The organism is Faecalibacterium duncaniae, assembly GCF_010509575.1.
GTDB classification, from domain to species: domain Bacteria; phylum Bacillota; class Clostridia; order Oscillospirales; family Ruminococcaceae; genus Faecalibacterium; species Faecalibacterium duncaniae.
Genome location: NZ_CP048437.1, coordinates 1,152,964 through 1,208,982, shown reverse-complemented (window position 1 = coordinate 1,208,982; position 56,019 = coordinate 1,152,964). Strand labels below are relative to the sequence as shown.

At 49.6% G+C, this 56,019-nt stretch carries 61 protein-coding genes and 2 pseudogenes (1 of these 63 only partly in view); 24 read left to right on the top strand and 39 right to left on the bottom strand.

Going from position 1 to position 56,019, the window contains the following annotated elements; all coding sequences use genetic code 11:
- Positions 1 to 133: 133 nt before the first annotated feature.
- The 4 genes and pseudogenes from GXM22_RS05820 to GXM22_RS05810 form a co-directional block, all read right to left on the bottom strand.
- Positions 134 to 3,346, bottom strand: coding sequence for a PAS domain-containing hybrid sensor histidine kinase/response regulator (locus GXM22_RS05820; RefSeq protein ID WP_005934101.1), 3,213 nt, complete (start codon positions 3,344 to 3,346; stop codon positions 134 to 136).
- A gap of 464 nt (positions 3,347 to 3,810) precedes the next feature.
- Positions 3,811 to 3,972: pseudogene (locus tag GXM22_RS15410) on the bottom strand (GNAT family N-acetyltransferase); the annotation flags it as partial.
- A 12-nt stretch (positions 3,973 to 3,984) separates the two neighbouring features.
- Positions 3,985 to 4,281, bottom strand: a complete 297-nt coding sequence (locus tag GXM22_RS15405; RefSeq protein WP_342589585.1) for a GNAT family N-acetyltransferase — start codon at positions 4,279 to 4,281, stop codon at positions 3,985 to 3,987.
- A gap of 101 nt (positions 4,282 to 4,382) precedes the next feature.
- Positions 4,383 to 4,739 carry a sigma-70 family RNA polymerase sigma factor gene (locus tag GXM22_RS05810; protein WP_005934110.1) on the bottom strand — a complete coding sequence of 119 codons (357 nt, stop codon included), beginning with the start codon at positions 4,737 to 4,739 and terminating at the stop codon, positions 4,383 to 4,385.
- Between the two features lie 189 nt (positions 4,740 to 4,928).
- Here GXM22_RS05810 and GXM22_RS05805 point away from each other — a divergent pair, with 189 nt between their 5' ends.
- On the top strand, positions 4,929 to 5,408 hold the full coding sequence (locus GXM22_RS05805; RefSeq protein WP_242651645.1) for a helix-turn-helix domain-containing protein: 480 nt from the start codon (positions 4,929 to 4,931) through the stop codon (positions 5,406 to 5,408).
- A gap of 122 nt (positions 5,409 to 5,530) precedes the next feature.
- Here GXM22_RS05805 and GXM22_RS05800 read toward each other — a convergent pair whose 3' ends face one another.
- The 5 genes from GXM22_RS05800 to GXM22_RS05780 all read right to left on the bottom strand — a co-directional run bounded on the left by GXM22_RS05800 (position 5,531) and on the right by GXM22_RS05780 (position 9,393).
- Positions 5,531 to 6,616 carry a hypothetical protein gene (locus GXM22_RS05800; RefSeq protein WP_005934116.1) on the bottom strand — a complete coding sequence of 362 codons (1,086 nt, stop codon included), beginning with the start codon at positions 6,614 to 6,616 and terminating at the stop codon, positions 5,531 to 5,533.
- Positions 6,617 to 6,939: 323 nt separating this feature from the next.
- Positions 6,940 to 7,176 carry a hypothetical protein gene (locus GXM22_RS05795; RefSeq protein ID WP_005934123.1) on the bottom strand — a complete coding sequence of 79 codons (237 nt, stop codon included), beginning with the start codon at positions 7,174 to 7,176 and terminating at the stop codon, positions 6,940 to 6,942.
- A gap of 60 nt (positions 7,177 to 7,236) precedes the next feature.
- On the bottom strand, positions 7,237 to 7,620 hold the full coding sequence (locus GXM22_RS05790; RefSeq protein WP_005934125.1) for a type II toxin-antitoxin system PemK/MazF family toxin: 384 nt from the start codon (positions 7,618 to 7,620) through the stop codon (positions 7,237 to 7,239).
- A gap of 85 nt (positions 7,621 to 7,705) precedes the next feature.
- On the bottom strand, positions 7,706 to 8,503 hold the full coding sequence (locus GXM22_RS05785; RefSeq protein WP_005934127.1) for a DUF6551 family protein: 798 nt from the start codon (positions 8,501 to 8,503) through the stop codon (positions 7,706 to 7,708).
- A gap of 2 nt (positions 8,504 to 8,505) precedes the next feature.
- Positions 8,506 to 9,393, bottom strand: coding sequence for a hypothetical protein (locus GXM22_RS05780; protein WP_147585152.1), 888 nt, complete (start codon positions 9,391 to 9,393; stop codon positions 8,506 to 8,508).
- A 265-nt stretch (positions 9,394 to 9,658) separates the two neighbouring features.
- Here GXM22_RS05780 and GXM22_RS05775 point away from each other — a divergent pair, with 265 nt between their 5' ends.
- From GXM22_RS05775 to GXM22_RS05765, 3 genes are read left to right on the top strand one after another with little or no spacing between them, the layout of a single operon-like run.
- Positions 9,659 to 10,351, top strand: a complete 693-nt coding sequence (locus GXM22_RS05775) for a response regulator transcription factor (RefSeq protein WP_035394423.1) — start codon at positions 9,659 to 9,661, stop codon at positions 10,349 to 10,351.
- Entirely contained in the window at positions 10,348 to 11,379 is a 1,032-nt protein-coding gene (locus GXM22_RS05770) for a sensor histidine kinase (RefSeq protein ID WP_005934134.1), read from the top strand. Before GXM22_RS05775 ends, GXM22_RS05770 begins: the two co-directional genes overlap by 4 nt.
- A gap of 27 nt (positions 11,380 to 11,406) precedes the next feature.
- Positions 11,407 to 11,823, top strand: coding sequence for a hypothetical protein (locus tag GXM22_RS05765; RefSeq protein ID WP_005362406.1), 417 nt, complete (start codon positions 11,407 to 11,409; stop codon positions 11,821 to 11,823).
- Positions 11,824 to 11,887: 64 nt separating this feature from the next.
- On the opposite strand, the gene GXM22_RS05760 is transcribed toward GXM22_RS05765, so the two are convergent.
- The 5 genes from GXM22_RS05760 to GXM22_RS05740 all read right to left on the bottom strand — a co-directional run bounded on the left by GXM22_RS05760 (position 11,888) and on the right by GXM22_RS05740 (position 15,714).
- On the bottom strand, positions 11,888 to 13,384 hold the full coding sequence (locus GXM22_RS05760; RefSeq protein ID WP_005934143.1) for a recombinase family protein: 1,497 nt from the start codon (positions 13,382 to 13,384) through the stop codon (positions 11,888 to 11,890).
- 91 nt (positions 13,385 to 13,475) lie between these two features.
- Complete coding sequence (locus GXM22_RS05755) at positions 13,476 to 13,667, bottom strand: hypothetical protein (RefSeq protein ID WP_425350685.1); 192 nt, start codon at positions 13,665 to 13,667, stop codon at positions 13,476 to 13,478.
- A 4-nt stretch (positions 13,668 to 13,671) separates the two neighbouring features.
- A complete protein-coding gene (mobV, locus tag GXM22_RS05750; RefSeq protein WP_005934147.1) occupies positions 13,672 to 14,610 on the bottom strand; it encodes a MobV family relaxase in 939 nt (312 codons plus the stop codon).
- Between the two features lie 183 nt (positions 14,611 to 14,793).
- Complete coding sequence (locus GXM22_RS05745; RefSeq protein WP_005934149.1) at positions 14,794 to 15,189, bottom strand: replication initiator protein A; 396 nt, start codon at positions 15,187 to 15,189, stop codon at positions 14,794 to 14,796.
- A gap of 111 nt (positions 15,190 to 15,300) precedes the next feature.
- Positions 15,301 to 15,714: a cysteine-rich VLP domain-containing protein gene (locus GXM22_RS05740; RefSeq protein ID WP_035394433.1), complete on the bottom strand. Its 414-nt coding sequence runs from the start codon at positions 15,712 to 15,714 to the stop codon at positions 15,301 to 15,303.
- Between the two features lie 447 nt (positions 15,715 to 16,161).
- Between GXM22_RS05740 and GXM22_RS05735 the strand changes: the two genes are divergently transcribed.
- From GXM22_RS05735 to GXM22_RS05690, 8 genes are all read left to right on the top strand, one after another.
- Positions 16,162 to 16,518 (top strand): hypothetical protein, encoded by a 357-nt coding sequence (locus tag GXM22_RS05735; protein ID WP_035394436.1) that lies wholly within the window; start codon positions 16,162 to 16,164, stop codon positions 16,516 to 16,518.
- Between the two features lie 41 nt (positions 16,519 to 16,559).
- Positions 16,560 to 17,360 carry a helix-turn-helix domain-containing protein gene (locus GXM22_RS05730; RefSeq protein ID WP_005934156.1) on the top strand — a complete coding sequence of 267 codons (801 nt, stop codon included), beginning with the start codon at positions 16,560 to 16,562 and terminating at the stop codon, positions 17,358 to 17,360.
- 36 nt (positions 17,361 to 17,396) lie between these two features.
- Complete coding sequence (locus GXM22_RS05725) at positions 17,397 to 17,912, top strand: hypothetical protein (RefSeq protein WP_242651646.1); 516 nt, start codon at positions 17,397 to 17,399, stop codon at positions 17,910 to 17,912.
- A gap of 173 nt (positions 17,913 to 18,085) precedes the next feature.
- Positions 18,086 to 18,952 (top strand): aminoglycoside 6-adenylyltransferase, encoded by an 867-nt coding sequence (gene ant(6) / locus GXM22_RS05720; protein WP_006426509.1) that lies wholly within the window; start codon positions 18,086 to 18,088, stop codon positions 18,950 to 18,952.
- Between the two features lie 759 nt (positions 18,953 to 19,711).
- Positions 19,712 to 22,099 carry an ABC transporter permease gene (locus GXM22_RS05705; protein WP_090141176.1) on the top strand — a complete coding sequence of 796 codons (2,388 nt, stop codon included), beginning with the start codon at positions 19,712 to 19,714 and terminating at the stop codon, positions 22,097 to 22,099.
- 126 nt (positions 22,100 to 22,225) lie between these two features.
- Entirely contained in the window at positions 22,226 to 22,486 is a 261-nt protein-coding gene (locus tag GXM22_RS05700) for a hypothetical protein (RefSeq protein ID WP_055158484.1), read from the top strand.
- Between the two features lie 5 nt (positions 22,487 to 22,491).
- Entirely contained in the window at positions 22,492 to 23,157 is a 666-nt protein-coding gene (locus GXM22_RS05695; protein ID WP_004611618.1) for an ABC transporter ATP-binding protein, read from the top strand.
- Positions 23,158 to 23,171: 14 nt separating this feature from the next.
- Positions 23,172 to 25,556 carry an ABC transporter permease gene (locus GXM22_RS05690; RefSeq protein WP_004611619.1) on the top strand — a complete coding sequence of 795 codons (2,385 nt, stop codon included), beginning with the start codon at positions 23,172 to 23,174 and terminating at the stop codon, positions 25,554 to 25,556.
- 225 nt (positions 25,557 to 25,781) lie between these two features.
- On the opposite strand, the gene GXM22_RS05685 is transcribed toward GXM22_RS05690, so the two are convergent.
- Positions 25,782 to 26,747, bottom strand: a complete 966-nt coding sequence (locus GXM22_RS05685) for a DUF6076 domain-containing protein (protein WP_270441363.1) — start codon at positions 26,745 to 26,747, stop codon at positions 25,782 to 25,784.
- Between the two features lie 377 nt (positions 26,748 to 27,124).
- Here GXM22_RS05685 and GXM22_RS05680 point away from each other — a divergent pair, with 377 nt between their 5' ends.
- The 8 genes from GXM22_RS05680 to GXM22_RS05645 all read left to right on the top strand — a co-directional run bounded on the left by GXM22_RS05680 (position 27,125) and on the right by GXM22_RS05645 (position 33,978).
- On the top strand, positions 27,125 to 27,349 hold the full coding sequence (locus GXM22_RS05680) for a helix-turn-helix domain-containing protein (RefSeq protein WP_005362423.1): 225 nt from the start codon (positions 27,125 to 27,127) through the stop codon (positions 27,347 to 27,349).
- Positions 27,350 to 27,496: 147 nt separating this feature from the next.
- Positions 27,497 to 27,700 carry a hypothetical protein gene (locus GXM22_RS05675; protein WP_004614949.1) on the top strand — a complete coding sequence of 68 codons (204 nt, stop codon included), beginning with the start codon at positions 27,497 to 27,499 and terminating at the stop codon, positions 27,698 to 27,700.
- Between the two features lie 286 nt (positions 27,701 to 27,986).
- A complete protein-coding gene (locus tag GXM22_RS05670; RefSeq protein WP_008816380.1) occupies positions 27,987 to 28,304 on the top strand; it encodes a DUF3847 domain-containing protein in 318 nt (105 codons plus the stop codon).
- A 2-nt stretch (positions 28,305 to 28,306) separates the two neighbouring features.
- Positions 28,307 to 29,779 (top strand): MobQ family relaxase, encoded by a 1,473-nt coding sequence (mobQ, locus tag GXM22_RS05665; protein ID WP_074104019.1) that lies wholly within the window; start codon positions 28,307 to 28,309, stop codon positions 29,777 to 29,779.
- A 47-nt stretch (positions 29,780 to 29,826) separates the two neighbouring features.
- Positions 29,827 to 30,567 carry a CHC2 zinc finger domain-containing protein gene (locus GXM22_RS05660; protein ID WP_035394978.1) on the top strand — a complete coding sequence of 247 codons (741 nt, stop codon included), beginning with the start codon at positions 29,827 to 29,829 and terminating at the stop codon, positions 30,565 to 30,567.
- Positions 30,452 to 31,792: a virulence-associated E family protein gene (locus GXM22_RS05655; protein WP_009321442.1), complete on the top strand. Its 1,341-nt coding sequence runs from the start codon at positions 30,452 to 30,454 to the stop codon at positions 31,790 to 31,792. The genes GXM22_RS05660 and GXM22_RS05655 overlap by 116 nt, the downstream gene beginning before the upstream one ends.
- A 270-nt stretch (positions 31,793 to 32,062) precedes the next feature.
- Positions 32,063 to 32,248: a hypothetical protein gene (locus GXM22_RS05650; protein ID WP_004849804.1), complete on the top strand. Its 186-nt coding sequence runs from the start codon at positions 32,063 to 32,065 to the stop codon at positions 32,246 to 32,248.
- 38 nt (positions 32,249 to 32,286) lie between these two features.
- Positions 32,287 to 33,978 carry a recombinase family protein gene (locus tag GXM22_RS05645; protein WP_005936058.1) on the top strand — a complete coding sequence of 564 codons (1,692 nt, stop codon included), beginning with the start codon at positions 32,287 to 32,289 and terminating at the stop codon, positions 33,976 to 33,978.
- 10 nt (positions 33,979 to 33,988) lie between these two features.
- Here the strand turns inward: GXM22_RS05645 and GXM22_RS05640 are convergent, their stop codons facing one another.
- The 6 genes from GXM22_RS05640 to GXM22_RS05615 all read right to left on the bottom strand — a co-directional run bounded on the left by GXM22_RS05640 (position 33,989) and on the right by GXM22_RS05615 (position 38,902).
- Positions 33,989 to 34,180 carry a hypothetical protein gene (locus GXM22_RS05640; protein WP_005936061.1) on the bottom strand — a complete coding sequence of 64 codons (192 nt, stop codon included), beginning with the start codon at positions 34,178 to 34,180 and terminating at the stop codon, positions 33,989 to 33,991.
- Positions 34,161 to 34,403 (bottom strand): hypothetical protein, encoded by a 243-nt coding sequence (locus GXM22_RS05635; RefSeq protein ID WP_035394008.1) that lies wholly within the window; start codon positions 34,401 to 34,403, stop codon positions 34,161 to 34,163. The genes GXM22_RS05640 and GXM22_RS05635 overlap by 20 nt, the downstream gene beginning before the upstream one ends.
- 614 nt (positions 34,404 to 35,017) lie before the next feature.
- Positions 35,018 to 35,806: an ABC transporter ATP-binding protein gene (locus GXM22_RS05630; protein WP_005932470.1), complete on the bottom strand. Its 789-nt coding sequence runs from the start codon at positions 35,804 to 35,806 to the stop codon at positions 35,018 to 35,020.
- Positions 35,806 to 36,840 (bottom strand): FecCD family ABC transporter permease, encoded by a 1,035-nt coding sequence (locus GXM22_RS05625; protein ID WP_005932467.1) that lies wholly within the window; start codon positions 36,838 to 36,840, stop codon positions 35,806 to 35,808. Before GXM22_RS05625 ends, GXM22_RS05630 begins: the two co-directional genes overlap by 1 nt.
- Complete coding sequence (locus GXM22_RS05620; RefSeq protein WP_005932464.1) at positions 36,837 to 37,838, bottom strand: FecCD family ABC transporter permease; 1,002 nt, start codon at positions 37,836 to 37,838, stop codon at positions 36,837 to 36,839. The genes GXM22_RS05625 and GXM22_RS05620 overlap by 4 nt, the downstream gene beginning before the upstream one ends.
- Positions 37,835 to 38,902: an iron-siderophore ABC transporter substrate-binding protein gene (locus GXM22_RS05615; RefSeq protein WP_005932462.1), complete on the bottom strand. Its 1,068-nt coding sequence runs from the start codon at positions 38,900 to 38,902 to the stop codon at positions 37,835 to 37,837. Before GXM22_RS05615 ends, GXM22_RS05620 begins: the two co-directional genes overlap by 4 nt.
- 213 nt (positions 38,903 to 39,115) lie before the next feature.
- On the opposite strand from GXM22_RS05615, the gene GXM22_RS05610 reads away from it, so the two are divergent.
- Positions 39,116 to 40,120, top strand: a complete 1,005-nt coding sequence (locus GXM22_RS05610; protein ID WP_097772339.1) for a LacI family DNA-binding transcriptional regulator — start codon at positions 39,116 to 39,118, stop codon at positions 40,118 to 40,120.
- Between the two features lie 131 nt (positions 40,121 to 40,251).
- Here GXM22_RS05610 and GXM22_RS15450 read toward each other — a convergent pair whose 3' ends face one another.
- The 12 genes from GXM22_RS15450 to GXM22_RS05550 all read right to left on the bottom strand — a co-directional run bounded on the left by GXM22_RS15450 (position 40,252) and on the right by GXM22_RS05550 (position 49,792).
- Entirely contained in the window at positions 40,252 to 40,368 is a 117-nt protein-coding gene (locus GXM22_RS15450) for a helix-turn-helix transcriptional regulator (RefSeq protein ID WP_143405736.1), read from the bottom strand.
- Between the two features lie 50 nt (positions 40,369 to 40,418).
- Positions 40,419 to 41,006 (bottom strand): Fic family protein, encoded by a 588-nt coding sequence (locus tag GXM22_RS05600; protein WP_005932453.1) that lies wholly within the window; start codon positions 41,004 to 41,006, stop codon positions 40,419 to 40,421.
- Between the two features lie 138 nt (positions 41,007 to 41,144).
- The gene (locus GXM22_RS05595; protein WP_005932450.1) at positions 41,145 to 41,486 is read right to left on the bottom strand and encodes an NAD(+) diphosphatase; all 342 of its coding nucleotides are present in this window, start codon (positions 41,484 to 41,486) and stop codon (positions 41,145 to 41,147) included.
- Positions 41,487 to 41,511: 25 nt separating this feature from the next.
- Positions 41,512 to 42,003: an HD domain-containing protein gene (locus GXM22_RS05590; protein ID WP_005932447.1), complete on the bottom strand. Its 492-nt coding sequence runs from the start codon at positions 42,001 to 42,003 to the stop codon at positions 41,512 to 41,514.
- Between the two features lie 57 nt (positions 42,004 to 42,060).
- Positions 42,061 to 42,219 carry a hypothetical protein gene (locus GXM22_RS05585; RefSeq protein ID WP_005932444.1) on the bottom strand — a complete coding sequence of 53 codons (159 nt, stop codon included), beginning with the start codon at positions 42,217 to 42,219 and terminating at the stop codon, positions 42,061 to 42,063.
- A gap of 156 nt (positions 42,220 to 42,375) precedes the next feature.
- Entirely contained in the window at positions 42,376 to 44,115 is a 1,740-nt protein-coding gene (ade, locus tag GXM22_RS05580; protein WP_099357211.1) for an adenine deaminase, read from the bottom strand.
- Between the two features lie 173 nt (positions 44,116 to 44,288).
- On the bottom strand, positions 44,289 to 45,323 hold the full coding sequence (locus GXM22_RS05575) for an alcohol dehydrogenase (RefSeq protein WP_035394006.1): 1,035 nt from the start codon (positions 45,321 to 45,323) through the stop codon (positions 44,289 to 44,291).
- A gap of 63 nt (positions 45,324 to 45,386) precedes the next feature.
- The gene (locus GXM22_RS05570; RefSeq protein ID WP_005932434.1) at positions 45,387 to 46,244 is read right to left on the bottom strand and encodes a YitT family protein; all 858 of its coding nucleotides are present in this window, start codon (positions 46,242 to 46,244) and stop codon (positions 45,387 to 45,389) included.
- Positions 46,245 to 46,493: 249 nt separating this feature from the next.
- Positions 46,494 to 46,958, bottom strand: coding sequence for an Hsp20/alpha crystallin family protein (locus GXM22_RS05565; protein ID WP_005932430.1), 465 nt, complete (start codon positions 46,956 to 46,958; stop codon positions 46,494 to 46,496).
- A 233-nt stretch (positions 46,959 to 47,191) separates the two neighbouring features.
- The gene (locus GXM22_RS05560) at positions 47,192 to 47,995 is read right to left on the bottom strand and encodes an ADP-ribosylglycohydrolase family protein (RefSeq protein ID WP_005932426.1); all 804 of its coding nucleotides are present in this window, start codon (positions 47,993 to 47,995) and stop codon (positions 47,192 to 47,194) included.
- Positions 47,996 to 48,009: 14 nt separating this feature from the next.
- Positions 48,010 to 48,669 carry a vWA domain-containing protein gene (locus GXM22_RS05555; protein ID WP_005932423.1) on the bottom strand — a complete coding sequence of 220 codons (660 nt, stop codon included), beginning with the start codon at positions 48,667 to 48,669 and terminating at the stop codon, positions 48,010 to 48,012.
- 91 nt (positions 48,670 to 48,760) lie between these two features.
- Entirely contained in the window at positions 48,761 to 49,792 is a 1,032-nt protein-coding gene (locus tag GXM22_RS05550) for a macro domain-containing protein (RefSeq protein ID WP_005932421.1), read from the bottom strand.
- A gap of 114 nt (positions 49,793 to 49,906) precedes the next feature.
- Between GXM22_RS05550 and GXM22_RS05545 the strand changes: the two genes are divergently transcribed.
- A complete protein-coding gene (locus tag GXM22_RS05545) occupies positions 49,907 to 50,788 on the top strand; it encodes a DUF5131 family protein (protein WP_335341488.1) in 882 nt (293 codons plus the stop codon).
- A 15-nt stretch (positions 50,789 to 50,803) separates the two neighbouring features.
- Here the strand turns inward: GXM22_RS05545 and GXM22_RS05540 are convergent, their stop codons facing one another.
- The 5 genes from GXM22_RS05540 to GXM22_RS05520 form a co-directional block, all read right to left on the bottom strand.
- Positions 50,804 to 51,256 carry an aminoacyl-tRNA hydrolase gene (locus GXM22_RS05540; protein WP_005932416.1) on the bottom strand — a complete coding sequence of 151 codons (453 nt, stop codon included), beginning with the start codon at positions 51,254 to 51,256 and terminating at the stop codon, positions 50,804 to 50,806.
- 12 nt (positions 51,257 to 51,268) lie between these two features.
- Positions 51,269 to 51,856, bottom strand: a complete 588-nt coding sequence (locus GXM22_RS05535) for a pentapeptide repeat-containing protein (RefSeq protein ID WP_005932413.1) — start codon at positions 51,854 to 51,856, stop codon at positions 51,269 to 51,271.
- Positions 51,853 to 52,395, bottom strand: a complete 543-nt coding sequence (locus GXM22_RS05530; RefSeq protein WP_005932410.1) for an HAD family hydrolase — start codon at positions 52,393 to 52,395, stop codon at positions 51,853 to 51,855. The genes GXM22_RS05535 and GXM22_RS05530 overlap by 4 nt, the downstream gene beginning before the upstream one ends.
- Positions 52,380 to 52,841, bottom strand: a complete 462-nt coding sequence (locus GXM22_RS05525) for a 2-thiouracil desulfurase family protein (RefSeq protein ID WP_005932409.1) — start codon at positions 52,839 to 52,841, stop codon at positions 52,380 to 52,382. The genes GXM22_RS05530 and GXM22_RS05525 overlap by 16 nt, the downstream gene beginning before the upstream one ends.
- An 85-nt stretch (positions 52,842 to 52,926) precedes the next feature.
- Positions 52,927 to 53,226 (bottom strand): helix-turn-helix domain-containing protein, encoded by a 300-nt coding sequence (locus GXM22_RS05520; protein ID WP_005932405.1) that lies wholly within the window; start codon positions 53,224 to 53,226, stop codon positions 52,927 to 52,929.
- Positions 53,227 to 53,678: 452 nt separating this feature from the next.
- On the opposite strand from GXM22_RS05520, the gene GXM22_RS05515 reads away from it, so the two are divergent.
- The gene (locus tag GXM22_RS05515; protein WP_005932402.1) at positions 53,679 to 54,902 is read left to right on the top strand and encodes an ATP-binding protein; all 1,224 of its coding nucleotides are present in this window, start codon (positions 53,679 to 53,681) and stop codon (positions 54,900 to 54,902) included.
- On the opposite strand, the pseudogene GXM22_RS05510 reads toward GXM22_RS05515, so the two are convergent.
- Positions 54,887 to 55,483: pseudogene (locus tag GXM22_RS05510) on the bottom strand (replication initiator protein A); the annotation flags it as partial. The gene GXM22_RS05515 and the pseudogene GXM22_RS05510 overlap by 16 nt on opposite strands.
- A gap of 69 nt (positions 55,484 to 55,552) precedes the next feature.
- Here GXM22_RS05510 and GXM22_RS05505 point away from each other — a divergent pair.
- Positions 55,553 to 56,019 carry the start of a recombinase family protein gene (locus tag GXM22_RS05505; protein WP_005932397.1) on the top strand. 1,477 nt of this gene lie beyond the right edge of the window, so the window shows 467 of its 1,944 coding nt (coding positions 1-467); its start codon is at positions 55,553 to 55,555; its stop codon lies off the right edge, out of view.

Genomic DNA, 56,019 nt, shown 5'->3' with positions numbered 1-56,019 from the left:
ACCGCTGCTATATAAATAAACTAAAGAACGCCGAGGGTTCCTCCCACATGGGAAGGGATTCCTCGGCGTTCTTCATTTCATGCTTTTTGATTGCCCGGTCAACAGTATCACGCGCCTTACTGCAATGCACGGATCACAGCCACTGTTTCAGCACATCGTTCAGCTTATTCAAATCAAGCGGTTTGGCGATATGCTCATTCATGCCGGTGTTCTTTGCCAGTTGCACGTCCTCGGCAAAGGCATTTGCCGTCATGGCAATGATGGGCACTTTGCCCCGGCTGCCGGCAAGCGCACGGATCGCAGCAGTGGCTTCGTAACCATTCATGATGGGCATCTGGATGTCCATAAAAATGAGATCGTACCACTTTTCTGGCGCTTCCATCACCTTTTCGACTGCAATTTTTCCGTTTTCGGCGCTGTCGATGGTCACGCCCGTCATTCCTATGATCTCGGTTGCGATCTCACGGTTCAGCTCGTTATCTTCCACAAGAAGGATCCGCTTACCCGCATAGTTTTCCTTCGCAAAGTCTTCCAGATAGTTCCGGGCGTTTTTCTCCTTCTTCCCGGATGTAAACTGCCGCAGAGTTGCCGTAAGACGGGAACGGAACAGTGGTTTTGCCATAAACGCATTCACGCCCGCTGCTCTGGCTTCTTCTTCGATCTCGCTGAAATCAAAGGAAGTCAGGATGATGATCGTGACATCTTCTCCTACCCGTTCCCGGATTTTTCTGGCGGCTGCAATACCGTCTATTTCCGGCATCTTCCAGTCCAGGATCACCGCAAAATAGTCGCGGCCGGTCTTGTGCCGCGCCGCGCAGCGTTCCACGGCTTCCTTGCCGGTCAGGACCCATTCGCCCGCTATGCCGATCTCCTGAAGGGTTGCAACGGTGCTTTCGCAGCAGGTCTTGTCATCGTCCACGACCAGTACCGGCAGATCGAGCAGTTCTTTTTCCTGTTCCTTCTCGTTCTCCTGAAGCTTCAGATAGACCGTGACCGTGATCTTCGTTCCCTTGTTGGGAGCGCTTTCGACCTGAATGTCACCATTCATCAGGTTGACGATGTTTCTTGCAATGGCCATGCCAAGACCGGTGCCCTGCACCTTGGTCGTCCGGTGATCGTCTGCCCGGCTGAACGGCTCGAACATGATCTTCTGGAATTCCGGCGTCATACCGATGCCGTTGTCCTCGATGGAAAACTCGTAGCAGCCAAGCTCCGAAAAGCCGTTCGGTTTTTCCTTGATCGTAAGGGTGATATTTCCTCCATCCGGGGTGTACTTGACGGCGTTGCTCATCAAATTCACAAAGACCTGCTGGATGCGCAGGCTGTCGCCGCAGACCGCTTCGTGCTCGATGTGCTCAATGTGGACTTCGAGCTGATGGTGGTGCTCGTCGATTACCGGTTTTGTGAGGGTGAGCAGGTTATCGACCAGCTCCGGCAGGCTGAAATCCTCCTCCGCAAGGCTCATTCGCCCGCTCTCGATTCTGGCCATATCCAGCACTTCATTGATCAGTCCCAACAGATGACGACTCGATTTTGTGATCTTGCCAAGGCACTCGACCACCTTGTCCTGACTCTCGATATTCGCACCCGCAATGGCGGTCAAGCCAACGATTGCATTCATCGGTGTACGGATATCATGGGACATATTGGAGAGAAATTCTGTCTTGGCGCGGCTTGCGTTTTCCGCTGCCCGGTACGCTTCCTTCAGTGCCTTATGGGATTCGATCTCGGCTTTTTTCTCCTGTGACACATCCATAGATGCCAACAGTGCTTTGACCAGCTTTGTGCCATCCCACTCCAGCGGAATGAAGGAACCGATCTTATAGGTGTTCTCATCTATGGAGCAGTATTCAAATTTGTAGATGTCGTTCTCGCCCTGCAGATTCTTTCGGATATTTTCCGGTGAGAACAATGCGTCCATCGCCGCCAATGGCTCCAACGTCTTATACCTTACAGCCACCTGCTCCACAAAATCATGGTAAGCCCCCGTCGGCGCATAGATCATGTCGCCTTGCAGGTTATAGAACCGATACCGGTCATTCTCCAAATCGCAGACGACAAAGCGGTCCAGCAGACGCACCATGCTCTGGATCAAAAGATCCATCGATGCGTTATCTGAGGCCATCTGCATCCGCCGTGCCGTCTCTGCTTTGGACTCTGTGATGTCCCGCAGAAAAATCATCGCATATTCGGAATCTTCGATCTCGCCGCGCATGACCACGTTGCTGACCCATCGTTCCTCCCCATCCAGAACGATGCGGCACTCCTGACGTAGCTCCGTCTCCAGCCCCTTTAATTTTTCCGTGATGTAGGCGCGATTATAGAAATTCGTTACGGTCTTTTTGTCCTCTTCCACCACATAGTTATCCACAAAGAATCTGACCAGTCCATCCCATGTGTAGTTCTGCTCAAAGGCCGTCATCAAAGAGGGCTCCACTTTGAACGTATCAAAGGTATTCTTTTCCAGATTTACATAGTATTCGCAGAGGTTTGCGCTGGTAAATGCACGGTGAAATGCCGCCGCCCGCTGCGCCTGCATCCGGCTTCTTTTTTCCGCGTCAATATTGCTGATGATTCCAGCAATTCGATTGGCCGAACCATCCAGACGACGTATCACCTCCGCTGATGCCCGGAACCACTGGTACTGGCCATCCTGCATTTTCAGCCGGTACTCTACATTATACTTTGTAGTATTGGTTTTGTCCGCAATCGTTTCCAAAAGCAGCTGCATTACCCGGTCATAGTCCTCCGGGTGCAGAAGGTTTGACCACGAATCCAGTTTGTTCGGAAAATCCAGAATGTCGTGATATCCAAGGATCTGCCGGAACGCATGGCTCCAGTTCACATGAACGATCTCACCGTTTTCATTACACTCAAAATACCATAGTGCAGAATGGATGGATTCATTAACCAGCGCAAGGTTCTCATACGCCCAGTTCATCTGTACTGACATGATCCAGATCGGCGTTCCATCCGTATCGACTGCATCTTTTTTGTAGAGACGCACATAGACGGGAGAGCCATCTGCTGTAAGGATCCGGCCTTCCCCTTCGCCTTGGAGCTGACGAAAGCGTGCATTGTCAAGGAATGCGGCATCTTTCTTATAGAAAAGATTCTTCAACGAACCCTTTGTCTGCTCCATCAGGGATGCATAGCTGTGGTTCAGATTATGCAGCAACAGATCACTGACCGACAGGATCGACAATTCGGCATCATAGTACCCGGTAATGGTTCCGACACCGCCATTATGATAGACCGTCTCCCGCATGGCCTGAAATGCATTTTTTCCCAGCCTTACCGTATCGGAAGTATAGATTTCATCTGTAAGTCTTCTATCGAATTTCATTTTCATCCTCGTAGGGTTTTGATTCTGCCGCGCATTTCAATTCTGGTATGTCTTTTATGGTCAACTGGCATACTGATTTTTGATCAAGCTTGTACAGTATAGCTAGTATAGTATACTTGCGCAGCATTTCGATTTCAAGCGCTAATTGGCATTGGCTGTGTAAAAAAGAGAGGCCAACCTGCGTAAAAATTTGCGCAAGTTGATCCCTGTACTTTTCCACAATCCGGCTATCAGTATAGACAGTCGCCTTGCGATGCGGTATACTCGAACCAGATCAACATTCCCGCCGCAGCACGCGGAAAGATCGTGGGGAAAATATACGGGTAACAGGCGCATTGCTCCGCAATGCTGCTATATAAACTAAAAAATCCGCCGAGGATGCCTCCCAACTGGGAAAGCTCCTCGGCGGTATTCGTTGATCTGCTCCGGGCTATGGTGGTGCCCCACCAGATAAGCCACCCGGTTCACAGGATATATTCCATCTGCCGTTCCTTTGTCCTCATGCCCATTTTTTCGTAAAAGTGCTCTGCCGAGGTGTTTCCTGCCCAGACGTTCAGCGTCACCTCATAGCACCCCTGCTCTTTTGCCTGCTGCTTCACATATTCAAACAGGCTTTCCCCGATGTGCTGTCCCCGTGCCTACTGATCGACGCACAAATCGTCGATAAACAGTGACTTAAAGGGCACCATATTCGTAGAAAATGGCTGTTCCTGCATTTGACAGAAGGCATATCCCATACACACATCATCTTCGTTCACGGCAACGTAGATGGGTTTATCTTCCTGCTTCATAAGTTCAGCCAGTTCGCAGACAGTGTATTTGGTGGTGCCGGGAATAAAAACATCCGGTCGGATCTCAGCGTGGATCTGCAATACCTGCCCCAGCAGCGCAAGAAGTCTGGGAATATCTTTTTCCTCTGCCTTACGGATCTTCATTTCATTTTGCTCCTTCCCTGTTTTCAATTTTACGAATTCAGTATACCACACCCAATCCCATTGTAAAAGAGGATATGTACGCCGCCCGCAGGCGGCACCCTTTATTCTCCCGGTGATTCTTGAAGCCAACCTTTGCGCAGCTGATTCAGTGCGTGGGTCTCGAGCCTTGAGACATAACTTCTGCTGATCTGGAGCAGCTGTGCCGTTTCCAGTTGGGTCAGGGGCGGCTGACCCGCCAGCCCGTACCGCAGCAGAATCAGCTTGCGCTCCCGGGCGGGCAGGCCCTCGATCAGCCTGCGCAGCCGCCGGGCCTCGTCCTGCCGCTCACAGGCATCCTCCATGCAGAAACCGTCCTGCAGTACATCGGAAAGGGTCAGTGCGCTGTCCTCCTTTCCCGCTTCCAGTGTTTCCTGCAGGGAAACGACCACACCATTTCTGCGCTCCCTGCGAAAATGCATCCGCAGCTCATTTGCTATCCTCTCCCCAGCGCACTTTGGGATGGAAAAGAGAATCCACCTCTTTCACGCAATGACGTATCTACGTCAAAATGGATTTTTGGGAGCCGAGAGAGCGGTTCCTTTTTTCTGCTTCAGAGGGTGTCATGTGAGGGTTGTGGTCTAACCCCTCTATACATCTTACAGGTAAGTTTGGCAGGCCCCCGCACCACCGTAGAGGCGCAGGCGTTCTACCGTATGTACCACTCTTACGCCGACATCCCGAACCCATGGGACCGTCTGCGTTGGTGCCGCTATGGTCTTGACCTGCTGCAAAAAGAGGTTGCTGCCATGGTTGGCATGGAGGAATGGCTCTATCGGGATCTGGAAAGCGGCATATTTCACCGCAGCTTTACGCCGGAACTTGCGGACAAGCTCGCCGCCCTTTACGGCATCCCGGTGGAGGATATTCTGGACGACTACACCCTGTTTCTGCACCGGGGCGGAAGAGCCTTCCTCCGCAGATACCGGGAGGCAAAAGGCTGGAGCCGTCAGCAGCTTGCCGGCCACGCAAAGGTCAGCCGGACAAGCATCCGCTGCTGGGAAAGCGGACAAAAGACCATCAGTCAGAAGTGCTTTTGCCATCTGATGGAAAACCTTGGTTCCGATTTTCCATCTATGCTTCGCATGTGAGGTATGGTAATTTTTCTCCGGCCAAACGAAAAAGCTCGTCTGCAAGCCACGATATGTGGCAGCGCAGACGGGCTTTCGTTATGGAATCATTCTGTTTCAATTATTCTGATATTCGCTCTGACTTACATGGCGTTCCGTAAAACACACAGTCGTTCTTCAAACGTTGCTTTCCATGCCGGATGCTCGGAGAATACGGTGTGCTCCACCTGACGGACTTGGTTCAGTCCGATGTTCCGCACCGCTTCCACTGCAGCATCTTTTTGGCTCAGATGGCGTTTTCCCACGGTCAGACAGTTTGCGCCTTCTGGCGTGTCGTACTGCTGAAACGCCCGGTTGAAGTCCATCAGGTCATGCAGACGGATGGGCTGATTGGTTTCGTTATCTACCAGCAGACCCCAATTTTCCCAATGACGGTCGGTATTGCCCACCAGATAATCCAGAATGTTCATCATATAGTAGCTGGGAGCATCCAACTCTAAGATCTTATCCAGCGTGTTCCAATCATGGTTCGTGCAGTAGACGTCATAGGCTGCATAGGTCACAAGACTGTATCGCTGAGATGTCATGATTTTGCTGATAGAAACCGGCTCATTTTCAAACATCCCCTGCTCATACAGTACCTGATGGCAGTCAAAGCACCGGCAGATTTTGCTTGCCAGCACTTCACGTTCCACCGCTTCCCTGCCACCATCCTTGTAAAGATAGAAGCCATCCTCTTTTCGCACCCACGCCTTGGGGTACAAGCCGCCCGTAGACAGGTCATTTGCCAGAAGATGGGCGTTTGTCACCGTCATTTGGTGCCCCCGCAGCGCAATATCCACAAGCGCATTGCTTAAGGAGTGTGCAAAAAGGTTGATATCCTCGAATCGAATCTTCTCGTTTTCTTCTTTCACCCAGAACACATCCAGCAAAGACAGACAATGGTAGGATAATGCAATCTGTGCTCGTTCCCTGTCCGTAACACTCTGAGATGCACCGATACTGTTCAGGATTTCCTTGGCGTAGGTGCGATCCAACGTCAACATCCGGGAGGCACACCAATAGTAAAAGTTCGTTACATTATTGATGCGCTCGTCAAAATCATCCGATTCCACCAGAACCAGATCATAGGGCATGAAATCCTCGAGGCAGACCCTGCATTCCCCTGTCGTGCTGAGTTGTGCCACACAGCTTTCCCGGTGCATGATCTCGTAAAACATGGTTTTCATCCCTCCCTGCGTTCTGTGTCTTGCTCTGTATTTATATTACCTTCTTTTTTCACGGGACGCAAGAGCTTTTACTTTTCAAAAAGCTTTTTCTGCTGCTCCATCAGGACGGTTTCGATACGCTCTTTCAGCAAAAAGCGGAACTGTTTTGCGTGTTACGCAATGTCACAGGATACCATATTGGCTGCCAACAATCAACAGTTTTGTTGTGTCAGCCGTATTTCAAAAAACTTATGTAACACAAAAAGCCCCACGCTCAACACTGCCTCTGAATCTGACCGTCTCCGGTCAGAGCAGAAAAGCATATGTTGAGCGTGGGGCTTTGTTTATCGGCTCGGCTGCCAGCCGGGCTTTTGGTGTTCCTTGGGTTTGTAAGTTCCTTTGGTAGTATCGATCACTGCCTGCAGCAATTCGAGCTTCTGCCATGTGGGGCAGTTCAGACGGTCGATTTTTTCGATCACATAGTTGGCGTGGGCGGTTGCGACCAGTTTTCCGAGTTCGTCCCATCCCTCTTTCGTTTTGGGGTAATGTACCACCACTTCAATGGGGGCACTCTTTCGCATGGCTCACTCACCTCCGATTACATCGCTATCACCTCATTTTTACGGGTTACTGGTTGTCCGCTATTCGCTGCGGTTTCCGCTCAGAACATTCAGAGCCAGACTGACCAGCAAAGCCATATCAATGCGGAGCATTTCAGCCTTGCTGGCATAGCCCATAAAGCGTTCGATGCGGGGTTTATCGATCGTGAAGATCTGCTCCAGAAGAATCATGGACGGTTCTTCAAAAGCCGGGTTGGAATCCACCAGCACATGGGTGGGCTGGTTTTTCTTCTTTTCCGTCCAGGTAGTAACAGTTGCAACGATCAATGTAGGCGAATGACGGTTTCCAATGTTGTTCTGCAGAACTACCACAGGGCGTTTCCCTCCCTGTTCCGAGCCGATATGCGGCTCCATGTCTGCATAGTAGATGTCCCCTCTGAGATATCTCCAATTGTTCGGTAACATAAAAATCAACCTCCTTTTTATGTAAGAAACAGCCGCCGCAGACGGATACCACGACGGCTGTTGTTCAGGAGGTAAAACGAAACTGTCAGTTTTTCAGCGGCAGACTCATCTCACGGCTGGCACCGTTATAGATACGAAGAATCTGCCGCATATGACGGTTGGCAGAGCTGCCGGTATCCTTCTGCGCCAGTTGGGTGATGGTCTTGGGGTGGGTTCGTGCCAACTGCTGCACCAGCCGTTCCCGGTCGTATTCGCCCTCATAGACGGAGATAAACCGGGTCACGCCCCGGATCACCCCGGCAAGGTAGGCATCCACATTGCCCCGCCACGCCTCGTTGATGATGTTCAGCATCTCAATATAGCGCTCCCTGCCGTACTGCTTGTAGAGTTCGTATGCTGTTTCGATGCAGTAGATCTTCCAGGCTGCCCGGATGCCGTCGTAGGCAAACTCCACACCGGTATCTACGGTGGCTCTCACAAAGTGGATCGCATCCGGGTTTCTTGCCACCAGATTGGCACGCAGACGTTCGCCCGCCGTCAGGCAGGTGGAAATGCCGGTCTGCAACGCAAAGAGCGTTGCTTCGTCCTCCTTGCTCAGACCAAGGAAAACCTTGCAGCGGATGGGCAGGTCCTTACCGCCGTTGCAGGCCCGACGTGCCTCCACCGTGTTCTGCCCGTCAAAAACGTAATAGCGGCCATCCCGGAAGCTGACCTTCGGATCATTCGCAATGTACTCCGAGAAGTTTTCCGCAATGGATGCCACCTTCTCCGTGCGCAGAAGGCGCTGGTATTCCATGCAGGGGAAGAGCAATGCGCTGTTCACGAACTGGTAGGTAAAGGTGCTTTCGGGCAGGGTGCTGAGGTTCAGGTTGGAATTCAACATATTTACATCTCCTTTACAGTGTTCAGGTAGGTCGTCATTCGGTCGATCAATGCAGAAACTTCTTCCCTGCTGGTTTCATTGGTTAAAACATCCGGATAGTTCTGGAAAATAATGCCCCATCGGAACATAAAATCCTCTGCTGCGCCTTGCAACTCGCACAGCATGATGGAACCACTTTTTGCAATGCGGTCTCGGTACCGGCTGTCCACCGATACCTTCAACCGTGCCATGTCCTCCTCCGAGAGGTGGCGCTTGTGCCCCTGTATCTTCTGAAGAAAACTTGGTGGTCCGTTGCTGGCAGGTTCGATTTCCTCCTCCGGTGGGGAGGGTGTCACCGGCTCCGGTGCTGCGGGTTCCTCGTTCTGCGGAGGTTCCGGCGGTTTCGGCGGCGCAGACTTTGGCGGCGGACGCTCCGGCTTCAGTCTGGAAAGCAGATTCTCGTTCCGTTTGCCTTTTTCTTTCCGAAGCTCGTCCAAAATGGCCGGACGCTCTTCCTTGGGGATCGCAGGCAAAGCAGCAATCTGTGCATCCGTTGCCTTGATGCGCCCGGTCAGGATCTCCTCCTGTGCTCCGGGCACCGCTTCCTCAGCGGCATCTATGCCCTGCGAGTATTTTTCGGCACGTCGCACCGTCTTTTCTCCAACGCCGTGCTCGGAAGCAATGCGTTGACAGGTTCTGGATTCTGTGAAAATGTGGTCATTTTTGACCACATTTTCGTATTCCATGTTTGCTGCCGAGAGGTGCGCCCACCGCCAGCTTGGTCGATTCGTACTCTTTGCCCAGAAGAAACTTCTTTCGTTCCGGGCTGAGATTTCTGCGGCCAAGCTGATTTTTGCAGATCCATGCAAGCGCTTCGTACTTGTTCGCAAGCTGGATTTCTTCCACTTCAAACTTGATAAAGCCGTGCTTTTTCAAGATGCGGTAGCGGAGTTTCCCATAGTTAAAGATACCACACCAAATATGATGAACCCACGCTTATACACTACCAGCTATAATAAACCGCAAGGACAGCAATTTGATGATACTGCTGTCCTTTCTTTTATAAAATTGCAGTACACATAAAAAAGCTGTAAAATGATAAATATATTTGTCCTTGTAACAATTCTCGGACATTTGCCTGTTATACTATCTGCAAAAAGCAAAGGAAGTGAGAATATGGAGCAGATTTTAATTGTCGAGGACGACAGTTTTTTGAATAAGATGTTAGACTATAACCTGACCGCAGACGGCTACGGCGTGACTTCTGCCCTAAATGCCAGAACCGCAGCCGAAGCCATCCGCCAGCGGGAATTTGATTTAGTGCTGCTGGACATCAACCTGCCGGACGGGAACGGTTTTGAACTGTGCAAGCTGATAAAGCCCCAGCACCCGGACACCATCGTAATATTCCTGACCGCCAACGATCAGGAGAGCGACCAGATACGGGGCTATGAGGTGGGCGCGGTGGACTACATCACAAAGCCCTTTGTAATCGGGGCCTTGCAGCGGAAGATCAAAGCCATGTTCGCCATGCTGGAACACCACAAACCGGCTAAGGACATTTACGATGACGGACGGCTGTTTCTGGACTTCTCGGAGCAGACGGCCTCCTTAAACGGCAAGCCCCTGACCCTATCCCCGATGGAGTACAAAATGCTGAACCTGTTTCGTAAAAATCCCCGGCAAGTGCTGACCCGTGGGCAGCTTTTGGAAAAGCTGTGGGATATAGACGAAAGGTTTGTGGATGAACACACCCTGACAACTTCCATCAGCCGGATTCGCAGCAAGATTGAATCCGACGGCGGCGCACCCTACATCAAGACCGTTTACGGCATGGGCTATCAATGGACGGGAGGCGAGGCAAAATGAAGTTTCAAAACCTATCAGTAAAGCGGCTGTTTGGCCGGGTGGCAATGGGGCTTGTCCTCTCCATGTCCGGGATCACCATAGCCCTGTTTTTTGTGACAAAACAGACGGCGGTGCTGCTGACAGGCGGGACGCTGCTGCTGTGCGCCCTTGTGGGGATTTTTGTACTGACGCAGGTTTTTGGAAAGAGGCTGTCGCAGTTTACCGCTGACCTGTGCCAGACTTTAGACCACATGATCGCCGGGAATGAAGCGCCCCAGCGGCCAGAGGACAGCGAAACCCAACTTGCCAGAATTGGACACCGGCTGGCAAGGCTTTACCAGATCATGCAGGAGAACCGCCGCCGGGTGGACGAGGAACGGCAGGAGTTGCAGACCCTTGTATCGGATATTTCCCATCAAGTGAAAACGCCGGTAAGCAATCTGAAAATGGCGACGGACACCCTGCTGGAAAAGCCTATGACCGAGGCGGAGCGCACCGACTTTATCCGGGGAATCCGCAGCCAGACGGATAAACTGGACTTTCTCTTTCAGGCCCTTGTGAAAACCTCCCGGCTGGAAACAGGCGTGATCCAGTTGGATAAGAAATCGGGCCGCCTCTTTGATACTGTGGCGCAGGCCATGAGTGGGATCGTGTATGCAGCGGAGAAAAAGGAAATCGCCGTGTCTGTGGACTGCCCGGAGGATTTGACCGTTTCCCATGACAGCAAGTGGACATCCGAAGCCCTCTTTAACCTGCTGGACAATGCGGTGAAGTACACCCCGGCAGGCGGGAAAATCGCTGTGTCGGTGGTGCTGTGGGAAATGTATGTGGAGATCAAAGTGACCGACACTGGCAAAGGAATTTCTGAAAGCAATCAGGCCGCTATCTTCCGGCGCTTCTATCGTGAGGAAGAAGTACACGAACAGCAGGGCGTGGGCATTGGCCTGTATCTGGCCCGCGAGATCGTAACGCGACAGGGCGGCTATATCAAAGTGGTTTCGGAGCCGGGCAAGGGTTCGGAATTTTCCATTATGCTGCCGACTAAATAAAGCACACTTATAACAGGAGAAAACACCATGAAAAAAATCAATTTTTGCAAAGCAACAACAATCATCTTAATAATCAATGTTATTTTATCTATTGTTTTATTTTTCGTTGTTCCTGATAATATAGCAATTCAATGGGTAGGTACAACCCCCAGCAATGCAGTAGATTCTTACTATATATTTTTGGTGCCGATATTGTCAGTACTCTTTGCTTTTGCTGGAAAACCTATTTTTACAATGTTCCTGTTTAGATTGTGGAATAGAACTAACGAGCATTTAGTGACATACTTAAATTTGTGTCTGCAAGTTGTATTTCTTACTTGTGAAATCTATATCGGATTATATAACCTATGTAATTTTAATTTTGCCATTAGTATAATTCTCATTGTGGAACTTATGATAGATGTGGTGATTGGATTGAAATTATTTCACAATCAATCTATCTAAAAGATCGTGTAGCTTAGTTTACAAAGGGCGAAAGGTTGCGTTGTATGGCGGCGCTTATGCGCCGTCATATCTTCCAAACGATGTTGATACTTTCGCTTGTGGCGTAAATTGCGGAAATCATCAAATCCACCACCCGCCGCTTATCGTCAAAGTCCACTTCTTCCCATGTGTCCAGATAACCGGAAATTTCTTTGACCTGTTCCGGGCTGATGGTATCCACACTCAACTCCGCTATCTTTTTGACAAGCTCCTGCTTGCGTCCGTCCAGTTCTTCAATCTTGCTGTTCACATAGGAGAGCAGGACGGGATTTGCCCCGGTCAGCGTGTCAATGAGCGTTTCAATTTCGTGCTGGATTTGCGCGAGTTCTACTTGCAGGGCGGTCAGCTTTGGATTGGACTTCATAGCATTTTTTCGCCCCTTGATGGTCTGGAACGGTTTTAGCTTTTTTACCATAGCGGCATAGATAACAGCTTCCGTATCGGGAATACGGAGCGTCCCCGCACCCTCACAGCTTTTGTTATCGGAACGCTTACTGCAACGGAAGTACCACCGCCCATAACTGCCCTCGGCTTTTAACGCTTTCTGGCACCTGCCACATTTGATTTTCCCAGCTAACCAAGTATTGACCGCTTTTCGTCCCGCCTGATAACTGGTGTTGGCTAAAATCTTCTTTCGGCATTTCAGCCACAGTTCAGAAGAAACCAAGCCCTCGCTGGGAGCCATAACCAGCGTATGCCCTTGCAGATTGTGTTTGGTGTCGCCTTTCATTCCCCGGCCACGATAGAAGTAGCACCCATTTGTGCCCGTAAAGTCAGCGGCGTCATTGATGATGACCGTCCCCTGACTTTTGAAAAACTCATAAATATCAAGGTCAGCCTTGACATAAATGGGATTGCACAAAAGGCTTGCGAGTGCCGGACGGGAAAAATCTTTAATACCATGCTCCGCAAAATGCCGGACAATATCGCCGTAGGAAGTTCCCGGTTCGGCGTACATCTCAAACATCAATTTGACCTGTTCCGCTTCTTCGGGATTTGCCACTAACTTCTTTGTATTGATACCATCTATCTTGATTGGCTCCGTGTGAAACCCATAGGGAGCTTTGCCGCCCATGCGGAACCCCTTTAGGCTTCGTGAGTAGTAGGCATCGGCCACCCGCTTCTGTATCGTTTCCCGCTCAAGCTGGGCGAACACAATACAGATATTCAGCATGGCCCGCCCCATCGGGGTGGAGGTATCAAACTTCTCCGTCGAGGACACAAACTCCACATCGTGCTGCTGGAACAGTTCCATCATGTTTGCAAAATCCAGAATGGAACGGCTGATACGGTCAAGTTTGTAAACAATGACCTTTGCAATCAAGCCCCGCTTAATATCCCGCACCAGTTCCTGAAACTTTGGGCGGTCTGTGTTCTTGCCGCTGTACCCTTTGTCTGTGTATTCCTTGCAGTTCCCGCCTTTCAATTCGTATTTGCAAAACTCAATCTGGCTTTCAATGGAAATGCTGTCCTTTTTGTCTACCGATTGCCTTGCATAGATCGCGTCTATCCTGTTATTCATTTTGTCGCTCCTTTTCTTAAAAAAGAAACGGAGCTGCTGACAGTCCTATTATACCGCCAGCAGCCCCGCAAATCAACGATGGCTTCGGGAATTATGCCCCGGCTTCCTCTTTCCGCCGCTTATCGGCATACTTGCGGAACACCTCATAAAGCTGCTGCTCCAGTTCCCGGCGTTTGGCCGCTTCCTGCTCCGGCGTGAACACCGGGGAGAGGTTTTCCAGCGTGATTTCCTTTCCCTGAAAAGTCACGACTTCTGTTTCCTTTTTGTATCTGATATTGCTTATAAAATCACCTTTCCTTTCCATGCTGCTGCCGTTTCAGTTCCGCCAGTATATCCGGCGGGATACGGTCAACCAGCCTTTGCATATCGTGCAGTTCGCTTTCCAGTTTTGCCCGTTCCATGCGGTCTTTGATTTTGCCGCTCTCGCTGGCTCTGGCTCGTGCTTCCAGCTTCTCATTTTCCGCCAGCAGGTCATGGATTGTGACCTTGTACTTTTTCAGTTGCCCAGAGAAATTCTCCATCTGCGGAAACCACTTTTTCAGCATGGAGAGGGCTTCCTCTTTTTTCTTTCCGGCGTTCAGCGGGTTAATGCCGTCCAGCGTGGCTTCAATGGCTCTGGCCTGCCGGGAGAGGGAAACTGCCTGTTTGAAAAGCCGGGTGGGGATATGCTTCCGGCCTGTCTTGCTGGCGCTTTCCCCACGCTCCAAGTCGGGATATTTCTCCACCATATAGGCGTGAAAGTCATCCTGCCACTTCGTCAGGTTTGCCCGGTTGCCGATAATCTCCTTTGCACACAGGCGGTTGTCCTTTGTCAGCGGAACAAAGGTCAAATGCAGGTGGGGCGTTTTCTCGTCCATGTGTACCACCGCCGACACGATATTTTCCCGTCCTACCCGGCTAATGAGGAAAGCCGCCGCCCTCTGGAAAAACGCCTGTATCTCCTTTGGGGATTTCCCCTTGAAAAACTCCGGGCTGGCAGTTATCAGCGTATCGACAAACCGTGTGCTGTCTTTCCTTGTCCGGCACCCAGCCTGCTCGATACGGCTCTGAATGAAGTGGTAATAGCGTCCCTCCGGCTTGACGATATGGAAGTTGTATTTGCTCCGGCTGGTGTCAATGTCGGGGTTGCTGGCGTATTGTTCTTTCTGTCTTTCGTGATGGGCTTCCAGCGGCCTTGCCGGGTTGCCCTTGTGCTTCTCAAACCGCAAAATTGCGTGTTGCGCCATTCTGCTCCTTTCCCCATTCCTTTCCTATCCGGGGTTTTCCACAGGGAAAATCCCGCCGGAATTATCTCTGATACGATAGGAATGGAATGGATATAAATCAATCATTTTAATCTTTGTATTTCTATATACCGTCCGGTTTCCGTACTTCAGGGGGGCGGTTTCCGTACTTCATGGGTACAGTTTTCAGTCCTCCGGCGTACCAGAACGGGATTTCTTGAAGTCGGTGTTTGGAACCGCTTCATAGGATTTGGGGAAAATGCGGTTGGGTTTTCCACAGCCCTGCTTCTGGATCTCCACCAGTCCGGCGTATTGCAGTTCCCGCAGGGTGTTCACCGCTTTCTGCCGCCCACAGTGGAGCAGGTCAACTACTTCACAGATAGGGTAATACAGGAAAATCCGTCCGCAGTCATCCGCCCACCCATTCTTGCGGGATAACTCTGTCCGGCGCAGGATAAAGGCGTACAGAATCTTTGCCTCGTTGGACAGGGGCTTGAATGTGGGGGCTTCAAAGAGGAAATTCGGGAGCCGGGTGAAGCTGAACGCCTTTTCCGGCTGATGGATATAGATGGTATTTGTCATAGTGCGTTTTGTGGACGGTTAGAAGCCCGTTTTCCGGGGCGGGCGATACTTTATACCACCTGCCCCGGTTTGGGGCTTGCAAAGCCTGATAAATCAAGGCTTTTTTCGCTCCTAACTGTCCACAGCAGACCTCCTTTTCCGTTCACTTTCTGTTTTCTGCCGCCTGTGAACTCTGGCGGCACAGCCGGGGCAGTATTTTGCCCGGTTGGATTTGGGGACGAACACGCCGCCGCAGACCGCACAGCGTTTCAAGTCCTTATCACGGAAAATCTCCGCTTCCAGCGTCCCGTCCAGCGGCAAGACCGCCCAGCGGAACCACTTACAGCAGACCGAGAAAGAAGCCGTCTGCGGGCAGGTGCAGGTGTCCCCATCGTCAAGGACAATGCAGTTGCCGTCCTCACAGCAACAGCACTCCCGGCGTATCAGGCTGGCCGCCTGTTTTCTCTGCGCCGGTGTCATGCGGTAAAGGGAACCGTCCGGCCTGCGTTCCAGCGGCGGCAAGTCTTTATAGGGGTTATCTCTCATGCGTTCCCTCCATTTTGCTTTCCGTTGCCGTTCTCCCCGAAAAGGTTTCCTGCCCCATTCCTGCGGCGTGTTCCCAACAGGGGCCCCCACAAAGCTTGCTTTGTGGGGAGAGGAGCCGCAGCGGAGCGAGTGAGCTTTCGCCATCTGGCGGAAGCGAATGATACGCAGCTTGCGGCGACGAGGCACGCTCCCCGCAACTTCGGGACATTTTGTCCCGAAGTCCGGCTCCTTGCGGTGCTTCCCCAGCCGGGGTATTCCTTTTCGGACGGTCATTCTGTTTTCAAGGTGCTGTCCATCGATGAACTACCCTAAGTCTACACCTAAATGACCGTCCGTCCCGTATATCCGAAAGGTAGGAAATCGGCTTAAAAAACAGGCTATTTCCACGTTCTCGGAATTGTGATAGAATAAAAGAAATCCATAAAAAATTATAGAGGGGGTATCTACGTGAACAATAAAACCAAAAGCAAAATACAACAAATGATGGATTCATTTGTTGATACCGGAATGGATACAGCAACTGAATGGGGAAACGATTGCATTAAAACAAATCTTCCAAAGGTATTAGATCAGATGTCCTCTTATGTCAAAGAGTTATTTGCATCAATAATAAGCCAAAACAATAATTCAATTCGAGAAAATGTGCGACAGGCAATTTTTGCGGGAATTGAAATAGGGGAAGATAATAAAGAGCAGTCATTAGTTCGAGCGATGGTCGATGAAGGGATAGAACAAGAAAAAATTCGCCTTATTTTACAAAAGTCAAATCAATATCTTATAACTCCCGAAGAACTTCAAAAATAAGCAACTAACATATCAGAAATTTGCCCAGAAGGAGGGAGAGCATGGAACTATCCATACAAGAACGATTGAAAGACCTGCGTGTAGAGCGTGGCTTGACGCTGGAACAACTTGCGGAGCAGACCCATCTCTCCAAGTCTGCTTTGGGTAGTTATGAGGGGGACAAGTTCAAGGACATTAGCCACTATGCCCTTATTGAGTTGGCAAAGTTTTATGAAGTGACCGTTGATTATCTGCTGGGCCGGTCTGAAACGAAAAATCACTCAAACGCCGACCTTGCAGACCTGCGTTTGAGTGACGATATGATTGAACTATTGAAAAGCGGGTTGGTGGACAATTCCCTCTTATGTGAACTGGCGACACACCCGGATTTCCCCCGGCTCATGGCCGACCTTGAAATTTATGTGAATGGCGTGGCGGGAAAACAGGTGCAGAGCGCAAATGCCATCGTGGACGCTGTGAGCGCAACGATTATGAAACAGCACAATCCCGGCTTGACCGACCCGCAGTTACGGCAGCTTATTACCGCCCATATTGACGACGACAGCTTTTGCCGCTATGTGATACAGCAGGACATAAACAAGATAGCCCTCGACCTGCGGGAAGCCCATAAGGACGATTTTTTTAGTGTCCCGGAGGACAACCCACTGGAAGATTTCTTGCAGACCGCAGAGGAAACCACCAGCCCGGACAGCGACCCAGAGCAGGCGGCTATGATGTTTATCTGCAAGCGGCTCAAACTGAATTATAAGAAGCTGTCCGAGGAAGAAAAGAAGTGGCTGAAAAAGATTGCACAGAAGTCGGACTTGCTGAAAAATCCAAAGCCGCAGCGAGGACGGAAGTAAGAGAATAATAAATCAGATTATATGGAGGTATTGGTTATGAAAAAATGGTTACTGATAATTTCAGCGACTGTTATTTGCGTTGCTGCCGCTTTTTTATATTTCTTTAGTTTAACTCCCAAAGGAGATACCATTACCAGCAGAGAAAGCATACTGAACACCGCAATTTCAAAGGGGAATGAATGGACTATTGCAAAAGAACTGGAACTTGGCGGTTATATCGTGAGTGGAGCATATAGTGCAGATAATAAATCTACACTTGCCATCTTTGAACCAACAGGAAATGGAGATTACAAATTTAGTACATCAACAAACCGAAATAGTGATGAGATTATTGTTGGTGGCGTTGCAATAAACGGAGAATGGTATGATTTAATTTGGTTTAATGGTGCTAAAACAGAGTATGCCGAAATCACTTATACAATAAATGGACAAGTGCAAGATACATTGAGATACAGCACAGATGATATGGATATTATCTCAATTAAAAACCCAGAAAAAGAGTATTCCATTCATGTGGTTTACTATGACAATGATGAAAATAAGTACGAATAAATTGTTTTTCATCGAGAAAATAGCAAAGCCAGCCGAGCCAGTCAACGGTCAAGATGAACGGCGCATTTCATGCGCCGCCGTTGACAGTCCCGCCCGTCTTTGCTAAAGGGTAATCAAGGCGGGAAAGCCCTAAAATGGTTTCACACCTATTTCAATAATTGGAGGAGATAAAAATGAGATCAGAAAAGGAAGTTTATGATATTGTTTTGAATTTTGCAAAAACAGACAAACGCATTCGCATGGTTACTTTGGAAGGATCTAGAACAAATACAAATATTCCGCCTGATGATTTTCAGGATTTTGATATTACTTTTTTTGTTACGGATATGGACAGCTTCACAAGTGATGATAAATGGCTAGATATATTTGGTGAAAGGTTGATTCTGCAAAAGCCGGAAGATATGGAATTATTTCCAGCTGTAGAAAAGGGATTTTCATATTTAATGCTGTTTACTGATGATGTTAAGATAGATTTAACTTTGCTGCCGCTGGAACTGATAGACGAGTATTTTACATGGGATAAACTGGTAAAGTTACTGTTGGATAAAGACAACCGTATCGTAAAGCCGCCAATACCAACGGATATAGACTACCACTTGCAGAAGCCTACTCAAAGAATGTTTGACGATTGCTGTAATGAATTTTGGAATACTACAACATATGTAGTAAAGGGCTTATGCCGCAAAGAAATTCTTTTTGCTATTGACCATATGAATGATATAGTACGAAAAGAATTGCTTCGCATGATTTCCTGGCTGATTGGTATCAAACAGGGATTTCATTTCAGTTTGGGAAAAAACTATAAATTTATGAAGCAATATGCCCCAGAGGAATTGTGGGAACGACTTATGTCCACTTATAATATGGATTCCTATCCCCATATGTGGGAATCCTTTGAACAATGTATGGCATTGTTCCGGGAGGTTTCGTCAGAAGTGGCATGCCAGTTGGATTACCAGTATCCACTATATGATGAAAAAATCAGTAATTATGTGATTCGGCAAAAGAAAAAATATGGCATTGAAGATGATAACAAATAAAATTTTTTCAATCGAAAAAATTTATTTTGATTATTCAATTTTGAAAAACTGAATACCTCAAAATCAGAAAGAGCGCGGACAAGCACTTTGAGGGATTGACCGCCTTGTCCACCCATTCAGTGGGACGGCGGGCGGCGGTCAAGGCCGGGTGTAAACCCGTTCATTTCAGCCTTGACGGTTACCCGCTGTCCTGTTACTTTTCCGGGAGTGTGGCCACAACTTCGGGACACTTTGTCCACAAGTCAGAGCGTAGGACGAAGAACGGGGGCTTTCATATACCTGCCGCCGTTCTCTGAAAACAGCCCGATTTTTTGCTCATTCCCATTCGCAAAAATTCAGCCTGTTTTCCTGCCGGAGCAAACGGGGCGCATAAAGCACCGCACCCCGTTTCCCCCGTCAGCCACGCCAGCAGGTATAACACACTACACTTTGCAAGCAAAGTCGTGTGCCAAAGGGGACACCCCTTTGGAAACCCCAGACAACAAAATAGGCTGAACACCTCGCACTTTCCTGTGCTTGATGTTCAGCCTTTATTTGTTGTCAGCAGCCCGTTTCACGGTCTGTTTTCGCCCTTTGTAAAGTTTGGCGTAGTATGTTTCGGCGGACGGCCATTTCCGGCTGCCCGCCGTAAATTTTTTTGAAATGTCCGAGCGTTGTAACATTTCACCCCGATTTTCAATGAAATTTTTTGGCCGCTGTAACATTTCACGGACATTTGGGTTTTACAATACCCTTATCAAATATGGAGGTGATACAACTATGACATGGCCTTTTGAGAATGACACCAGCGCCATTGTAAAGAAATTAGCAAAACGCAATGTATCTTCAAATCGTATTTTTTGCTTTTTTAATGTTTTGACCATTGCGCTGGCAATTAGTTTGATTGTGGGAATCTCCTTATTCCAACAAGGCAGCAAAATTAGTGAACAAAAGATTTTGAATCAAATGCAGCAAGCTACCATCGGGGGGCTTACAGCAGAACAGATAGAAGTTCTGAAAAAAGAACCTGATCTTGAAGATATTGTACCCTATAAGCATAGTGATAGTTTTCTGATGGATGGGATCAAATTTGAAGCGGTTTATATGCCGACTGGTTTTGGAATTATAAAATCCTATGAATTAGTCAGTGGAACCTGTCCAGAACAGTACAATGAAATTGTAATTGATAAAAATGTTCAATTAGAGCTGGGGTATCAGCTAAATATAGGAGATACCATCACTTTACCAACGGCGGGGAGTAAAACAGAGGATTTCATCATTACTGGTTTTACTGATAATGTGGAAACAGGAACATTTTACTTTTATGTCTCCCCAGCGTATGCAGAACAGGGTGTGTTATTATCGGATATTCCATATAGTGCCTTGATTCGTGTAAATGGTGCCACGGAAATGGGACTTATTGATTTTGAGAATACAGTATATCGTCTGGCTTTATCCCAAGACATAAGCAGGAACCAACTTTATTTTAATAGCAAATTCTGTTCCTCACTTATTAGTGGATCAGGAATGGGAGGTGTTCTTTTAGCTACTCTTTTTATTGCATTTTCAAGCGGAATTGTCATATACAGTGTGTTCTACCTTTCGGTATCAAATCAAGTATCGCAGATTGGACAGCTCAAAACTATTGGCATGACAGAAAAACAAATTAAGCGGATGATTCGTAAAGAAGGGTATCGTTTCTGCCTGTTCGGAATACCTGCCGGTATTACAGTAGGTATCATATTTGCATATTTGTTAGAGCCGAATGGAATAACGATTATCAATGCCATAGCCACAAGTATTTTAGCAATAATATTAGGCATTATCATCGTACAAATTTCCGTATACAAGCCCGCACAAATAGCTTCAAATATTTCCCCTATTGAAGCAACAAAATATGTTGGAAACGATCCAGAACTAAAAGAAAGTAGAGTGCAGAATAGGAAAAATCATATTCGGCTCTCACCGTATTCTTTAGCCGTATTGAGCGAAAAGCAGAATCGAAAAAAACACAATCTGACGATTGCCTCGCTTGCAATCGGCGGGATTTTATTTATGGTTGGAGCCACTTTTATATCATCATGGAATCCAGATTCCTTTGCAAGAATGGGGAATTTGGAAGATGGAGAATATTATATTACGATTAACCACAATACATTAGTCAACCCGAAACCGTATGGTATTTCGGAGTATCAAGTTAATACGCCTTTTTCACAAGAACTCATGGAAGAATTGCAACAAATCCCGGAAGTTAAAGAGATTTATGCTACGGAGAGAACCGCAGCCATTATTGAGTATCACGATGAACAATTAGAAATTCCCATTATTCCGATTACGCCTGATAATCAGGAGGAAATTTTGAAAACGCTTCCTGTTGATTGGACATACGAAACATTGGTGAAACAAGACGCTATGGTTATATTAGGAACAAGCGTACAGAAAGAAGTCTATCATGCTTGCCCGTCAATAGGAGAAAAAGTGACATTACGATGGTTTGATGGGGCTGAACACAGCATAGATATTTTGATTGCCGGTACTTCCGAAAAAAGTATGAATGAGGGCTTTTATCTCCCCAAAGAAACCATAGAAAAGTTGTGGGGCGATATGGATTTAACAGCTTCCTTAACTTTGTCCGTACCTGAATATGAAAAAGTGGGTAAATCAGTAGAAAGCAAATTAAATAATATACTGTCCCGACACCCTGATTTGGTAATGGAAACCTTACAAGAGGTAAAAGCATCTTCGGCAAATACGATTCATAATACCAGCGTACAAGTTTATGGGGTATCTGCCTTTGTCATTATGTTTAGCATTTTTAATCTGACAAACACCTTGATTAGTCGTATCAGTACAAGGAGAAAAGAATTTGGAATATTGGAATCTATCGGTATGACAAAAAAACAGATAAAGAAAATGCTGCTGCATGAAAGTGTCTTACTGATTATTCCATGCTTGATTATTACGGTTGTGGCAGGAACCTTGATGGGTTATTTGTTAGTACGGATATTGTCTGCGAATGGATTAACTTATTTTCAATATACTTTTCCTTTTATTCCATTACTGATTTACGGTGTCTGCTTAATAATAACACCTATTATAATTTCTGCTATCTGTCTAAAAATTCAATGCAGAAATTCGTTGGTGGAACGGATCAAAATGGCAGACTGATTTTGAAATGTCCGAGCGTTGTAACATTTCACCCCGATTTTCAATGAAATTTTTTGGCCGCTGTAACATTTCGCGGACATTTGGGTTTTACAATACCCTTATCAACAAAAGTGAGGAGGCGACGCAATGGAACTGCCCCCGACATTGATTTTGAATCTGGCGCTGCTGATCGTCCCGCCCGTTGCCCTTGTGCTGGTGTTCCGGCAATGGCTGGCCCGGCACATCCGCCGGACGGTTGCCTTGACTGCTCTCTGTGATGTTCTCCTATTTTGGGATGAACTGTTCTACTATGAGAGCTTCGGCCTGTTCGCTGTGCTGATTCTGGTGCAGTTGGCGGCCACCGGCGCAGCAGCGTTCCGCATTTACAACAAACAAAAAAAGGATTGAATTTTATGAGCATTTTACAGACTATCGACCTGAAAAAGTATTACGGCACAGAGCCGAACATCACCCGCGCCCTTGACGGCGTGAACTTCTCCGTAAATGACGGCGAATTTGTGGCCGTTGTGGGAACCTCCGGCAGCGGCAAGTCTACCCTGCTTCACATGATGGGCGGGCTGGACACCCCTACTTCCGGCAATGTGATTGTCCGGGACAAAGAACTGTCGAAGATGAACGACGAACAGCTCACCATCTTTCGCCGCCGCAACATCGGCTTTATCTTCCAGAACTATAACCTTGTTCCCATCCTGAATGTGTATGAGAACATCGTCCTGCCGGTGGAGCTGGACGGGGACACGGTGGATCAGAAGTTTTTGGACGAGATCGTTCACCTGCTGGGGCTGGAAGATAAACTGAAAAATATGCCGAACAATCTTTCCGGCGGACAGCAGCAGCGTGTGGCTATCGCCCGCGCCTTGATTACCAAACCGGCTATCGTGCTGGCCGACGAGCCGACCGGCAACCTTGACAGCAAGACCAGCGCCGAGGTGCTGGGGCTTATCAAGCGCACCAGTGCGGAGTTTCGGCAAACTGTTGTGATGATTACGCACAATGACGACATTGCCCGCCTTGCAGATCGGATTGTCCGCATTGAGGACGGAAAGATTGTGGAGTAAGGAGGTGGCAGGCTATGACATGGCCTTTTGAAAATGATACCAGCGGCATAGTAAAGCGCATATCAAACCGCAGTATATCGGCAAATCGAAAAAGAAATATCTTTATTATTTTGACGATTGCACTTGCCAGCGCATTGCTATCTGCTATTGTCCTCTATGGCTTTGGGGTTATGCAGGAAACGCAGAACCGCAACCAAAAAACAGCGCAGATTATGTATCATGCGATTTCTGAACAACAGGGACAGGAACTATACAAGCAAGAAGAAATTGCGTGGGTTGGGGAATTTTTTAACGCATTTTCTGAACAGGTAAACCATTCAACCGTGAATTTTACTTATGCAAATGCAGATATGCTAAAATCCCAAAGTATGCTCTATTCGGGAGATTTACCAGCTTCGGAGAATGAAATTGTAGTGCAAGAATCCTTTTTGGATAGTTTGGGCTATTCAAATGAATTGGGACAGACAATTCAAATCCCCTTTTCTGACGGCACTACCCATGATTTCAAATTGACGGGAATCTTAGATGTGAAAACCGGCGATATTGGGCGCTATACAGCCATTATATCGAAAGAATTAGTAAGACAGCAGTATGGCGACGGAGGCATGATTGATTATTACATTGGGCTGAAAGGCGCTCAAAACATGAGCGAGGAAGAAGCCACCAACTATGCAAACACTCTGGCGCAGCAATTAAAAATTTCCGATGATAATGTGATTGTCCGTTCCACATATTTTAACTTAAAGGACGAAAATCACGGAAGCGATATGCTGTTCTATTTCTTGATCGGTTTTGTAACTTTCATTGGTTCCGGCATTGTGATCTATTCGATTTTTTATATTTCAGTAGCAAGCAGTATCCGTAACTATGGACAGCTTCGCACAATCGGAACTACAAAACGACAGATCAAAAAGATGGTTTACCGCGAGGGGAAATTACTTGCTGCCATTGCTATCCCGATTGGTTTGGTTATTGGAAATGTGATTGGGTACTTCCTGATTCCTGCCGGTTGGTACTGGCTGACTACTTTATGTGTGACGGTCGGGGTTGGCCTTTTTGCATTTATTATTGTGATGATTGCCATTCATACTCCTGTAAAAAGAGCTGCGGCAGTATCTCCGCTGGAAGCATTGCGATATTCCGATTATCAGGGGAAAATGAAAGAAAGTTCCGTGTTGCACCGTAAAATAACGCCTGCTTCACTTGCTAAAATGAATCTGTCCAGGCAAAAGGCAAAGTCCACTTTAACAATACTTTCTCTTTCACTCGGCGGAGTATTGGTTGTATTGATTTCGACAATGTTAGTTTCCTATGATGGCGTTGCAGAGGCAAGAGGCAGGGCTTTCCCTGTCGGTGAATTTAACATTCAGCTCAACGCAAATCAATCGTGGGACACTGCTGGTATTTCTTTGTCTGGATTGCAGCAAAAGAATTTTCTAAATGCCGATTTTATAAATGCAGTAGAATCTATTGATGGCGTTACAGGAATCAAGCACTGGTATTACACGGACGCAGAATATCGTGTAAATGGTAATTCTGGAAAATGGATTCAGGGCTTTTGCCGAGATGAACAGCAGAATTTGGAGAAAGAGCGAATTGCGGGAACGACTGATTATGATGAACTGGTGGCAGGCAATGGAATTGTCTTGCTTCAAGAGCGTGCCGATCTCTATGATATTGAGGCTGCGTTGGGTGATACCGTCGAAGTGGACTATAAAACCGAATCCGGCCAAATTCGCACAAAGGCCTATACCGTCATGGGCATTGTAAACGAATATTCTTACTCCGGCTTCTCAAAATGCTTTGCGCTTCCGGAGCAGTTTATGAATGAAGCGACCGGGATAGATTGCACAGGTACGATTTCCGTAATTACCGATATGAAAAAATATGATACGGTAGAAGCTGCATTAAATCAACTGATAGACGGAAATAGCGATTTGGTTATGGAAACCATAAAAGAAAGTATCACTTATTATAGCGGACTTCAACAACTTTCTTTCGGGGTATTGTTGATCGTGGCTGTTATTGTTGTGTGCTTTTCTTTAATCAACCTTGTCAATACGACAATCACAAACTTCTTATCCCGTAGGCAGGAAATTGGAATGTTACAGGCGATTGGTTTGAGTAAAAAGCAGCTTATCAAAATGCTGTGCTATGAGGGGTTAATGTATTCAGTTTTTGCTACGCTGGTAACATTGGTTTTGGGGACTGGACTGGGCTTCCTATCCGTACAGGTCGTTGTGAAAACGATGAATCCATACTTTTACTATTCATTTCCGTGGCTGATCGTATTGATATATTTAGCAATCCTGCTGATTGTGCAATTCACCTTGATTTCTTACACAACTGGAAATCTGAAAAAACAATCTCTTGTTGAGCAAATCAGGACGATGGAATAGCCGTATGGGATCGGCGGGGCGGCGTGTGCTGCCCCGCTTTTTTCGCCATTTCTCAAAAAAATTTTTGAAATGTCCGAGCGTTGTAACAATTCAGCCTGTTTTTCTGTCGAAATCAAAGGCACCTCGGACATTTATAGTTCTTCCAAAAGTTTGATGATAATATTACCATTCATGGAAGAAGCAATCTGTTATTGCAATAATGCGAAATTGACGATAGAAAGTTTTTCATATCTCGGTCAGCTCAACAATTACATTACTCTGCTGATACAGCCAGTCCGTAAATTCTTTCGGGCTGGCCGTTCCTGTTTTTACAGCCTTTTTTCTCTGTAAGGCTTCTTTCTTAAAGTCGGAAAAGGAAGCCTGTATTTTTTCCAGACGGTCAGCCGGAAAGCCTGCGGTATTTTTTACCCGGTTTATTTTGTTGCGCCAGTTCTGGCATTCATTTTTATAAAGCAGGTCATAGTTATTTTCTCTTGACCTCTCGTCAAATTCCCGCTTGTTTTGAAGCGCCTGTGCTTTTCGGCACTTGTCGCTGCACAGCTCATACCGCTGGCTCTTTGCCAGAAAATATTTTCCACAGACCTTGCACCGCCGGAAGCAAAGCCCCCAGTCATTCAGCCTGTTCAGATAATAGGTAATCAACGGGTAGAGGGACGCATAGGCAGACACACATTCTTCTGTGCGCCGGTTGTCCGGGAACCAGAGGTCAAGCCGGGTATCTTCTGACGGTGCGCCTTTGAAATAAAGGCTGCCAGCTTGAAATTGTTTCGGTTTTCCTGTCTCCCTGTCAAAGCTCATGGTTTCGTTTTGGAATACCCCGGTCAGTCTGCTCATTTTATCCATGAAGCGGTCACAGGCAGCGTTACGGTCACGGGGTTCTCTGGCAAGCAGATAGCTGTTCCAGATACGGAACGCCACATACATTTTCAGAGGGTCGTTGCTAAGATATTTCTCCCAAAGAAATTCGCTTGCCGCCTGCTCCAGCTCCGGCTGTTTCCATCGGTTGGAGTGGAGAGCTTGCCGCAGCGGAGAAAGCCCGTATAAGTTCCAGTCTCTGTCCGTGTCACGCTCAAAGTTTATCAAAAAAGTTCCCAGTGGGCGTGTCATATCACAAAGCACCTCTGCGTTTTGGCTCCCGTTCAGACGGAAGCGGATCTGCTGTTCTTCCCCAATCAAAATCCGCTCTTTCATTTTCTTCCTGTCCAGCGTCAGGACAAACAAAATCCTCTCAAAACATGGCTCATGCCGTATAAACTGATTCTCCATCCCTATCCCCTGCCTTTGTTTATGGTAATTATATAATTCAGTTATATCCGTTACACTCATGGTATCGCAGAATCATTGTTTTGTCAAGGATAGTACGCTATGATGATTGCGGTTGGTAATTTCGTACCGCACAGTACCTTGACAAGTGAATGACCGTCCAAAAGGGATATGACCGGCAGGAGAAGTGACGCATTCGGCGCACCAATGCAGGGAAACACCGCAGGAATGGGGCAGGAAAACGGCTTTTGGGGAGAACGGCAACAGGAAGCATTTTAACCTATTTGATTTATGGGAGGAACAGAATGAACGATAAAAAGAGATTGAACAGCTACGAGGATTTACCGCTGGTTCTGGATGTGGCGGACATTCAGCGGATTATGGGAATTTCAAGAGCGAGCGCCTATGAGCTGGTACACACACCCGGCTTTCCAGCGTTCCGCAGGGGCAGACTTATCAAGGTCAGCAAAATTGCTTTCTTTGAATGGATGGCAAAAGGCTCCGAAACCGTACCGGGAAGCGACAAATAAGCGTGAGGTATCATTCCCTGACTTGCAATACTGCCGCACTTTCCAAAGGGGCATACAGAGGGAAAAAAACTTAAAAATGATACCGAGACGCTACATCAAAACAGCCTATCTGCGTACATCAGATAGAAACGGAGAAAGGAGCCGGTTATGGCAAGAATGAGTAACAAGCGGCGGTTGGAATGGTCTTTCTTCTTAAATGACCGCAGCCGTATCACTTACAACGAACTGTGCCGGAAATGCCAGCACGAATGTAAACAGAGCTTCCGGGCGGTTGTGGTTGACTGCCCGAAGTATCTTTCCAAGCGTTCCAAGAAAAAGGACAAGACTGCCGGAAACGGCAAAATCCCTTAGGAACTAAGGGCGCACTTCTATACATAGTCTAAAGACCATGTATCGTGCGTCCTGCGGAGCTTACCTCTGCCGCTGATAAAATCAGCAATCCGAGGTCTGCGTTCGCTTCGCTCCGACAAGGTGGCTACACCCCCTTGCGCCGCTAAAGCGGCTATCCCCTGTGTACCCGCCGCAAAGAGAAATCCGCTCTGCGGTTTTCCCTTTTCATCGGGTTTTATAGAAGCACTGACACACGGACTGTCTGCGGATGGTCTTTCTTTATCTTATCAGCAAAGGATGTGAGAACATGGAAAAATCTTTGGAACAGTTGAAGCAGGAATATGAAAAAACCACTGTCCTGCTGGAACAGGAAAAACGGAAAATGCAGCGTTTGAAAAACCGGCAGGCGTATCTGGAAAGCGGTTCCCGGAAACAGAGGACGCACCGGCTGATTACCCGTGGGGCAGCTATTGAGAGCATTGCACCACAGACAAAGGAGCTATCCGAAGCGGAATTTTATTCCCTCATGGAAAGCATTTTGAATCTGCCGCAGGCGGAGCATTTCATCCGGTCTGCCACAGAGAACCACGCCCGTATTTCCGGGCAGGAGAAAGGCGGTGACTAAGGATAGCACTTTATCATTTTTCAATCGCACAGATCAAGCGCAGCGCCGGTCAGAGCGCCATTGCCAGCGCAGCCTATCGAGCCGGGGAGCGTCTTTACAGCAGCTACTATGGAGAAGTCAGCGACTACACCAAAAAGGGCGGCGTGATCGCTTCGGAAATCATGCTGCCGCCCCATGCGCCGGAAATATATCTTGACCGGGCGACCCTCTGGAATGCTGTGGAGAACTGCGAGAAACATCCAAAAGCACAGCTTGCCTATTCCTTTGATATTGCCATGCAGAATGAATTGACGCTGGAAGAAAACATGGAGCTGGCGAGGAAGTTCGTACAGGAGCAGTTTGTGACAAAAGGCATGATTGCCGACCTTGCTTTTCACAGCCCGGAGAAAGAGGACGGCGGCATCCCTAACCCGCATTTTCATGTGATGACAACCATGCGCCCTTTGAACCCGGATGGCACATGGGGACAAAAACAGCGTCGGGAATATCTTCTTGATGAAGATGGAAACCGAATCCGGGATAAAAACGGCGATTATATGTTTAACGCTGTCCATACAACAGACTGGCATGAGCCGGAAACGCTGGAACACTGGCGGGAGCAGTGGGCGGCTGCCGTTAATACAAAATTTGAGGAAAAAGGGCTGGATGTGCGTATCGACCACCGTTCCTATGTGCGGCAGGGGCTTGACCTGATACCTACTGTCCACGAGGGAGCTAATGTCCGGCAGATGGAAGCAAAGGGCATCCGCACCGAGAAAGGGGAACTGAACCGCTGGATTAAAGCCACCAACCGGCTCATGCAGGATGTGAGGAAGAAGATCAAAGCCCTGTTTGTCTGGATGGCAGAGGTAAAAGAAGAACTTTCCAAACCGCAGACACCGAGCCTTGCCGACCTGTTGATCGCTTATTACAACCAGCGCAACGCAGGGGCATGGAGCAATAAAGCCAGAACCGGAAACTTAAAGCAGTTTGCCGAAGCCGTCAATTATCTGACGGAAAACAAGCTGCTCACATTAGAGGATTTGCAGGAGCGTCTTTCCTCTGTCAACGAAGAATTTGAAGCGTTAAGCGACTCCATGAAAAAGAAATCTGCCCGGATAAAGGAATTGCAGGAATTGATACGGGAGGGCGAGAATTACCAGCGGCTAAAACCTGTTCATACGGAATTGAACAATATCAAGTTTAAGAAACAGAGGGAGAAATTTGAAACATCCCACGATGCGGAGTTACGGCTGTTTTATGCCGCCCGCCGTATTTTGAAAGAAAAACTGGACGGAAAACCCATTGCCCTGAAAGCATGGAAACAGGAATACGCACAGTTAAAAACAGAGTATGCCGAACTGTCTCCGCAGCACAAGCCACTCCGGGAGGAAGTCATACGGCTACGGCAGGTGCAGAACGCCGTAGATACCGCACTGCGCCGGAGGGAGCAGCCACAGGCAGTACAGAGAAAGAAACATGAGATGGAGCTATGATATAACCGGCAGCTTTACCGCTACCAGTATTTTTATGGAGGGAGCATTTGAATGTATTTGAAGCGGTGAAACAGTCTGTTACCACCCGGCAGGCTGCTTCATTCTATGGAATCCGGGTGGGGAGAAACGGCATGGTCTGCTGTCCATTCCACAATGACCGCACGCCCAGCATGAAAGTGGACAGCCGCTTTTACTGCTTCGGCTGCGGGGCTTCCGGGGATGTGATCGACTTGGCCGCTTTGCTGCATGGATTGGGGAAACGGGAAGCTGCGGTCAGGCTTGCGGAGGACTTCGGCGTTTCCTATGAGAAATCCGGCAATGCGCCGCCAGATAGGAAGCGTCACAACAGGTCACAGCCCCGACAAAAATCAGCGGAGCAGAGATTTCAGGAAACGGAACGGTATTGTTTCCGGGTGCTATGCGATTATCTGCGCCTGCTGGAGCATTGGAAAACAGCACACGCCCCACAGCCGCAGGATGCCATCTGGCATCCTCTTTTTGTGGAAGCGTTGCAGAGGATAAGCTACACAGAATACCTTTTGGATATTTTGTTATACGGAGAAATAGAAGAAAAAGCGGCATTGATCGCCGCACAGGGAAAGGAGGTGTTGCGGCTTGAACTGCGAATTTCAGAGCTTGCCGCCGGAAACGCAGGAAGCGGTCAAAAGGACGATGGACACAATGGAACCGGCGCAGACACCGGCAGAAATCCGGGAAACATTAGAGGGGACGCAGAAAGGCGGCGTGAAGAACAGCATCCGAAACTGCCTGACGGTGTTCCAGCGTGACCCTCTGTTTCGCGGGGCGCTGCGCCTGAACCTTTTGACGGAGCAGATTGACATTGTGAAGCCGCTGGGCTGGGAGCGCACCAGTACCACGCTGACCGACATGGACATGAACTACCTGCTTTTGTATCTGGAAGAAAATTACGGGCTTACCAGCGAGAAAAAGGTGCAGAGCGCCATCAAGATTGTTGCCAATGAAAACCGCTACCATCCAGTCAGGGATTACCTGAACAGCCTGCAATGGGACGGCACAGAGCGCATCCGTTACGCCCTGCATCACTTTCTGGGAGCCGATACGGACGAATACACCTATGAAGCCTTGAAACTGTTCCTGATGGGAGCCATCCGGCGGGTATTCAGACCGGGGAGCAAGTTTGAGGTCATGCTCTGTCTGGTTGGTGGTCAGGGAGCCGGGAAATCTACCTTTTTCCGGCTGCTGGCAGGCAGGGACGAATGGTTTTCAGACGATTTGAAAAAGCTGGACGATGAAAATGTGTACCGCAAGCTGCAAGGGCATTGGATTATCGAGATGTCGGAGATGATTGCCACAGCCAACGCCAAGAGTATTGAGGAAATCAAGTCATTCTTAAGCCGCCAGAAAGAAACCTACAAAGTGCCGTATGAGACACATCCGGCAGACCGGCTGCGGCAATGTGTATTTGGAGGGACGACCAACCGGCAGGACTTTTTGCCCCGTGACCGCACCGGCAACCGGCGCTTTCTCCCCGTGACGGTGTACCCGGAACGGGCGGAGGTTCACATACTGGACGATGAAGCGGCGGCGAGGGCGTATATCGAACAGATGTGGGCGGAAGCCATGACGGTTTATCGCAGTGGGAAGTATAAGCTGTCATTCAGCATGGAAATGAACCGATACCTGAACGCCCACCAGCAGGACTTTATGCAGGAAGACACACAGGCCGGCATGATCTACGCCTATTTGGAGGACTACACCGGCGACAGGGTATGTTCCAAGCAGCTTTATGAGGAAGCGCTGGGGAACTTAAATTCCCCGGCAGACTGGGAGACACGGGCAATCTGCGAGATTATGAATACCGGCATTGCGGGCGGCATCATACAGGGCTGGGTAGCCTACAAAAGCCCGAAGCGGTATAAGAAATACGGTTCTCAAAAAGGCTGGGAGCGTGTCAACCAAGCTCCGCCGGAGGGGGACGGTTTTCAGGAAATCACGGAAGAAGAAGCCCGGCAAATGGAACTTCCATTCTGAAAAGCCACCGGTTGACAGTTTGGTTGACGCTTTGGTTGACAGCCGGTTGACGGGGAAAAGCCTGATATTTGGGGCATTTCTCTCCTTTGTCAACCATGTCAACCAAGAAATCAAAGAAAAAGTAAAAAGTAATAATAGAGCGCCTATGGATTGTTTTCAAAGTCTTTTCTGCCGGTTGACACGGTTTGGTTGACACGGAGACAGTCTGCGGCTGTACACCTGTCTGACATTCCCTTGTCGGGCATATTTCATTTATGGAGGTAACTGCCTATGGCAAAAAGCAAAAACGAGAGCAATAACAAAAACAGCGGCACCCTGCTTACCGAAAAAGACGGCACCCAGTATTTTGTCATGGGGAAAGTCCGTATCAAGGTATCGGAGCATTTCGCACAGGATGGGAAGCCGCTTGACAGCCTGCTGGAAGATGTGATCCAGCACGCTGCCGCCGCTTCCTGAAAAAATACGGAATAACGACTGTCAATCAGCCCACGCTTATGATATACTTGTACCAGCGAGTATTGTATAAGCGTGGGTTGTTTCTTTTAGAAGGAGGATTTTTAACCGTGAAACAACCATACAATACAACGATTTATAACACTGCACTATATTTGAGATTGAGCCGTGACGATGAATTACAGGGGGAAAGCGGCAGTATCCAGACCCAGCGCATGATGCTTAGACAGTATGCCGCAGAGCATGGGCTGACCGTTGTAGACGAGTACATTGACGACGGATGGAGTGGGACAAATTTCGAGCGTCCAAGTTTCCAAAGGATGATTGATGACATCGAAGACGGGAAAATCAACTGCGTTGTCACAAAGGACTTATCCCGTCTGGGAAGAAACTATATCCTGACCGGTCAGTACACGGAAATCTATTTCCCCAGCAAGGGAGTACGCTACATTGCCATCAATGACAATGTGGACACCATCAACGGAGAAAGCGAGCTTGCACCGTTCTTAAACATCCTGAATGAAATGCACGCCCGACAGACCAGCAAAAAGGTCAAGGCTGCCATGCACACAAGATTTGCCAATGGCGCACACTATGGAGCCTATGCACCGCTGGGCTATGTAAAAGACCCGGACAAAAAAGGTCATCTTCTGATCGACCCGGAAACACGCTGGATTGTAGAGAAGATTTTTGACCTTGCTGTACACGGGCGTGGAGCCGCCAGCATTACACGGATTCTGGTGGAGGAAAAAGTACCTACCCCCGGCTGGCTGAACTATGAAAGATACGGGACTTTCGCCAATATCTACGCCGGTGCGCCCGCAGAAAAAGCCTATGCGTGGACGATAGCACAGGTCAAGAGCATTTTGAAAGAGGAAACCTACATCGGTCACAGCATTCACAACAAGCAGAGCAACATTTCATTCAAGAACAAGAAAAAGGTGCGGAAGCCGCAGGAAGAATGGTATCGTGTGGAAAATACCCACGAAGCCATCATTTCTGAAGAAGTGTTCCAAAAAGTTCAGGAGCTGATTGCAAGCAGACGCAGGAAACGCAGAAACGGTACGACACAGATTTTCGCAGGATTGATAAAATGTGCAGACTGCGGATGGTCTTTAGCCTATGGGGAAAACAAGCAGAATAAGAACCCATACGGGTACTACCATTGCAGCAAGAACGGGCAGGGATTACGCCAGTGTTCCATGCACTATATCCGCTATGATGTACTGTATGCCTATGTGCTTGCAAGACTGCAATACTGGTCTATGCTGGCACAGAAAGACGAGGACAAGCTGCTGAAACGCCTGCTCAATGCCAGCGACAGGGAAAGAAACTCTGCGAAGAAAAAGCAGGCTGCGGAGCTGAAAAAGGCAGAGAAGCGTAAAGCCGAGGTTGACGGGCTGTTTGCTAAAATGTATGAGGACTGGTCTGCCGGACGCATAACCGAGTATAACTTCAATATGCTGTCCGAGAAGTACCAGAACGAGCAAAAGGAGCTTGAAACAAAAATAAGACAGCTTCACGAAACGATGGAAGCCGCCGTACAGACCGCAGCGGATGCTGAAAAGTGGATTGCCCTGATGAAACAGTATGTCAACCCTGTGGAGCTGACCGCCGAACTTCTGAACACTCTAATTGAAAAAATAACCGTCCACGAAGCTGTCAAGGGCGAGGACGGAAGCCGTGAGCAGGAAGTAGAAATCTACTACCGCTTCATCGGCAAAATCGACTGACCTTTCTTTTTTACCCAACAATATCTTTAATTAAGGGAGACGGGGTGTGCCCATCCAGAATGTAGCCATTCCATGTGATGATGGGATTCAGAAGACGACCCTCGGCAATGATGTTCTGCTCAAGCTGCTGTTCTTCCTCAAACTGCAGCGGCGGAATTTTGCTTTGAAACTCCGGGTCAATTTTAAGCTGGCTCAGTTTCACGTCGGTTCTCCTTTCCGGTCATTTTCGATTTACGGACAATGGGCTGAACGTAGTAGTCAAACCCATATCGTGTCTGGCAATACGTGCAGACATCCTTGACGAGCTGCCTGGGGTCGGCTCTGCGGAGCCGGACGTCCTTTGCGTCCAAAAATGCCCCTCGGCAGACGGCGCACAAAGTTGTCAGGGTGGATTCGTCCACCTTTTTTGTGGTCTTGCGGTTCATTTGCGTACTCCTTTTCGCTGATATATAAAAACGCCGTCCGTGGTTCCCCTCGAACGGCGTTTGGAAAAGGTTTTGTATGGTTTCTCTTAATTTGTCCCCGGCACCCCTGAGAAAGGGAAACAATCAGGCGTTGGATTTGCACCACTCCATTGGCCTCTCGGCCACCCCGTCTTCTTTATGACCGGGCCGCGAATTACGGAAGTATCATTATCTGGAAGTACCTGAAGCTGCATATTCAATTTTCAAGGTCCGCCCGGCTGCGGCTCCCGATCCCTTTCGGAGGTGGGCCGCTGCCGTGACAATAGTGTATCGTACTTTCGAGCAAAAGTTTATGGACTCGTAGTCCAAGTCACCCACCCTCTTAGTCCATATATTGTATACAACAGTCCCAAAAAGCAAAAAAATCCCGCCTGAAAAGCAAAACCTTCGCTTTGCCCTCAGACGGGATGTCTTTCTATAAAATTTCAAAAAGGGATTGACTTGAAATCAACTTCAAAGGTTATACTGAACGTCTCAGAAAATTTCAGTTGCCTCCTGTGCGGCAGGTACAGGCCCCAAAATACCTCTCCCGGCCATCACATGGTCAGGAGAGGTTTGCCTAATTATTTGGTTTATCAGTATTTTCCCTTTGGTACAATGAGTGGTGCTCCAGAAAGTGGATCCTTCATAACAATGCAATTAAGTTGATACACCTTTTGCATCAACTCTTCTGTAATGACATCTGCCGGTTTACCTTCTGCAATCAATTTTCCACGGCAGAGCGCAAACAAATGATTCGCATATCGTGCAGAAAGGTTCACATCATGCAAAATCATTACGATGGTCGTTCCCTTTCTGCGGTTTAACTCTGTCAGCAAATCAAGAATTTCCACCTGATAGGCAATGTCCAGATAGGTTGTCGGCTCATCAAGCAGCAAAATGTCTGTCTCCTGCGCCAGTGCCAGAGCAATCCACACTCGCTGCCGCTGACCGCCAGAAAGCTCATCCACACATCGGTTGGCCAGTTCTGTGATTCCCATCCGTTCCAGAGCATCCTCAACTGCGGCATAGTCCTCTTTGGTCATATTCTGCATGAACTTCCGGTATGGATATCGTCCACGTGCGACCAAATCTGCCACCGTGATTCCCTCCGGTACCGTTGGAGACTGGGGAAGAAGTCCAAGCATCTGCGCCAGCTGCGTGGAAGGATAACCGTGAACTGCTTTTCCGTCCAGAACCACCTGTCCTTTTTCGGGCTTCAGCAACCGTGAAAGGGTTTTCATCAGGGTGGATTTTCCGCAACCGTTCGCTCCAATGATCACACTAACCTTGTGAGCCGGGATTTCCAGATTCAAATCTTCAATGATGGTGGTTTCATCGTAGCCCACAGAGAGATTTTGAGTTTGCAATGTATGCTCTGTCATCAGACACGCTCTCCTTTCTTATTGATTTGCAGCAGGAGCAGCAGCAGATATGGTGCACCCAAAATTCCAGTGATAACACCCACCGGATATCGCACTGCAAAGAGATTTTGTCCTACCAGCTCTGAAGCCAGAATTAGAACCACACCTACCAGTGCCGAAGCAAGCAGATTGGTACGTCCTTTCCCAACGATTCTTGATGCGATTGGACCTGACAGAAAAGCAACGGACGCGATGGGGCCAGTGATAGAAGTTGCCACAGCTGTAAGAAGTAATGCGCACAGAATGGAGCCCAACCGTACACGCTGGACAGGCGCTCCAAGCGTGATGGGGTATTCTTCTCCCAACTGCATAACCTGCAAGCTTCGATTTAGCACTATTAAAATGAAGCCACCTACCAAAACTGTGATGCTCAGCACCGGAACATCTGACATCTGGACACCATTCAAGCTGCCCCGCAGCCATCGTAATGCTGTGGCAACATCGTATTCAGAGCCTTTCAATAACATCCATGAAATCAAGGCATTGAGCATAGCCTGCATTCCGATGCCAATCAGGATCATCCGACTGCCGGAACAGCCATGTCGGTCACGCGCCAGCAGGTAAATCAACGCTGCGACGAAAAGTCCGGCCAACACAGCAACGAGCGATACGATACCGCCGCTCCATTTGAGCATCAGAATACAAAACACTGCTGCTGCACTGGCTCCACTTGTAACACCAATAATATCCGGACTTGCCAGTGGATTCCGAAGCAAGGTTTGAAATGTGTTTCCGGACACCCCGAATGCGATTCCAGCAAGAATTCCAATGAGCATTTTAGGCAGCCGGAGAGTTTTGATGGTAAATGCAGCTCCTTTTGTCCCTTCACTGGTAAGAATCTTCCAGACTTCTGCCAACGAATAGTAAGTGTTGCCGCATGTCATCACCAGACAAGCCAGAACAACGCTCAGAATGATGAGCACAGCGGCTGCCAGAACAGAGCGACGGTGTCTTTGGGCAAACCCCTGCCGCACAGAAATGTTCGGTTTGTTCATAAACTGCGCACCTTCGCTTTCTTTGCTACAAGAATAAAGACAGGTGCTCCCAGAACAGCCGTTACAATTCCTACTTCCAGTTCACCAGGGCTGCCCAGAACACGGCCAAGCACATCGGCGAGAACCAGCAAGGCGGCACCGTATAATGCAGAAAGCGGAATTACTGTTTTAAGGTCAGCACCAAGCGTCAACCGGACAAAGTGCGGCACCATTAACCCTACAAAGCCGATTGGTCCTGCCAATGCAGTGGTGGCTGCACACAACAGCACACCGCCCAGTGCAGCCAGTGCTCGCACCAGTTGCACATTGACACCCAGACCAGCAGCCAATTCATCACCCAAAGCCAATGCATTCAAGGCTGGAATCAATATCACCGCTAGTACAAAACCCACCAGAAGATATGGCAGAATGGTGCGTATCTCCCCCCAGCTTGTACCACTGATGCTGCCGACCTGCCAAAAGCGAAATTCTTTCATGACAGAACTGTCCGGCAGCATAATGGTGTTGACTAAGGCAGAAAGAGCCGTGCCAGTGGCAGTGCCAGCCAATGCCAGTTTGATCGAAGTCGGACCGCCATAACCTACCGATGCGATACCGTAGACAAAAACAGCAGTCAAGGCCGCACCTGCAAAGGCCAGCCAGATATATTGCTGGCTGGATGTAATGTGCATCCACGCGATTCCAATCACGACAAACAGGGATGCGCCGGTATTGACTCCAAGTACACTGGGATCAGCAATCGGGTTTCGGGTCACAGCCTGCATGAGAGCACCTGATACGCCCAGTGCGGCTCCCGCCAGTACTCCAAACACAGTGCGCGGAATACGAGCCCAGACGACCGATGCCTCAAAAGTTCCTGAATCTGGATTTTGAAGAGCCTGCAGAACCTGCCCGATGGGAATAAGATTGGAACCATATGCTACGGAAGCCAGCATACATCCTGCCAAAATGATCATACCCAGCAGAGTGATTCCAATCACACGCTGCCCATTCTTCATACAGCTTTCTCTGCCACAGCATTCAGGACTTCCAGATAGCGGTCAATCGTATACGGAATCGACAGGATAGAGGGTGTGCTGGAAGCAGCCAGATCATCCGAGGAATCCAGCAGAACCACAGCACCGTTCTTCACCGCCGAAATTTCACTCAGCAGGGGATCAGCCTGAAGCGCGGTCAGCAGTTCATCTGTACCGTAGGTGATGATGATTTCCACATCGCTGAACTGATTTGCATTCTCCGCACTGACTGTCAGTGCAAAATCCTTCCCGTTATCCAGTGCGGCAACACTATCCGGCAGCGGCATTCCAAGATCCGTCAGAAATGCGGCACGCGGATCCAATGTGGTGTAAATATAGAATGTGCTCAGATCCGAAGCACTCAGCCAGAAGAAGGCTGCCTTCTTGCCCTCAATAGCAGGATACTCTGCCAACTTTTTCTGAATCATAGCGTCAGTCTCAGCCACCAGAGCTTCACCTTCACTCTTCATGCCCATCGCCGTAGCATCTACAATTGTTTCTTCGCGCCAAGTAGTAGACCATGCAACGCTGGGATATGCAACCGTCGGAGCGATCTGGCTCAACATATTATATTCTTCTTCGGAGAAACCGGAGTAAGCAGCCAGAATCACGTCCGGAGCGCAATCACTGATGGCCTCATAATCCCAGCCGTCCGTATCACTGAAGACATTCGGCGATGCACCCAGCTTTTCAAATGCGGCAGCAGTCCAAGGCAGCAGGCCGTCTTCGTTGACCGGGCCGAAGTTTGTTTTGGAAACACCAGTGGGCACGACACCCAGAGCCAGAGGCACATCCGGATTACCCCATGCAATTGCAACAATGCTTTCGGGCTTCTCCTCAATGACCGTCTCGCCATAAGCATGCTGGATGGTGATGGGATATTCCACCGCTTCATTGGAAGCTGCACTTTCCGCAGAAGAAGCCGTGCTTTCGGAAGCAGATTCACTGCTTGCAGAGGAAGTGGAGCTGCCGCAAGCGGCCAGCAAAGCGGCGGCACTGACCACACCTGCGGTCAGAAGAAAATTACGACGCGAAATCTTTCTCATAGTTCCCTCCAAAAATAGAACATCATTTCAGATAACATAAATGCATTCCGTCAGTTAGTAAGTTGTAACTAACGTCAACGGCGAATATTATACACTCCCTTTTGATGGCTGTCAATTAAAATTTTATTTTTAGCTAAAGTTATTTTAATTTCTTGACAAAATTTAATTCTTCATGCAAAATAGAAAAAAGCATTGCAAAAGGGGTATTTCTTTATGGCTGTAATGAAAGATGTTGCAAAACTGGCCGGCGTTTCCATCTCGACTGTCAGTTTTGTTTTGAATGGAACTGCAAAAGAGCACAAAGTTGCGGATAAAACTGCCCAAAAAGTACTCTGTGCTGCGCGTGATTTGGGATACCAGCTGAATGCGCCGTCTGTTATTTCCCCTTCTCAGCTTACCATCGCACTGTTTTTTCCATCTGTCTCTCTCAGCGCAGAAGTCAACCTCTTCGCTTCTGCAATGGAACGACAGATTCAACAGACAGACACCCCTTTTAATCTTCTGCTCTGCCTCTACGAACGAGGTCAATTGGAAATGCGAATCCGGAACCTTGCACCTTCCGCATATACAGCAGCCATTGTTGTTGCTGAATCCGAATCCGACCGAAATGCATTGGAAAAACTGCCAAACACGCTGCCGTTGATTCTTTTCAATGGCACAAGTCGTAATTTCTGCAGCGTATCCTGCCAGACAGAGGATTCCATCCGACAGGCCGCGCAAATCATCTCCGCAAAAAACTATCACAACATCGTCATTCTATCCGGAGTTCAGCCTGATTGTTCCGAAGATGATACGCTGAATCAGCTAATGATTATTTTGCATCAGCAGGGAATCCCGATTTCACTCCAGCAATGTTTCTCCACAGAAAACTCTTATCAAGGAGGGGCTATCGCAGCAAGACGTATCCTGAACCTTTCTGAGAAGCCGGAACTTGTGATCACGATGAACACAACTCTTGCCTTTGGTGCGATCCCTCTTCTGGCTCGAAATGACTTTATTTTTACGCAGCAGGCCGAACTTCTCAGTTTTGGACGAATGGAAGACCGGAATCACCTGAGCAACTATATTCCCTCAATCTCTTTTATTGGAATCCCGATGTCTTTAATTGCAGAAGATTGCTTTACGCTGGCACTTCGTCTTGCTCGTGGGGAACTAAAAGCCGCCGAGCATGTTCGCTGTCAGTCCAATCTGATGCTGAATGCCAGTTTTACGATTTGATACTAGGAGCCTGCTGCATCCGTTCTCTTTATACAAAATGCCGCCAGTGTATCATGTGAAATCCATCACACGGTACACTGGCGGATATGCTTTTATCCCTTATGGCCAGTTACAGCCCCCCACATCCATATTCATTTAGACAGACTGCGGAATTCCAGTGGGGTGACGCTATAAGTTTCTGCGAATACCTGCGCAAACTTGCCTTGATTTTCATATCCGACGGCATTTGCGATCTCAATAACTTTCATATTATGCTGGGAGCAACCTTCCAGTTGACGGCCAATGAGGCCAAAGTTCTTTAATGTGTAGCCATCTCCGCAAAAGAACAGGAACCAGCCTTTACAATAAAAAACAAAAAGTCCCGCCTGAATTCACTTTCAGGCGAGATGTCTTTCAATATGACTGCTCTGGCGGCATAATCCCCTGTGCTGATCTGATATAGGTGATGCAGATTCTCCTCGGTAATCGTATTCTGACGATTCGCGATAAACTCCAGTCCGCGCTTCATACCATAGATGCGGGCTTCTTGTTCATCACGAGGGGCATAACCATCGAGGATATAACGGATACTGCTGCGGGTCGAGCGGATACTTTCAATTTGAAAAGTCGCATAAATTTCCTCGGTCATCGCCGACAAACCGAAGTTTTGTCCACTGACAGGGACAGAGAGCAACTGCTTCATACCATTTGTTGAAATTTGCGCGAGGTTCGGCAGGTAAAACAGCTTATTTCCAGAAAAATCAGTCAACGGCAGAGGCTGCGCAAAGTTTTGCCGCAGCAATTCGGCAAATTCTTTGACGCTGACAGTCGAGTACTTGTATTCCATCCGATTGAGTTCAAGCAAATGCTTATCTGAAAGCATTTTGGCAAACTGTGCCCCATCCATTCTGCCCACCTCGCAGTTGATACTTATTGATACTATATAGTATCAATATATCGATTCTTTATAAAAAAGTCAACCGAAACAGGCCGAACCAACTTTTTTCCATACTTTCCGTCAAAATTCCCGTGGCACAGCCACGAATCACATCTCCATCGGCTTATTCCCCACTTCGTCCAGATACGCATTCAAAAATTCCGCTGCAAGGCTGTTGGGACGGATGTTTTCTCTGGCTTCCTGTGGGGTGAACCACTTGCAGCGGTCCACCTCGTGGTTGATATGCAGTGCCTTTGCGGTTCTGACGAAAGCCGTAAAGTTGCACATCAGCGTGTTAGACGGCTCAAAAAACTTGGTACGGTTGAACCGGAGGTGCTCTACTTCCAACCCGGTTTCTTCCCGGACTTCCCGCACCACGGCGTGTTCTTCTGCCTCACCGCGGTTCACATATCCAGCCACCAGAATATAAGAGGGCTTGCCGTACCGCATTCAAAGCAATGCTTCTGAATCATTTTTACACTCCAAACACTGTTTTCGTCAGCCGGATACCTGCTGTCGTTTTCATCGTATGTTCCATAAAGGTTCGGATTGCCTGCTGACCGTACCCGCTTTCGGACGCATTGACGATATAATCCGCCTCAATCAGAATTTGATAGTCAATGCCGTCGATCTGCGCCGGGCTATGGTGGTGCCCTACCAGATAGGCCACACGGTCGATCTGTTCTGCTGTCATGCCGGTATCCGCCAAGAACTCCCGCACCAGCGGGGCACCCTCCTGCTCCTGATATTTACCATTGGTGTTGCCGTACTTTTTGCGGCAGAGCGGGCAGGCGATATCGTGGGTGATGGCCGCCACCTCCAGAATAAACTGCGTGTCTGCGTCCAGCCCCTCCAGCTCACCAATGGTTTTGGCATAGGTCCACACGCAGCTCAGGTGCGTGATGTCATGGATATTCCCTTCGGAAAAGGCGATCATCTTTTCCATGATCTGTGCAATGGTCATCATTTGTTTTCACTCCCGTTTTTAACACTTAAATGTTCACCTTGATAAACGCGAATTTGTTTACTGTTTCTTATCATTGAAGTAAATGATAAATGCTCCCATCACAGCAACAGCAAGAATAACGCCCCACTCTGGTGCATTGACCCAATTTGCAAAGATGGCACCACTTATATACCCAACAATTACGGTTACGATCATTGCTAAAATCGCTTTCCCCATACAATCACGCTCCTCGTCAAATTTCGATTTATCAAATAAGAATTTCCGTCAACTTTTCTCTTGATGCGGCTCGTTTCTAAGAGTAGGAACGAACTGTTCTGTTGCCGGAGACGGACCATTCGGGTCGGTCTCCGGCAGTATTTTTGTTATCGCGTATTAAAAAACAGCCGGAACGACTTTCTGCTGCGCTACATCGATGATGCCGTATGTATTCAGTCTGAGTTTGGGAATGACCGGAAGGCTGACGAAGGCGAGGGTCATAAAGATGCCGATATCTTCCGCTACACCATGTGCCTTGAGGGCATCGTTCAGCGCCTGCATTTTCGCCGCAACGCTCTCTGCGCTTTCGGTGCTCATCAATCCGGCCACCGGAAGCGCAAGTTCTGCCACGACCTGTCCATCTGCCACAAACGCAAGTCCGCCTTTGTTTTTCCGCACAGTGTTGCCGGCCAGCATCATATCGGTATCGTTGTCCCCTGCCACGATCAGGTTATGGGAATCATGTGCGATGCTCGATGCAACGGCTCCGCATTTCAGGCTGAAGTTTCCTAAAAAGCCAATGCCCACATGGCCGGAGTGATGATGCCGCTCAAAAACGGCCAGTTTTACGATGTTGTGTTCCGGGTCCACACCGGGAGCTTTGCCCGGATGCCGTTGGAACGGGATGATTTTTTCCTCCGTAAGCAGCTCGCCCCGGTTCAGGCAGATGACACGCTCCTGCTCCCCGCTTTCCCGAAGTTCCAGGTCCTGCAGTGTGATCTCATCCAGATCAAAGGAATCCATAACGTGGGAAAATCTCACACGGTCGATGTCAAGCGGTGCGGGTTTCAGCGTTTTTCCGTGCTCGGCCACCAGCGTGCCATTCTTGTAAACCTGTTCGACCGTAAAGGATTCCAGATCAGAAACCACAACCAGATCTGCCCGGTACCCCGGTGCTACGGCACCGCGCTGCTTGAACCCAAAATACTGTGCCGGGACCAGCGTTGCCATTTTGACGGCCACTGCCGGGTCTGCGCCCAGCCGGATCGCTTTACGGATGTTGGAATCGATGTGTCCGCTGTCCAGCAGGTCACCGGGGTGCTTATCATCCGTCACCAGCATACAGCGGCTGCAATAGGGCTCCCGGAACAGCGGCATCAGGGCCTCCATATTTTTGGCAGCCGTTCCTTCCCGGATCATGATGTATTGTCCGCGCCGGAGTTTTTCCATGGCTTCCTCGATGTTGGAGCACTCGTGATCGGACTGAACGCCTGCCGCAATATAAGCATTCAGGTCCTTAGCGCTCAAAAGCGGCGCATGGCCATCCACGATCTTTCCCGCTTCGGTGCAGTCGCGGATCTTCTGCAGGATCTTCGGGTCACAGCGCACCGTTCCGTAGGCATTCATCAGTTCCGCAAGCCCCAGCACACGGGGATCGCCGTAGTAAGGCCGGAGCTGTTCTGCGTTCAGCACCGCACCGGATTCATCCAGATCCGTGGCCGGAACACAGGAGGGCAGCATGAAATAAACCGAAAGGGTCAGATTTTTTGTCGTTTCCAGCATAAAATCCAAGCCTTCCAGCCCCGCAACGTTCGAGATCTCGTGCGGGTCTGTGACCACCGCAGTGGTACCGTGGGGCAGCACTGCCTGCTCGAAGGCCGGACCACAGAGCATGGAGCTTTCGATGTGGATATGCCCATCGATCAGGCCCGGGCAGACATATTTGCCGTGCAGATCAACTTCTTTCCGGCCATGATACGTTCCCACGCCCACGATCGAATTTCCGCTGATGGCAATGTCAGCGGTGTCGATCTCATCGGTAAACACATTGACGATTCTGGCATTTCTCAAAACCAGATCGGCCAGAGCATCTCCTCTGCCTGCCGAGATCCGGCGTTTCAGTTCATCGGACTGCATAGAAACATCTCCTCTCTCTGAAGTTCGATTTTTTCACCTGTGGATCGGTTCTGCCCTTATTCTACCACGCCCTGCCGCTGCGGAAAAGATGTCGGGAAACAAAAATGGCCCCGGAGGGCTTGTTACAGCTCTCCGGGGCCACCTTATGTGCGTGTGTGACTTGGCGCACACCGTCAGCACTCCACTGCCACCTTGATCACGCCGTCCCGTTTCTTTTCAAACAGCTCGTAGCCCTCTGCGATCCGGCGCAGGGGGTAGGTGTGGGTGATGAGCGGTTCGGTATCGATCTTGCCTTCTGCGATGAGACGCAGCGTTTCTTCACAATCGCAGCCGTCCACGCCGCCGGTCTTAAAGGTGAGGTTTTTGCCGTACATTTCCGGCAGCGGCAGGGTCTGCGCCTTATCGTACAGTGCCACCACCGTCACAATGGCGTTGGGCCGTGCACACTCCCATGCCAGCCGGAAGGTGGAGTCTGCCCCTGCCACCTCCAGCACCACATCGGCCCCGCCGTGGTCGCTGTGGGCACGCACAAAGGCGGCGCAGTCCTCCGGCTGCACGGTGAGCACCTGCGGGTAGTGCCGACGGATGAACTGCAGGCGGCTTGCGTCCTTTTCACAGACGATGATGCGCTTGGGACTGTGCAGCATGACGCACAGCAGCGTGCAGATGCCAGTCGGCCCTGCACCGAGGATCAGCACGGTATCCTCGGGGGTGATCTCCGAAATGCGTGCCGCCCAAAAGCCGGTGGCCAGCACATCGCCCACCAGCAGCGCCTGCCGATCGGTGACGCCGTCCGGGATCTTGTTCAGTCCCTGATCCGCAAAGGGCACCCGGACATACTCCGCCTGCCCGCCGTCGATGCGGCAGCCCAGTGCCCAGCCGCCGTTTTGATCGGTGCAGTTGTTCACGAAGCCCTTTTTGCAGAAGAAGCACTCTCCGCAGAAGGTCTCCACGTTCACCGTCACCCGGTCGCCGGGTTTCACATTGGTCACCGCACTGCCCACTTCTTCTACGATGCCCACCATCTCGTGCCCTACGGTGATGCCGGGCACCGCCCGGGGCACGCTGCCGTGCTTAATGTGCAGGTCGCTGGAGCAGATGCTGGCAAGGGTCACCTTTACAATGGCGTCCCGCTCGTGCTGCAGCACCGGCTTTGGTTTTTCCATCAGGGCAAACGTCCCCTCTGAAACATAGGTATAGGTCAGCATGCTTTTTACCTCCATGCGCTTTGATATTTCCGGACTTGAGTATACCACGCAGCTCTCCGCCGATTAGATCTTGGGCTGATACTGCATGCTGGACACATTGTAAACGGTAACAAAAGCCTTGGGGTCTTCCCGGTTGATAAAGTTCATCAGCTTCTGATATTCGCTCTTGTCCACGATGGTAATGATCTCGTTGTGCTTTTCCAGATTGTATGCACCGATGGCCTCGTACATGGTCGCACCGCTGTGCAGGTCATGGAGGATGAACTGACGCAGCGTCTCCTCTTTTTCGGTGATGATGCAGACGCGGCGTTTGATGCTGTTATCAAAGATGAAATGGTCCAGCACGATGCCGTTGAAGTAAGTACCGAGGATACTCAGCACCACGGTCTTTTTATCGTAGACCAGGGCCGCGGAAAGCGCCACACACATTCCCGACAGAGACATGGCTTTTCCCAATTCCATGTGCAGGTACTTGTTCATGATCTTTGCCACGATATCCAGCCCGCCGGAGGATGCATTGCGGTTGAACAAAATACTCAGCCCGATGCTGACCACCAGAATATAGCACAGCACGTCCAGCTCCTGACTGCCGGTCATCGAGCCGAACTCCGGGAACAGCTTTTCAAACAGCCCCAGAAACACCGGCAGCAGCACACTGGTGTATACGGTCTTTGCGCCAAATTCTCTGCCGCAGGTAAAGAACCCGATGATGAGAAGCACGACGTTCAGGATCATCGTAATGACCGACAAGGGCAGCGGCACAAAATTGGACAGCACGATGCCAAGGCCGGAAATGCTGCTGACGGATGTATGGCTCGGCACCAGAAAAAAGAAAACGCCCGCCGCAATGATCGCCACCGCCCCGGTCAGGACTGCCGTCTCCCTCAGGACTGCGCCGGTCTTTTCTTTTACATCACTCATCTTTGTCCCCCTAAAATCAAATTTGTTTCACCGATTTCCTCATCTTTGTCGATGCGGACAAGGAGCCTACCGCCAAAGCGTTTGTATTCCATAGTGAAGTACCTCCATAAATTCCGAGTTGCTGTTCTCAGTATACCATGATTTTCCCTTGCGGAAAAGATAGCGAAACAAAAATGCCCCCGGAGGGCTTGTTGCGGCTCTCCGGGGGCATCTTATGTGCGTTGTGCTTTGGCGCACACGACCGGCGTTTTACTCGATCTCGATCAGGTTCGGGTTCTCAGGCAAAGCCTTCGTCTGCTGAGGAGCAGGCAGCTCGACGTGCAGGACGCCATCCTCGAACTTTGCGTGGATGTCTTCCTTCTTCACATCGCCCACGTAGAAACTGCGCGCGCAGGTGCCGGAGAAGGATTCGCGCCGCAGATAGCGGCCCTTCTTATCCTTTTCGTCGTTGCTGTGGCTGCGCACTGCCTGAATGGTCAGGTAGCCGTCGTTCAGATCCATCTGAACGTCTTCCTTCTTGCAGCCCGGCAGGTCAACAGCTACTTCGTAGCCGTTGTCCGTCTGTTTGACATCGGTCTTCATCATGTTTGCACCACGCTTACCAAAGGTATCACGAGCCTCACGGTTCATCATACGTTCCAGTGCAGCGTCATTCCAGAACGGATCGAAGAAATCATCGAACAGGTTTTCATGGAAAACAGTCGGCATAAGCATAAATCATTCCTCCAATCCCGGCGTTCGGGTCGGGGCAAAAAATCTGAAGCGTCCACTCGGAAAGGCTTTCCGGGGAGCCTTGCGGCTCTCCTTTTGCCCTTCCTCCTGAGCACGCCACTGTTATAGCACCGTTCATTAGCAGTGTCAATAGAAGAGTGCTAAAATTCACGAAAGAATAATACTTTTATAAAATCCTATGCAATCTTTTCAAAATTCAGTCGCATCATCGCATTTTATATCATCTTGGCAATCATGAAGCACAACAGTTCATATGCTTCCCGGATATCCTCCGGCAGACGTTTCAAAGTCTCGTCCCGCAGTTCCTGCGGCATCCCGTAAAAAGCTTCGGCAATGCCGCCGGTGACGCAGGCAAGGGTGTCGCTGTCGCCGCCCAGAGAGACCGCATTGCGAAGTGCATCCTCAAAACTGACGCTTTCCAGAAAAGCAATGATTGCTTCCGGCACAGTTTCCTGACAGGTCTCCACATGATGATAAGTCGGGCGTATCTCATCGCAGGTGCGGTTCAGGTCATAGCCGAAGGTCTGCTCCACATATTGTTTGATTTCCGGCTTGCTGTGGCCGGTACGGGCCAGAAAAATCACTGCCGCCGTGGCCTGCGCGCCTTTGATGCCCTCCGGGTGGTTGTGGGTGACTTCAGCGGTCACTTTTGCCATTTCCAGCGTTTTGTCCAGCGTGTCGAACAGCCAGCCCGCTGCCGACACCCGCATAGCCGAGCCGTTGCCGAAACTGCCATAGGGATTCGGATTTTCTGCGTGCAGCCACCGGCGGAACATCCCGCCGTAACCGGCATGGGGATATTCACGGCCCCAGAACCGCATTTCATGCTGCACTGCACAAAATGTTCTCTCCGGCAGACCCTTTCCGTCAATCAGACCAACTGCCACCGCAGCGGTCATGACGGTATCATCGGTGAAGTGCGATTTCTCGCTCAGCAGCGGAAAATCCTTGTGCTTGTAATTGTTGTGGTCAAATTCATAGGGACTGCCCACGATGTCACCCAAGATTGCTCCTAACATGGCTGTTTCCTCCCTTACCTATGATGCCGCTTCTGGAAATCAGCTTCGATTTGTTCTTTCCACTCTGCGCCGATGGACGCGCAGCAGGGTGCTTCCCGCATCCGGGAGACTGTCTCGCTAACAACGTGGTAGTTGACCGCCACGCCCTGTGCGTCATTCTCAAACCGCACCGCCCGGTCTGCCCCGATGCCGAAGCGGGCAGCTTCCTTCACGGCGTCCATGTTGGCACCGAGGAACAGGAACTCCCAGCCGTATTGCTCTTTTTCCCGCTCGATCATCCGGCGGATCTTCTCATAGCCAAACCGTTTGCTGGCGTTTTCCAGTCCGTCGGTGGTGATGACAAAGATGACCTTTTCGGCACGCTCGTCCTCCGGCAGATGGCGCTGGATATTCACCATCTTTTCCATGCCATAACCAATGGCATCCAGCAGCGCCGTGCAGCCCCGGACGTAGTAGTCCTTTTCGGTCAGCGGCGCAACAGCCTTCAGCGGAAAACGGTCGTGCAGCAGCTGCACCTCATGGTCGAACAGGATGGTGGTCACGTTGGCCTCGCCCTCCTGCTCCTTCTGCCGGGTCAGCATAGCATTGAACCCGCCGATGGTGTCCTGCTCCAGCCCGCCCATGGAACCGCTGCGGTCCAGAATGAAAACAAGCTCGGTAAGATTTTTCTTCATAATAAATGCCCTCCGTTTTGTGGTGTATCGCTTTCGTTGGCAAAAGGATACCACAAACCGAAGGGCAAAAGGTCAACGGGCAGGCGACAAATCACGCACCCAGCTGTTCCTGATCGTATTCAAACAATAGCGTATTGACCTGATTGATGTTATAGATTTTGTGTTCCAGGCAATACCGCACGATCCAGTCCCGCTTGGAGCCATCCGAAAAGGCATAGCCCGCACTCTTGAGCAGGTCGATGGTTTCATCTTCGGACAGGTGCAACCCAACCGCAAAGGCCAGCACGGTTTTCTTTTTGGGGTTGTAGTCGCGGTTGCACTGAATTTTGGAGAAATGCTGCCGGGAGATGTTGGACTGCTTGTACACGGTGGAGTCTTTCAGCCCCCGCTCGTCAATGAGCCGCAGCAGCCGAGTGGTGAAGCTCTCGCCAAGGTTGTCCATCAGGCTTTCCAGACTGCGGGCTGTCCTGGGTGCCGCGGCGGGTGCCGGAACTGCACCTAGCATCGGCAGGGCAGCATCTTCTTCCAGAAGCCTCCGCTGCTCTGACAATTCCCTGCGCCGACGGCCAAATCCGTAGCTTTCATCGTTCTGTGCTACATAGTGGTCGTCAATGTACTCCTCCACCGAGGCGAACAGCTTCCGGCTCACGGCCAGCGAGCCCCGGTCGTAAAGCACCAGATACACGGTCAGGTCGTGCTCCATGACGTACTGCGTGATGGTATCCACCGCAATGCGGAAGGCCTGCTCCTTGGGGTAGCCGTAGTTCCCGCTGGACAGCAGCGGAAAGGCCACGCTCTCGCAGTGGTACTTTGCGGCTAATTTCAGTGCAGAGTGGTATGCACCGGCTAATTGTTCAGCTTCGCCGAACCCGCCGCCGTGCCACGCCGGGCAGACTGCATGGAAAATATATTTTGCGGGCAGACCGAACGCCGGGGTACACACGGCTCTGCCCAAATCGCAGCGGCCGATGGCTTCGCAGGCGGCGGTCAGCTCCTGCTCCCCTGCTGCCTGATAGATGGCACGGCTGGTGCCGCTGCCCTGCAAAAGGTTCCGGTTCGCCGGGTTGACGATGGCATCCGCCGCCACCTTGGTGATGTCGTTGCGGATCATCAGAAACGGCATGGTGGTTCCTCCCTCACATGGTTTTCTTCATCCTATCACATCCGGCGGGGCAGTGCAAGGGGTGCTCTTGTTTCCTGTCCGCGCAGCTATTATAATAATAGGTACAGAAAGAGGGTGAGCTTCCTGCACGACATCTGGAATCCATGGCACGGCTGCGTCAAGTGCAGCGAGGGCTGCCAGAACTGCTACATGTATTTTCTCGACCGGATGCGGGACCAGAACGGAGCCGAGATCTACAAAACGAAAAGCGGCTTTTCCTATCCGCTCCAGAAAGACCGCACCGGACACTACAAAATCCAGAGTGGTGAGCAGATCCGGGTCTGCATGACCTCGGACTTCTTCTTGGAAGAAGCCGACCCGTGGCGGGCTGAGGCGTGGGACATCATGCGCCAGCGCAGCGATGTGGTGTTTTTCCTTCTCACCAAACGGCCGCAGCGGGTGCGGGAGTGCCTGCCGCCGGACTGGGGCAGCGGTTGGGACAACATCTTTTTCAACGTCACCTGTGAAAATCAGCGCCGCGCCGATGAGCGCATTCCCATCCTGTTCGACCTGCCCTTCAAACACAAGGGCATCATGTGCGCGCCCTTCATCGGGCCAGTAAGCATCCGGCAGTACCTTTCCGCCGGGCAAATCGAGCAGGTCATCTGCGGCGGCGAAAACTACGATGGTGCCCGCCCCTGCAATTTTGATTGGGTCAAGTCTCTCCGGCAGGAATGCGTGGATGCCAACGTAACATTCTGCTTTATCGAGACCGGCACCGTGTTCATCAAGGACGGCAGGCGCTACCACCTGCCAAACAAGCAGCTGCAAAGCCGAATGGCCTGTAAATCCGGCATGAACTATCAGGGCAGGCCCATTCATTTTGACCTCGTGGACGACTGGGGCTACCCCATCCCGCAGGAAGATCTCTATGTGCCTCATTTCCGCGCAAACTGCGAGACCTGCGGTAGCAAGTTGATCTGCAACGGCTGCAGTGACTGTGGAAAATGCTTATAAAATAAAGGAATTCTATCAATACAAATGGAACTTATGGCTGATCTGATGTGCAATTTCATCCGGCAGCGGGCGGAAACCGATGCAGGTCAGGGTCATGCCTCCTCCGTTTTCATCAAATTCTTCCGGCTCCAGCTCGGTGTGGCAGGCATCCCGGATAAGGAAGAAGTCTTTGTTTTCCACCAGTCCCAATTCCTCGGCAATTGTCTTTGCTTTCGGCAGTTGATTGCGGTTCTTTGCCCCGCAGATAGTTTTGGTAAAAGAGCCATCGAACCATTCTTCATAGGTTGCTTTCTCCAACATGATTTCTGCCCGATAGCCGGTAATTTCTCCGTCTTTCTCGATGGGTTTCACGCTCTGTCCCATGCCGATGGGGTCGGTGAGGAATGCCAGCGAAGCGTGGCAGCACTGCGCCGCCAGCTTACCGGGAGACATCTGCAGATCTTTTCGTGCAATGATGAGTTGACGCATTTTTTCTCCTTCTTACGACAGTTTGATCTTCAAATCTGCCAGCAGATTCACCGCTTCCGGCAGGGAAAATTTCGCATCCTTCAGGCGGCTGCCCAGAATGTCCACCTTATAACCGGCGGCATCCCGGAAATCCGCCTTGCGCAGATCACACTGGTAGAACTCCGTTTCGTGAAGTTCTACACCCTTGAAATTCGCCAGCTGCATCTCGCATTTGGCAAACATGGAGCCGACAATTTCGTTGCCGTCCGAAAAGTCGAAGCGGTTAAAGTTCATTTCGGTGAAGGTGTTATATTTCAGACTGCACTCTTTCAGCGTATTGATAGGGTCCGGGAAGGCACCGTTGGACATCAGCGGTGCCCACTCAATTTCATTCAGGCGGCAGTCATCAAAATCCAGCGACTGCACCGAAGAATGAGTGCTGCGCAGACCTGTGATCTCACACCGCACGAATTTGCACTCGTTCAGCGTGGTATGATCCAGTTCGCATTTGGTAAAGGAGCAATCCACAAACACGCAGTCGGTAAAGTCGCAATCCTCAAAAGTCTCCTCGGTGAACGACAGGTCAGCAAACCGTTCACCCTCACAATAGCGCTCTGTCATAAAATTCTCCTGTCAGCGCAGTTTGCCTCTTTCCATCGTGGGACAAACCGTTCCGTGTAAGATTCTACGCCTTCGTGCAGATACACCGATACTTTTGTGATCTCCTCCGGCACCTCAGACGGGTCATGAATGATCTGATAGTTGTTCCCGATGAACTGGATGCGCTGGAGCATTCCCAGACCCCGCTCCATCAGGTATGCAGTATTCTGGCCGGAAAGCATCACTTCGCCCTGCCCGTCGCTGCGGGTCCACAGGTCGTTGGCAATTTCTTCGGCCAGTGCACGGGGCATCGGATTCTTGGCGATGCACTGTTCGCCCTTATAGATCACGCCGCCGTTCTCACAAAGAAACACACAGCAGTCTGCCACCGGTGCAAAGAGCTTGCGCAGGCTGGTATACTGCCGACCGGATGCCGGGCAAAACAGAATGCCGCGCCGATGCAGCTCCCGTATCTGCTCAAAGATCTCGTCTTCCAGTTCCTTTTTGCCGTATTGCAGCAGCGTACCGTCAATGTCGCTGCAAATCAGTTTGATTGACATTTTCCGTCCTCATTTTTCAAGATAATTTTAGGCAATTCCCCGGCATCCAGAACACGGACGCCTTCGTCCATCAGCATCTTGGCAAAAACGCCCTGTCCGGGAATCTTTGTCCCGGAAAACGTTCCATCGTAAATTTCCTTCACGCCGCAGCTGGGGCTGCGGGATTGCAGGATGGCAAGCTCCACCCCATTTTCTTTTGCGATGGCAAGGGCCTTGGCTGCGCCCGCTCGGAACTCCCGGTCCACATTGATGCCCTCTTTGTTCGTGACAACGCCCTGCACGATTTCCGCCGGGCACCGCGGTGTGGGCAGGCCGCCCAAAACCTCCGGGCAGACCGGAACCACCTGATGCCCCCGCGCAAAATCACAAACCGCCTGATTGTAATTGTTTCCGCCGCTGTATTTGCAGTTTTCGCCCAGCAGGCAGGCGCTGACCAGAATCTTCATTGTTGCGCGCTCCGTTTTTCAGATACTGAATCTTTTACCTATTCTACCACGCTTTTGGGCATTGAAAAAGAGGATTTTGCTTTTCCTATCCCCATACCGGGAGGTCCGCCGTAATCTTTTCTAATTCCTGTGCAAGAAACGTCAGTCTTTCCCTCAGATGGTTGTTATGCGGTGCATCTCCGTTCAGCAGATAGTCCGTTCTGACATTCAGGCAGGACGAAAGATCCTGCAGCAACTCAATCGAGCAGCAGCGGCTTCCCGTTTCAACTTTTGCAAGATGGTTCGCACTAACGTTCAGCATTATACTCAACTGTTCCTGTGTAATCCCCTTCTTTTTCCGCAAATCGCGGATACGTCCGCCGAATTCTTTTGCATCAAATCGCATTGTTCAATCCTTTCCTTTGCGCCGAAAACACAAACAGGCCGAGACTCCTTTTCCGAGTCCCGGCCTGTTTTCAGCTTGAAAATGCACAATGACCGCGACTCGATGGAGCTGCTCTTGTGAGCAGCTCACGGAGTATTATCAGCCTTTAATGCATTTCAGGCAATTTTCCCTCTTACGCAACTGAAACCTGCGCCATGGCGATATTATAGCAAGTGTTTTCATCACTGTACCCTCCCAGTAGCCATCCTGACGGTTGGTCGCACCGAGAACTTTTGCATAAGCAGCCCCGACTGAGGGCTTTTCTGCGATTACTAAGCGATAAGACAATAAGCATCAACTCCTAACTTTTTATAATACGATTAAAACACCCAGATGTACTTGAAAAAGACAAAGTTTTCGGCTAAAATGGAATCATAAGAAAAATCGGCCGAGATTGGAAGCAGGTGATCAATATGAGTTACATTACAAGAAGTCTTGAGAAAGTTGTGCAGCAGGTCACGCAGGAATATCCGGTTGTGCTTGTGACCGGCCCCCGGCAGGTAGGAAAAACAACTATGCTGCAAAAGCTCATGGAAGGAACTTCCCGTGGATATGTTTCACTGGACGATTTGAACGAGCGGGCACTCGCAAAAAATGATCCAGAATTGTTTTTGCAGCTGCATAAGCCGCCGGTTCTGATTGATGAGGTTCAATATGCACCGGAACTATTTACCTATATCAAAGTCTATGCAGATACTCACCATGAGCCGGGTGCCTTTTGGCTGACCGGGTCACAGGTGTTCAAGCTGATGCACGGGGTACAGGAATCACTTGCCGGGCGTGTTGCAGTGCTGTCAATGACTTCTCTTTCGCAGTCAGAAATAAACGGTGCAGATACCGAGCCTTTCCGTGTGGATTTGGACGCTCTGCTGAACCGCGAGGAAAAAGCTGTGCCCGCAGATACCAAAGATATCTTTGAGCGTATCTATCGGGGCTCCATGCCCGCTATTGCAAGCGGAAAAAATACCAACAGCCAGATTTTTTACAGCAGCTACCTTTCTACCTATATTGAACGCGACGTAAAAGAGCTTTCAGATGCCATCGATGCGCTGAAATTTCTGCGTTTCATGACAGCGGTTGCAGCGCGCTGCTCCCAGATGCTGAATGTTGCCGAAATTGCACAGGATGCGGACATCAATCAGAAGCAGGCAAAAGATTGGTTGCACATTCTGGAAACACTGGGTATCATCTTCTATCTGCACCCCTACTCCAATAACCTTCTGAAGCGTTTGGTAAAAACCCCCAAGCTCTATTTTTATGATACGGGATTGGTCTGCTATCTGACCAAGTGGAGTAGCGCAGAAGTTCTGGAGTATGGTGCAATGAACGGTGCAATCCTCGAAAACTATGTTGTTTCCGAAATTGCGAAAACCTATCTGAATACCGGCAGAGAGACGTTTTTGTACTACTACCGCGACAAAGATGCAAAAGAGATTGACATTGTTCTGGAGCAGGATGGTGTTCTGAATCCCATTGAAATCAAAAAGACCTCGAATCCCGGCACCGAACTGACGAAGGTATTTTCTTTGCTGGATAAAGCCTCTGTCCCACGCGGGAAAGGTGCTATCGTCTGCATGAAGCCAAAAGTCGGCATCATAGATCGAGATAACTATATCGTTCCGATTTGGATTATCTGAATGGTGTCTTCCTCATCCGGGCAGACCCGGAGCAGCAAGTCCACTTCCAACGATTGCATAAAATACGCTTCCAGCCGTGTGCGCTCATCCGGTTCGCTCTCCGCGTCGGAAGAGAAAGGATCAGGTTCACTCCCCTCGGTTTTATTCCACTCAGTCTTATTTCCTCGTGATTTTGCCGTTTCCTGCTGCGCTGAATCCGCGGCACCGGAACCGTTCTTTTCACGATTGCGGCATCGTGGGTCTGCAAAGTTTTTGACGTAAATCAGATTGGGTTTTCCCAGCCCGCGCCGTTTGCGCTCAATCAGACCAAACTTTTCCAATTCCCGGAACAGTTTGGTTGCCTTGTTGTCTGCGCAGCCCAGTGCATCCATCACTTCCTGCACAGGAAAAATGATATACACCCTTCCCTGCTCATCCAGCCATCCGTTTTTCACCGACAGCCCCATGCGGTCCAGCAGGATGCCGTACAGCGTTTTGGCATCGGTGGACAGATCCTTGAATTTTATGTCCCGGAATAAAATTTTGGGCACCCGGAAATACGAGAACATCTCGCCCGACTGCCCATAGAAATAGTCAAACATTCTGGTTTCCTCGCTTATCCTGCCTTGTCACATCCTTGACACCTCCGTTCGTAGTATGATGAAATATGTATGACTATCGTTATTTTTCTTTACAAAGATGGCCTGCCATGCTACAATAGCCGCATCTACGGCCACCGGACAACAGGAAAGGAGTATCTTATGGCCAAAACTGCCGACACCATTGCCATCTATTCCCGCAAATCCCGCTACACCGGCAAGGGCGAAAGTATCGGAAATCAGATCGACCTCTGCCGCGAATATATCCGCACTCACTACGGCGATGCTGCCGCGGAACATACCGTTGTCTTTGAGGACGAGGGCTTTTCCGGCGGCAACCTGAACCGCCCGGATTTCAAAAAGATGATGACTGCGGCCAAGGACCGGAAATTCAAGGCCATTGTGGTCTACCGTCTGGACCGCATCAGCCGCAACATCAGCGACTTTTCCAGCCTGATTGAAGAACTGGGACGGCTGGGCATCGACTTTGTGTCCATCCGTGAAAGTTTTGACACGTCCAGCCCCATGGGCCGCGCGAT

Coding starts and splice junctions, on each gene's coding strand:
- GXM22_RS05705 (WP_090141176.1), top strand. CDS start 19,712: ATGACATGGCCTTTTGAGAATGACACCAGCGCCATTGTAAAGAAATTA.
- GXM22_RS05515 (WP_005932402.1), top strand. CDS start 53,679: ATGAGTTACATTACAAGAAGTCTTGAGAAAGTTGTGCAGCAGGTCACG.
- GXM22_RS05785 (WP_005934127.1), bottom strand. CDS start 8,503: ATGTTGAATTCCAACCTGAACCTCAGCACCCTGCCCGAAAGCACCTTT.
- GXM22_RS05620 (WP_005932464.1), bottom strand. CDS start 37,838: ATGAAGAATGGGCAGCGTGTGATTGGAATCACTCTGCTGGGTATGATC.
- GXM22_RS05820 (WP_005934101.1), bottom strand. CDS start 3,346: ATGAAATTCGATAGAAGACTTACAGATGAAATCTATACTTCCGATACG.
- GXM22_RS05810 (WP_005934110.1), bottom strand. CDS start 4,739: ATGCATTTTCGCAGGGAGCGCAGAAATGGTGTGGTCGTTTCCCTGCAG.
- GXM22_RS05635 (WP_035394008.1), bottom strand. CDS start 34,403: ATGAACCGCAAGACCACAAAAAAGGTGGACGAATCCACCCTGACAACT.
- GXM22_RS05530 (WP_005932410.1), bottom strand. CDS start 52,395: ATGTCAATCAAACTGATTTGCAGCGACATTGACGGTACGCTGCTGCAA.
- GXM22_RS05800 (WP_005934116.1), bottom strand. CDS start 6,616: ATGAAAACCATGTTTTACGAGATCATGCACCGGGAAAGCTGTGTGGCA.
- GXM22_RS05590 (WP_005932447.1), bottom strand. CDS start 42,003: ATGATGACCATTGCACAGATCATGGAAAAGATGATCGCCTTTTCCGAA.
- GXM22_RS05700 (WP_055158484.1), top strand. CDS start 22,226: ATGGAACTGCCCCCGACATTGATTTTGAATCTGGCGCTGCTGATCGTC.
- GXM22_RS05675 (WP_004614949.1), top strand. CDS start 27,497: ATGGCAAGAATGAGTAACAAGCGGCGGTTGGAATGGTCTTTCTTCTTA.
- GXM22_RS05645 (WP_005936058.1), top strand. CDS start 32,287: ATGATATACTTGTACCAGCGAGTATTGTATAAGCGTGGGTTGTTTCTT.
- GXM22_RS05725 (WP_242651646.1), top strand. CDS start 17,397: ATGAAAAAATGGTTACTGATAATTTCAGCGACTGTTATTTGCGTTGCT.
- GXM22_RS05630 (WP_005932470.1), bottom strand. CDS start 35,806: ATGACAGAGCATACATTGCAAACTCAAAATCTCTCTGTGGGCTACGAT.
- GXM22_RS05650 (WP_004849804.1), top strand. CDS start 32,063: ATGGCAAAAAGCAAAAACGAGAGCAATAACAAAAACAGCGGCACCCTG.
- GXM22_RS05695 (WP_004611618.1), top strand. CDS start 22,492: ATGAGCATTTTACAGACTATCGACCTGAAAAAGTATTACGGCACAGAG.
- GXM22_RS05670 (WP_008816380.1), top strand. CDS start 27,987: ATGGAAAAATCTTTGGAACAGTTGAAGCAGGAATATGAAAAAACCACT.
- GXM22_RS05610 (WP_097772339.1), top strand. CDS start 39,116: ATGGCTGTAATGAAAGATGTTGCAAAACTGGCCGGCGTTTCCATCTCG.
- GXM22_RS05625 (WP_005932467.1), bottom strand. CDS start 36,840: ATGAACAAACCGAACATTTCTGTGCGGCAGGGGTTTGCCCAAAGACAC.
- GXM22_RS05600 (WP_005932453.1), bottom strand. CDS start 41,006: ATGGATGGGGCACAGTTTGCCAAAATGCTTTCAGATAAGCATTTGCTT.
- GXM22_RS15450 (WP_143405736.1), bottom strand. CDS start 40,368: ATGAAAGTTATTGAGATCGCAAATGCCGTCGGATATGAAAATCAAGGC.
- GXM22_RS05655 (WP_009321442.1), top strand. CDS start 30,452: ATGGACACAATGGAACCGGCGCAGACACCGGCAGAAATCCGGGAAACA.
- GXM22_RS05745 (WP_005934149.1), bottom strand. CDS start 15,189: ATGACAAATACCATCTATATCCATCAGCCGGAAAAGGCGTTCAGCTTC.
- GXM22_RS05525 (WP_005932409.1), bottom strand. CDS start 52,841: ATGAAGATTCTGGTCAGCGCCTGCCTGCTGGGCGAAAACTGCAAATAC.
- GXM22_RS05560 (WP_005932426.1), bottom strand. CDS start 47,995: ATGTTAGGAGCAATCTTGGGTGACATCGTGGGCAGTCCCTATGAATTT.
- GXM22_RS05550 (WP_005932421.1), bottom strand. CDS start 49,792: ATGCCGTTTCTGATGATCCGCAACGACATCACCAAGGTGGCGGCGGAT.
- GXM22_RS05615 (WP_005932462.1), bottom strand. CDS start 38,902: ATGAGAAAGATTTCGCGTCGTAATTTTCTTCTGACCGCAGGTGTGGTC.
- GXM22_RS05555 (WP_005932423.1), bottom strand. CDS start 48,669: ATGAAGAAAAATCTTACCGAGCTTGTTTTCATTCTGGACCGCAGCGGT.
- GXM22_RS05540 (WP_005932416.1), bottom strand. CDS start 51,256: ATGCGTCAACTCATCATTGCACGAAAAGATCTGCAGATGTCTCCCGGT.
- GXM22_RS05740 (WP_035394433.1), bottom strand. CDS start 15,714: ATGAGAGATAACCCCTATAAAGACTTGCCGCCGCTGGAACGCAGGCCG.
- mobV (WP_005934147.1), bottom strand. CDS start 14,610: ATGGCGCAACACGCAATTTTGCGGTTTGAGAAGCACAAGGGCAACCCG.
- GXM22_RS05520 (WP_005932405.1), bottom strand. CDS start 53,226: ATGCGATTTGATGCAAAAGAATTCGGCGGACGTATCCGCGATTTGCGG.
- GXM22_RS05570 (WP_005932434.1), bottom strand. CDS start 46,244: ATGAGTGATGTAAAAGAAAAGACCGGCGCAGTCCTGAGGGAGACGGCA.
- GXM22_RS05595 (WP_005932450.1), bottom strand. CDS start 41,486: ATGCGGTACGGCAAGCCCTCTTATATTCTGGTGGCTGGATATGTGAAC.
- ade (WP_099357211.1), bottom strand. CDS start 44,115: ATGCAGTCCGATGAACTGAAACGCCGGATCTCGGCAGGCAGAGGAGAT.
- GXM22_RS05575 (WP_035394006.1), bottom strand. CDS start 45,323: ATGCTGACCTATACCTATGTTTCAGAGGGGACGTTTGCCCTGATGGAA.
- GXM22_RS05685 (WP_270441363.1), bottom strand. CDS start 26,747: ATGAAAGAGCGGATTTTGATTGGGGAAGAACAGCAGATCCGCTTCCGT.
- GXM22_RS05585 (WP_005932444.1), bottom strand. CDS start 42,219: ATGGGGAAAGCGATTTTAGCAATGATCGTAACCGTAATTGTTGGGTAT.
- GXM22_RS05765 (WP_005362406.1), top strand. CDS start 11,407: ATGAAAAAAATCAATTTTTGCAAAGCAACAACAATCATCTTAATAATC.
- GXM22_RS05690 (WP_004611619.1), top strand. CDS start 23,172: ATGACATGGCCTTTTGAAAATGATACCAGCGGCATAGTAAAGCGCATA.
- GXM22_RS05760 (WP_005934143.1), bottom strand. CDS start 13,384: ATGAATAACAGGATAGACGCGATCTATGCAAGGCAATCGGTAGACAAA.
- GXM22_RS05770 (WP_005934134.1), top strand. CDS start 10,348: ATGAAGTTTCAAAACCTATCAGTAAAGCGGCTGTTTGGCCGGGTGGCA.
- GXM22_RS05565 (WP_005932430.1), bottom strand. CDS start 46,958: ATGCTTATGCCGACTGTTTTCCATGAAAACCTGTTCGATGATTTCTTC.
- GXM22_RS05680 (WP_005362423.1), top strand. CDS start 27,125: ATGAACGATAAAAAGAGATTGAACAGCTACGAGGATTTACCGCTGGTT.
- GXM22_RS05730 (WP_005934156.1), top strand. CDS start 16,560: ATGGAACTATCCATACAAGAACGATTGAAAGACCTGCGTGTAGAGCGT.
- GXM22_RS05790 (WP_005934125.1), bottom strand. CDS start 7,620: ATGTTACCGAACAATTGGAGATATCTCAGAGGGGACATCTACTATGCA.
- GXM22_RS05535 (WP_005932413.1), bottom strand. CDS start 51,856: ATGACAGAGCGCTATTGTGAGGGTGAACGGTTTGCTGACCTGTCGTTC.
- GXM22_RS05775 (WP_035394423.1), top strand. CDS start 9,659: ATGGAGCAGATTTTAATTGTCGAGGACGACAGTTTTTTGAATAAGATG.
- GXM22_RS05795 (WP_005934123.1), bottom strand. CDS start 7,176: ATGCGAAAGAGTGCCCCCATTGAAGTGGTGGTACATTACCCCAAAACG.
- GXM22_RS15405 (WP_342589585.1), bottom strand. CDS start 4,281: ATGAAGATCCGTAAGGCAGAGGAAAAAGATATTCCCAGACTTCTTGCG.